The 57,549-nt window shown below is 72.4% G+C and carries 46 protein-coding genes (1 of these 46 running past the window's edge); 16 read left to right on the forward strand and 30 right to left on the reverse strand.

The window, feature by feature from the left end; all coding sequences use genetic code 11:
• Positions 1-135 precede the first annotated feature (135 nt).
• Entirely contained in the window at positions 136-1,287 is a 1,152-nt protein-coding gene (locus ACZ53N_RS05890; RefSeq protein WP_469139714.1) for an NADH-quinone oxidoreductase subunit D, read from the reverse strand.
• A 96-nt stretch (positions 1,288-1,383) separates the two neighbouring features.
• On the reverse strand, positions 1,384-2,385 hold the full coding sequence (locus tag ACZ53N_RS05895) for an SAM-dependent methyltransferase (RefSeq protein WP_469139715.1): 1,002 nt from the start codon (positions 2,383-2,385) through the stop codon (positions 1,384-1,386).
• Positions 2,386-2,506: 121 nt separating this feature from the next.
• Here ACZ53N_RS05895 and ACZ53N_RS05900 point away from each other — a divergent pair, with 121 nt between their 5' ends.
• Together ACZ53N_RS05900 and ACZ53N_RS05905 are read left to right on the forward strand one after the other, a co-directional pair.
• A complete protein-coding gene (locus tag ACZ53N_RS05900; protein WP_469139716.1) occupies positions 2,507-3,703 on the forward strand; it encodes a sensor histidine kinase in 1,197 nt (398 codons plus the stop codon).
• Positions 3,704-3,781: 78 nt separating this feature from the next.
• Positions 3,782-4,456, forward strand: a complete 675-nt coding sequence (locus tag ACZ53N_RS05905; RefSeq protein ID WP_365211257.1) for a response regulator transcription factor — start codon at positions 3,782-3,784, stop codon at positions 4,454-4,456.
• Positions 4,457-4,620: 164 nt separating this feature from the next.
• On the opposite strand, the gene ACZ53N_RS05910 is transcribed toward ACZ53N_RS05905, so the two are convergent.
• From ACZ53N_RS05910 to ACZ53N_RS05940, 7 genes are all read right to left on the reverse strand, one after another.
• Complete coding sequence (locus ACZ53N_RS05910) at positions 4,621-5,769, reverse strand: acyl-CoA dehydrogenase family protein (protein WP_469139717.1); 1,149 nt, start codon at positions 5,767-5,769, stop codon at positions 4,621-4,623.
• Between the two features lie 51 nt (positions 5,770-5,820).
• Positions 5,821-6,804 carry a carbohydrate kinase family protein gene (locus tag ACZ53N_RS05915; protein ID WP_469139718.1) on the reverse strand — a complete coding sequence of 328 codons (984 nt, stop codon included), beginning with the start codon at positions 6,802-6,804 and terminating at the stop codon, positions 5,821-5,823.
• A gap of 95 nt (positions 6,805-6,899) precedes the next feature.
• Complete coding sequence (locus ACZ53N_RS05920) at positions 6,900-7,589, reverse strand: O-methyltransferase (RefSeq protein ID WP_469139719.1); 690 nt, start codon at positions 7,587-7,589, stop codon at positions 6,900-6,902.
• Positions 7,590-7,655: 66 nt separating this feature from the next.
• Entirely contained in the window at positions 7,656-8,402 is a 747-nt protein-coding gene (locus tag ACZ53N_RS05925; protein ID WP_469139720.1) for an NADPH-dependent FMN reductase, read from the reverse strand.
• Between the two features lie 213 nt (positions 8,403-8,615).
• Positions 8,616-9,713, reverse strand: coding sequence for a type III polyketide synthase (locus tag ACZ53N_RS05930; protein WP_469139721.1), 1,098 nt, complete (start codon positions 9,711-9,713; stop codon positions 8,616-8,618).
• 388 nt (positions 9,714-10,101) lie between these two features.
• Entirely contained in the window at positions 10,102-10,875 is a 774-nt protein-coding gene (locus ACZ53N_RS05935; protein ID WP_469139722.1) for an SDR family NAD(P)-dependent oxidoreductase, read from the reverse strand.
• Between the two features lie 73 nt (positions 10,876-10,948).
• The gene (locus ACZ53N_RS05940; RefSeq protein WP_469139723.1) at positions 10,949-12,019 is read right to left on the reverse strand and encodes a DUF4097 family beta strand repeat-containing protein; all 1,071 of its coding nucleotides are present in this window, start codon (positions 12,017-12,019) and stop codon (positions 10,949-10,951) included.
• 267 nt (positions 12,020-12,286) lie between these two features.
• Between ACZ53N_RS05940 and ACZ53N_RS05945 the strand changes: the two genes are divergently transcribed.
• Positions 12,287-12,712, forward strand: coding sequence for a winged helix-turn-helix transcriptional regulator (locus tag ACZ53N_RS05945; RefSeq protein ID WP_469139724.1), 426 nt, complete (start codon positions 12,287-12,289; stop codon positions 12,710-12,712).
• Between the two features lie 194 nt (positions 12,713-12,906).
• Here the strand turns inward: ACZ53N_RS05945 and ACZ53N_RS05950 are convergent, their stop codons facing one another.
• The 4 genes from ACZ53N_RS05950 to ACZ53N_RS05965 form a co-directional block, all read right to left on the reverse strand.
• Entirely contained in the window at positions 12,907-13,596 is a 690-nt protein-coding gene (locus ACZ53N_RS05950) for a TetR/AcrR family transcriptional regulator (RefSeq protein WP_469139725.1), read from the reverse strand.
• 79 nt (positions 13,597-13,675) lie between these two features.
• Positions 13,676-14,440 carry an SDR family NAD(P)-dependent oxidoreductase gene (locus tag ACZ53N_RS05955; protein ID WP_469139726.1) on the reverse strand — a complete coding sequence of 255 codons (765 nt, stop codon included), beginning with the start codon at positions 14,438-14,440 and terminating at the stop codon, positions 13,676-13,678.
• 613 nt (positions 14,441-15,053) lie between these two features.
• Positions 15,054-16,412: a phosphomannomutase/phosphoglucomutase gene (locus ACZ53N_RS05960; RefSeq protein WP_469139727.1), complete on the reverse strand. Its 1,359-nt coding sequence runs from the start codon at positions 16,410-16,412 to the stop codon at positions 15,054-15,056.
• Between the two features lie 196 nt (positions 16,413-16,608).
• Complete coding sequence (locus tag ACZ53N_RS05965) at positions 16,609-17,049, reverse strand: DUF3499 domain-containing protein (RefSeq protein ID WP_469139728.1); 441 nt, start codon at positions 17,047-17,049, stop codon at positions 16,609-16,611.
• Between the two features lie 274 nt (positions 17,050-17,323).
• Between ACZ53N_RS05965 and ACZ53N_RS05970 the strand changes: the two genes are divergently transcribed.
• Positions 17,324-17,794: a metallopeptidase family protein gene (locus tag ACZ53N_RS05970; RefSeq protein WP_469139729.1), complete on the forward strand. Its 471-nt coding sequence runs from the start codon at positions 17,324-17,326 to the stop codon at positions 17,792-17,794.
• A 21-nt stretch (positions 17,795-17,815) separates the two neighbouring features.
• Here ACZ53N_RS05970 and ACZ53N_RS05975 read toward each other — a convergent pair whose 3' ends face one another.
• The 3 genes from ACZ53N_RS05975 to ACZ53N_RS05985 all read right to left on the reverse strand — a co-directional run bounded on the left by ACZ53N_RS05975 (position 17,816) and on the right by ACZ53N_RS05985 (position 23,768).
• On the reverse strand, positions 17,816-19,360 hold the full coding sequence (locus ACZ53N_RS05975; RefSeq protein ID WP_469139730.1) for a DUF5719 family protein: 1,545 nt from the start codon (positions 19,358-19,360) through the stop codon (positions 17,816-17,818).
• The gene (locus ACZ53N_RS05980; RefSeq protein WP_469139731.1) at positions 19,357-23,136 is read right to left on the reverse strand and encodes a glycosyltransferase; all 3,780 of its coding nucleotides are present in this window, start codon (positions 23,134-23,136) and stop codon (positions 19,357-19,359) included. Before ACZ53N_RS05980 ends, ACZ53N_RS05975 begins: the two co-directional genes overlap by 4 nt.
• A 368-nt stretch (positions 23,137-23,504) precedes the next feature.
• Positions 23,505-23,768, reverse strand: a complete 264-nt coding sequence (locus tag ACZ53N_RS05985) for a WhiB family transcriptional regulator (protein WP_004952403.1) — start codon at positions 23,766-23,768, stop codon at positions 23,505-23,507.
• A 663-nt stretch (positions 23,769-24,431) separates the two neighbouring features.
• Between ACZ53N_RS05985 and ACZ53N_RS05990 the strand changes: the two genes are divergently transcribed.
• From ACZ53N_RS05990 to ACZ53N_RS06000, 3 genes are all read left to right on the forward strand, one after another.
• Positions 24,432-24,950 (forward strand): cysteine dioxygenase, encoded by a 519-nt coding sequence (locus ACZ53N_RS05990; RefSeq protein WP_469139732.1) that lies wholly within the window; start codon positions 24,432-24,434, stop codon positions 24,948-24,950.
• 202 nt (positions 24,951-25,152) lie between these two features.
• Positions 25,153-26,121 (forward strand): 2-phospho-L-lactate transferase, encoded by a 969-nt coding sequence (gene cofD / locus ACZ53N_RS05995; RefSeq protein ID WP_469139733.1) that lies wholly within the window; start codon positions 25,153-25,155, stop codon positions 26,119-26,121.
• The gene (locus tag ACZ53N_RS06000) at positions 26,118-27,473 is read left to right on the forward strand and encodes a coenzyme F420-0:L-glutamate ligase (RefSeq protein WP_469139734.1); all 1,356 of its coding nucleotides are present in this window, start codon (positions 26,118-26,120) and stop codon (positions 27,471-27,473) included. The genes cofD and ACZ53N_RS06000 overlap by 4 nt, the downstream gene beginning before the upstream one ends.
• Before the next feature lie 176 nt (positions 27,474-27,649).
• Here the strand turns inward: ACZ53N_RS06000 and ACZ53N_RS06005 are convergent, their stop codons facing one another.
• From ACZ53N_RS06005 to ACZ53N_RS06015, 3 genes are all read right to left on the reverse strand, one after another.
• Entirely contained in the window at positions 27,650-28,630 is a 981-nt protein-coding gene (locus ACZ53N_RS06005) for a DNA-3-methyladenine glycosylase family protein (RefSeq protein WP_469139735.1), read from the reverse strand.
• Between the two features lie 131 nt (positions 28,631-28,761).
• Entirely contained in the window at positions 28,762-29,844 is a 1,083-nt protein-coding gene (gene manB, locus ACZ53N_RS06010; protein ID WP_469139736.1) for a mannose-1-phosphate guanylyltransferase, read from the reverse strand.
• Between the two features lie 81 nt (positions 29,845-29,925).
• Positions 29,926-31,488 (reverse strand): peptidoglycan recognition protein family protein, encoded by a 1,563-nt coding sequence (locus tag ACZ53N_RS06015; RefSeq protein WP_469139737.1) that lies wholly within the window; start codon positions 31,486-31,488, stop codon positions 29,926-29,928.
• A gap of 139 nt (positions 31,489-31,627) precedes the next feature.
• On the opposite strand from ACZ53N_RS06015, the gene ACZ53N_RS06020 reads away from it, so the two are divergent.
• From ACZ53N_RS06020 to ACZ53N_RS06035, 4 genes are all read left to right on the forward strand, one after another.
• Positions 31,628-32,380 carry a TIGR03089 family protein gene (locus ACZ53N_RS06020; RefSeq protein ID WP_469139738.1) on the forward strand — a complete coding sequence of 251 codons (753 nt, stop codon included), beginning with the start codon at positions 31,628-31,630 and terminating at the stop codon, positions 32,378-32,380.
• A 148-nt stretch (positions 32,381-32,528) separates the two neighbouring features.
• Complete coding sequence (locus ACZ53N_RS06025; RefSeq protein WP_469139739.1) at positions 32,529-33,851, forward strand: LCP family protein; 1,323 nt, start codon at positions 32,529-32,531, stop codon at positions 33,849-33,851.
• A gap of 240 nt (positions 33,852-34,091) precedes the next feature.
• The gene (locus ACZ53N_RS06030; protein ID WP_469139740.1) at positions 34,092-35,864 is read left to right on the forward strand and encodes an LCP family protein; all 1,773 of its coding nucleotides are present in this window, start codon (positions 34,092-34,094) and stop codon (positions 35,862-35,864) included.
• A gap of 99 nt (positions 35,865-35,963) precedes the next feature.
• A complete protein-coding gene (locus ACZ53N_RS06035; RefSeq protein WP_469139741.1) occupies positions 35,964-38,066 on the forward strand; it encodes an LCP family protein in 2,103 nt (700 codons plus the stop codon).
• A gap of 194 nt (positions 38,067-38,260) precedes the next feature.
• On the opposite strand, the gene ACZ53N_RS06040 is transcribed toward ACZ53N_RS06035, so the two are convergent.
• On the reverse strand, positions 38,261-39,292 hold the full coding sequence (locus ACZ53N_RS06040; RefSeq protein ID WP_466898920.1) for a glycosyltransferase family 2 protein: 1,032 nt from the start codon (positions 39,290-39,292) through the stop codon (positions 38,261-38,263).
• Between the two features lie 187 nt (positions 39,293-39,479).
• Here ACZ53N_RS06040 and ACZ53N_RS06045 point away from each other — a divergent pair, with 187 nt between their 5' ends.
• Positions 39,480-40,982, forward strand: a complete 1,503-nt coding sequence (locus ACZ53N_RS06045) for an LCP family protein (RefSeq protein ID WP_469139742.1) — start codon at positions 39,480-39,482, stop codon at positions 40,980-40,982.
• A gap of 191 nt (positions 40,983-41,173) precedes the next feature.
• Here the strand turns inward: ACZ53N_RS06045 and ACZ53N_RS06050 are convergent, their stop codons facing one another.
• Positions 41,174-41,722: an acyl-CoA thioesterase gene (locus tag ACZ53N_RS06050; RefSeq protein ID WP_356456093.1), complete on the reverse strand. Its 549-nt coding sequence runs from the start codon at positions 41,720-41,722 to the stop codon at positions 41,174-41,176.
• A gap of 119 nt (positions 41,723-41,841) precedes the next feature.
• On the opposite strand from ACZ53N_RS06050, the gene ACZ53N_RS06055 reads away from it, so the two are divergent.
• On the forward strand, positions 41,842-43,197 hold the full coding sequence (locus ACZ53N_RS06055; protein ID WP_469139743.1) for an LCP family protein: 1,356 nt from the start codon (positions 41,842-41,844) through the stop codon (positions 43,195-43,197).
• A gap of 65 nt (positions 43,198-43,262) precedes the next feature.
• Here ACZ53N_RS06055 and ACZ53N_RS06060 read toward each other — a convergent pair whose 3' ends face one another.
• Positions 43,263-44,054, reverse strand: a complete 792-nt coding sequence (locus tag ACZ53N_RS06060; protein WP_469139744.1) for a VOC family protein — start codon at positions 44,052-44,054, stop codon at positions 43,263-43,265.
• Between the two features lie 143 nt (positions 44,055-44,197).
• Positions 44,198-45,358 carry an acyl-CoA dehydrogenase gene (locus tag ACZ53N_RS06065; RefSeq protein ID WP_130878176.1) on the reverse strand — a complete coding sequence of 387 codons (1,161 nt, stop codon included), beginning with the start codon at positions 45,356-45,358 and terminating at the stop codon, positions 44,198-44,200.
• A 184-nt stretch (positions 45,359-45,542) separates the two neighbouring features.
• Between ACZ53N_RS06065 and ACZ53N_RS06070 the strand changes: the two genes are divergently transcribed.
• Entirely contained in the window at positions 45,543-46,883 is a 1,341-nt protein-coding gene (locus tag ACZ53N_RS06070) for a UDP-glucose dehydrogenase family protein (RefSeq protein ID WP_469139745.1), read from the forward strand.
• A 217-nt stretch (positions 46,884-47,100) separates the two neighbouring features.
• On the opposite strand, the gene ACZ53N_RS06075 is transcribed toward ACZ53N_RS06070, so the two are convergent.
• Genes ACZ53N_RS06075 through ACZ53N_RS06085 form a run of 3 tightly spaced genes read right to left on the reverse strand, consistent with a single transcriptional unit; the run spans position 47,101 to position 49,975 of the window.
• Positions 47,101-48,300 carry a dipeptidase gene (locus tag ACZ53N_RS06075; protein ID WP_469139746.1) on the reverse strand — a complete coding sequence of 400 codons (1,200 nt, stop codon included), beginning with the start codon at positions 48,298-48,300 and terminating at the stop codon, positions 47,101-47,103.
• A 2-nt stretch (positions 48,301-48,302) separates the two neighbouring features.
• Positions 48,303-48,827, reverse strand: a complete 525-nt coding sequence (gene purE, locus ACZ53N_RS06080) for a 5-(carboxyamino)imidazole ribonucleotide mutase (protein WP_130878183.1) — start codon at positions 48,825-48,827, stop codon at positions 48,303-48,305.
• Complete coding sequence (locus ACZ53N_RS06085) at positions 48,824-49,975, reverse strand: 5-(carboxyamino)imidazole ribonucleotide synthase (RefSeq protein WP_469139747.1); 1,152 nt, start codon at positions 49,973-49,975, stop codon at positions 48,824-48,826. Before ACZ53N_RS06085 ends, purE begins: the two co-directional genes overlap by 4 nt.
• A 202-nt stretch (positions 49,976-50,177) precedes the next feature.
• Between ACZ53N_RS06085 and ACZ53N_RS06090 the strand changes: the two genes are divergently transcribed.
• Positions 50,178-50,693, forward strand: a complete 516-nt coding sequence (locus ACZ53N_RS06090) for a GtrA family protein (RefSeq protein WP_469139748.1) — start codon at positions 50,178-50,180, stop codon at positions 50,691-50,693.
• A gap of 27 nt (positions 50,694-50,720) precedes the next feature.
• Here the strand turns inward: ACZ53N_RS06090 and ACZ53N_RS06095 are convergent, their stop codons facing one another.
• Positions 50,721-51,980 carry an ATP-binding protein gene (locus tag ACZ53N_RS06095; RefSeq protein WP_469139749.1) on the reverse strand — a complete coding sequence of 420 codons (1,260 nt, stop codon included), beginning with the start codon at positions 51,978-51,980 and terminating at the stop codon, positions 50,721-50,723.
• Between the two features lie 45 nt (positions 51,981-52,025).
• On the reverse strand, positions 52,026-52,706 hold the full coding sequence (locus ACZ53N_RS06100) for a response regulator transcription factor (RefSeq protein ID WP_469139750.1): 681 nt from the start codon (positions 52,704-52,706) through the stop codon (positions 52,026-52,028).
• A 466-nt stretch (positions 52,707-53,172) separates the two neighbouring features.
• On the opposite strand from ACZ53N_RS06100, the gene ACZ53N_RS06105 reads away from it, so the two are divergent.
• Positions 53,173-54,705, forward strand: a complete 1,533-nt coding sequence (locus ACZ53N_RS06105; RefSeq protein ID WP_469139751.1) for a peptide MFS transporter — start codon at positions 53,173-53,175, stop codon at positions 54,703-54,705.
• An 81-nt stretch (positions 54,706-54,786) separates the two neighbouring features.
• Here the strand turns inward: ACZ53N_RS06105 and ACZ53N_RS06110 are convergent, their stop codons facing one another.
• On the reverse strand, positions 54,787-56,181 hold the full coding sequence (locus tag ACZ53N_RS06110) for a hypothetical protein (RefSeq protein WP_469139825.1): 1,395 nt from the start codon (positions 56,179-56,181) through the stop codon (positions 54,787-54,789).
• A 38-nt stretch (positions 56,182-56,219) separates the two neighbouring features.
• A protein-coding gene (locus ACZ53N_RS06115) for a neocarzinostatin apoprotein domain-containing protein (protein WP_469139752.1) crosses the window boundary here: on the reverse strand, positions 56,220-57,549 show its 3' portion. 152 nt of this gene lie beyond the right edge of the window; the window shows 1,330 of its 1,482 coding nt (coding positions 153-1,482); the start codon falls outside the window, past its right edge; its stop codon occupies positions 56,220-56,222.

Raw genomic sequence — 57,549 nt, forward strand, 5'->3', positions numbered from 1 at the left:
TAGCAGCAAACGACACAAAACAAAAAAAAAAAAAAAAAACACCCCCCCCCCCCCCCCCCCCCCCCCCCCCCCCCCCCCCCCCCCCCCCCCCCGCCCTTCCTGCTGCTACTTGTCGCTGCTCGGCGCTACTTGGCGCTACTTGTCAATGTCGCCCACCACGAAGAACAGCGAGCCCAGGATCGCGACCATGTCGGCGACCAGCGTGCCCGGCAGCAGCTCCACCAGCGCCTGGATGTTGTTGAACGAGGCCGAGCGCAGCTTGAGCCGGTACGGCGTCTTCTCGCCCTTGGAGACCAGGTAGTAGCCGTTGAGCCCGAGCGGGTTCTCCGTCCACGCGTACGTCGAGCCCTCGGGCGCCTTGAGCACCTTGGGCAGCCGCTGGTTGATCGGGCCCGGCGGCAGCGCCTCCATCCGGTCCAGGCACGCGTCCGCCAGCTCCAGCGAGTTGTGGGTCTGCTCCAGCAGGCACTCGAAGCGGGCCAGGCAGTCGCCGTCCTGGCGCGTGACGACCTTCAGCGTGTCCTGGAGCTCCCCGTACGCGAGGTACGGCTCGTCGCGCCGCAGATCGAAGTCGACGCCGGAGGCGCGGGCGATGGGCCCGCTGACCCCGTACGCGTGCACGGCCTCGCGCGACAGGGCGCCGACACCGCGGGTACGGGCCCGGAAGATCTCGTTGCCCAGCACCAGCCGGTCGTAGACGTCCATCCGCGAGCGGACCTCGGCGACCGCGTGCCGGGCCCGGCCGAGCCAGCCCGCGGGCAGGTCCTCCTTCAGGCCGCCGACACGGTTGAACATGTAGTGCATCCGGCCGCCCGAGACCTCCTCCATCACCGCCTGGAGCTCCTCGCGCTCGCGGAAGGCGTGGAAGACGGGCGTGATGCCACCCAGCTCCAAGGGGTAGGAGCCGAGGAACATCAGATGGTTGAGGACCCGGTTCAGCTCGGCGAGCAGCGTGCGCGTCCACACGGCCCGCTCGGGCACCTCCATGCCGAGCATCCGCTCGACGGCGAGGACGACCCCGAGCTCGTTGGAGAACGCGGACAGCCAGTCGTGGCGGTTGGCCAGCATGATGATCTGCCGGTAGTCGCGCGCCTCGAACAGCTTCTCCGCGCCCCGGTGCATGTAGCCGATGACCGGTTCGGCGTGCTGGATCCGCTCCCCGTCGAGGACGAGCCGCAGCCGCAGCACGCCGTGCGTGGACGGGTGCTGCGGGCCGATGTTGAGCACCATGTCGGTGCTTTCCGCCGCGCCGCCGATGCCGACTGTGGTCTCAGAGGTTGGGGCCATGGGGAGTAGTTTGTCAGTCACGCGCGCGTGAGGCGGTCCGGGGCGCCCGAGGTGGTCCGCACACCCTGCCGCGCACCTTGCCGCCTGCGTCACCGCTCACCCCGCTGCCAGCTCCGCAGGCAGCCCCGCACAGGCCCCGCCCACCGGGTGCAGCAGCCAGCCGAAGGCGCCCAGCCCCGCCGGGGCCACCAGCTCCGCCGCCTCGCCCGCCGCACCCAGCGCCCGGACGTACGCCGCCGGGTCCGTGGAGGCGAGCGCCAGCGGCGGCCTGCGGCCGTCGACCCCGAGCGCCGTCAGGGCCTGGCGCTGGGTCAGCAGCGAGCCGCCCTCGCCCGCGCAGGCGTCCAGCGCGACGTGCGCGGTGATGTCGCAGGAGCCGTCCGGCACCGGCCGCACCTCGCGGCCCTCGCGGAACCCCGCCAGGGTGCCGAAGGGCGGCCGGTGGTCCCGGCCGTGCGCGTAGTCCACCGCCACCGCCAGCCCGGCCCGCAGGCTGCCCACCGCCCGCGCCCACGCGGTGTCGCGCGGGTGGCCGATCTCCGCCCGGGAGCCGGGGGGCGCGCCCTCCAGGGGCCACCAGCGGGCGAGCCAGGCGGCGTCCTCGCCCTCGACGGGGTCGCCGAGCAGCTCCTCGCCGTCCGGCTGCACGAGCACCTGGCGCGGCGTGCCCTCGGCGTCCGCCTCGGCGACGTCGAGCGGCACGTTGTCCAGCCACTCGTTGGCGAACAGCAGGCCCTCCACCCCCTCCGGGAGGTCGCTCAGCCAGGTGATCCGCTCGTCGAGCCCCGGCGGCCGCGCCGCCAGTTCGACCGCGTACGGGCGCAGCCGTGCCGCGAGTTCCGGCGGCACCTGTGCCAGCACCCCGGTGAGCAGCTCGCCGCGCCCGGCCCCGACGTCGGTCAGCGCCAGCTCCGCCGGATGCCCGAGCGCCGCGTCGACCCGGCCCAGCAGCCGGGCGACGGCTCCCGCGTAGAGCGGCGAGGCGTGGACGGAGGTACGGAAGTGCCCGGCGGGGCCCTCGGGGCGCCGATAGAAGCCGTCGGGCCCGTACAGGGCGGTCTCCGCCGCCGTCCGCCAGGTTCTCGTTCCCTGTGCCATACGCACACGCTATGCGCCCTCGGCGGTCACCTCGCCTCCACCTTGCGGAGTAGGCGGGACGTACAGGGATCGATCGTCCGGTTGACCCCGGCACGTACTCCGCGTGCCTACGCTGGGTGACGTGCAGCGCCTCTACGATTTCCTCCGCAGGCACCCGACGGGTGTGGACGGCTTCTGGGCCGTCCTGCTGCTCGGCCTGATCGTGATCTCCTCCTCGTCGGACGGGCCGGGCCGGGGCTCGGTGTTCGCGGAGATCGTCATCTATGGCGCGCTGTGCCTCGTGATCGCGCTGCGCCGCCGCGCGCCGGAGAAGATGCTCCTGCTGGCGACGGCCGCCGGGGTGGCCCAGCTCGCCCTGGACGTCCCCCAGCATCCGGCGGACTTCGCCATGCTCGTGATCATCTACACGGTGGCGTCCGGCAACACCCGCTGGGCGTCCCGGTACGCCCTCGTCGGCGCCCTCGTCGCCCCCGCGCTCGCCACGATGCGCTGGGGCACCTACCAGGGAAGTCTGACGAGCAAGGTCATCCAGACGGTGTTCCTCACCGTCCCCTTCGTCCTCGCCTGGGTGCTGGGCGACTCGATCCGCACCCGCCGCGCCTACTGGGCCCAGTTGGAGGAGCGCGCCGCGCGCCTGGAGAAGGAGCGCGAGCAGCAGTCGCGGATGGCGGTGGTCGCCGAGCGGGCACGGATCGCGCGCGAGCTGCACGACGTCGTGGCGCACAACGTCTCGGTGATGGTCGTCCAGGCGGACGGCGCCGCCTACGTCCTGGACGCCTCGCCGGAGCAGGCCAAGCAGGCACTGGAGACGATCTCCGGCACCGGACGCCAGGCCCTGGCGGAGATGCGCAGGCTGCTGGGCGTGCTGCGCACCGACGACGGCGGCGAGGGCGGCGAGTACGTCCCGCAGCCGGACGTGGAGCAGATCGGCGACCTCGTCGAGCAGGTGCGCAGTGCGGGCCTGCCGGTGGACTTCCGGATCGAGGGGTCCCCCCGGCCGCTGCCCAGCGGCGTGGAGCTCACCGCGTACCGCATCGTGCAGGAAGCGCTCACCAACACCCGCAAGCACGGCGGCCCCGACGCGGCCGCGAGCGTGCGGCTCACCTACTTCGACGACGGGCTGGGCCTGCTCGTCGAGGACGACGGCCGTGGCGCGCAGCACGAGCTGTACGAGGAGGGCGGCGCGGACGGCATGGGGCACGGGATGATCGGCATGCGCGAGCGCGTCGGCATGGTCGGGGGCACGCTGGACGCGGGCCCGCGGGCGGGCGGCGGCTTCCGGATCAGCGTGCTGCTGCCGATCAGGGCCGGCCGCTGATCGGCGGCCGCATTCGTTCACGGAGTATGGAGGGACGCGCGTGCGGCTCGTACGCGCGCCGAGGAAAGGGACTTCCGCATGTCGATCCGCGTGATGCTCGTCGACGACCAGGTGCTTCTGCGCACCGGATTCCGCATGGTGCTGGCAGCCCAGCCGGACATGGACGTCGTCGCCGAGGCCGGGGACGGCGCCGAGGCCCTGGAGGTGCTGCGCGGGACCGATGTCGACGTGGTGCTGATGGACGTGCGCATGCCGCGGATGGACGGGGTGGAGGCGACCCGCCGGATCTGCGGGCAGGAAGGAGCACCGAAGGTGCTCATCCTGACCACCTTCGACCTCGACGAGTACGCCTTCTCCGCGCTCAAGGTCGGCGCCAGCGGCTTCATGCTCAAGGACGTGCCGCCGGCCGAGCTGCTGGGCGCGATCCGCGCGGTGCACAGCGGGGACGCGGTCGTCGCGCCCAGCACCACGCGACGGCTGCTGGACCGCTTCACGCCGATGCTGCCGAGCGCGGCGGGCGAGCCGTCGAGCGCGGAGCTGGACCGCCTGACGGGCCGTGAGCGCGAGGTGATGCTGCTGGTGGCCCAGGGGCTGTCCAACGGCGAGATCGCGGCGCGGCTGGTGCTCTCCGAGGCGACGGTGAAGACGCACGTGGGCCGCATCCTCACCAAGCTGGGGCTGCGGGACCGGGTCCAGGTGGTGGTGCTGGCCTACGAGAGCGGTCTCGTACGGGCCGGTGGGGGCGGTGCGTAGTCGTGCGCCTTCGCCTGCCCGGCGGATCCTCGGCTGCGGGCCCGTTTTCCCGCCTGCGGCGGCAAGCGCCCTGCGGGCGCGTCCTCAATCGCCGGACGGGCTGAAGTCAGCCCGTCCGGCGATTGAGGACACCGCCGCGCAGCGGAGGTGCGCTCCTCGCAGCCTCAGAGCCGATAGGCAACCCGCATGGCGGAGAGCCAGGCGGCCGCCGCCGGTTCGGGCCGCAGGCGCACGTGGCTGGCGGCGGTGTGGACGTCCCGCCAGGCGCGCTGGAACGGGTGGCTCTGCGAGAAGCCGCGGGTACCGGCGGCGGCCATGACGCGGTCCACGGCCTCCTTCGCGAGTTCCGCCGCCCGGGCGCAGTCCCACGGGGACCAGGACGTCCAGTCGGGGCGCGGCACGACCGCCGTGCCGTCGGCGTCCCGGGCGACCCGCTCGACCAGCAGCCGGGCCAGCTCCACGTCACCGGCGGCGCGCACCAGGCCGAGCCGGTCGGGCGTCACCGTGTCGTCCCCGCCGAGGAGTTGCCGCCCGGCGATCTCCATCGCGCCCTGCGCGGCTCCGAGGACGGGCGGCGCGAACGTCATTCCCGCGATGGAGCGCAGCGGTACGACGGGGTGGCCGTCCACGGACCTGGTGCTGACGTCGCTCATGGGGAAGGTGCGGTGGTCGGGCACGAAGACGTCGTCGACGACGAGGGTGTGGCTGCCGGTGCCCCGCATGCCGAGCGTGTCCCATGTGGTCTCGACGGTGAACGCCTCGCGCGGCAGCGTGAAGAAGAGGTTCCGGGTGGTGCCGTCCGGCTCCGGGGGCGCGGCCGGGCCCGCCACCAGGGCCCACTCGGCGTGGCCGGCCGCGCTGGTGTAGGGCCAGCTCCCGGACAGCCGCCAGCCGCCGGTGACGGCCTCGGCGCGGCCCACGGGCAGCATGGACGACGCGATGACGGTGTCCGGGCCGTCCGACCACAGATCGCGCTGCCCCTCTTCGGGCAGGAAGGCGGCGATCCGGCTTCCGTAGGCGAGGATCGAGGCGCACCAGCCGGCGGAGGCGCAGCCCTCTCCCACCGTCATGATCGCGTCGGTGATCTCCAGGAAGCCGCCCCCGCCGCCGCCCCACCGGCGCGGCACGAAGTGCCGGGGGAAGCCGGCCGTCACCAGGGCGCGCAGTACCTCCGGCCGCAGTTCGCGCTCGGTGTCGGCGGCCTCGGCCTGGGCCGCGGCGAGGTCCCGTGCCTTGTGGGCCGCCACGGACAGGTCTGTTTCGTGGACGTTGTGGTTGTCGTGCGTGGCGTTGCCGTCGTGCGGGGTGTTCATCGGGGGTGTCTCTCCTGGTCTGTCGGGGGGTGCGGCCCGCGTGCCCGCCGGTCAGCGGCCGGTCAGGGCGGCGAGCACGGGCGCGGCGATCCGTGGCCCGTAGGCGGCGGTGAGGGCGTCCGCGCAGCGGGCCGCGTCGAAGGCGTAGGTCTGCGTCCCCACCTCGGTCAGGGCGAGGGACGCCAGCGCGGATCCGGCCCGCGCGGCCCGTACGGGATCGGCGTCGGTGGCCAGGGCCGCGAGGAATCCGGCGCGGTAGGCGTCGCCCGCACCGGTCGGATCGGCGACGCGCCCGGCCGGCACGGCCCCGATCGCGACCGCCGCCTCGCCGCGGCGCTCGACGCGGCTGCCCTGCTCGCCGAGGGTGGTGATCCAGGTGCCGACGCGGCCGAGGACCTGGTCGTGGGTCCAGCCGGACTTCTCCAGCAGCAGGGCGTGTTCGTAGGCGTTGGTGAACAAGTAGGCCGCGCCCTCGACCAGTTCCCGGACCTCGTGGCCGTCGAGGCGGGCGAGCTGCTGGGAGGGGCCGGCGGCGTGGCGGATGCCCAGCGCGCGGCAGGCGCGGGTGTGGCGCAGCATGGCCCGTGGGTCGTCGGCCCCGACGAGGACGAGGTCCAGGCCGCCCAGTCTGCGGGCGGTGGCGGCCAGTTCGATGTCGGCGGCCTCGGTCATCGCGCCCGCGTAGAAGGCGGCGATCTGGTTGCCGTCCAGGTCGGTGGTGCACAGGAAGCGGGAGGTGTGCCGGGTGGCGGACAGCCGCACGGAAGCGGTGTCGACGCCCACCGTGCGCAGCCGGGCGCCGTACTCCTCGAAGTCGGCGGCGCCCGCGGCGCCGACGAGCGCGGGAGCGCGGCCGAGCAGGGCCAGCCCGTACGCGATGTTGGCGGCGACCCCGCCGTAGCGGACGTCGAGCGTGTCGACGAGGAACGACAGCGAGACGCTGGCGAGCGCCTCCGGCAGCAGCTGCTCGGTGATCCGGCCCGGGAAGGTCATCAGGTGGTCGGTGGCGATCGAGCCGGTGACGGCGGTACGCATCGGGGCCCCGTGGCGGTGGTGTGGGTGGGTTCGGCGCGGGGCCGGAGAGCTCCGCGGATGGGGGCCCGCGGTGCTCTCCGGCCGACTGCCGTCCGTCAGTGCGTACGGACGGAGACCTCGAGCCCGTCGCCGAGGGGCAGCGGCAGGGAGGTGTAGCCGTTCCCGGCGGTGCGCACGTGGCCGAAGAACTCCTTGAGCTTCTCCGGGAAGAGGTTCGTGTCGTCGGCGACGACGACCGAGCCGGTGGTCAGCTTCGGCTCCAGCAGGCGCAGCACGTCGAGGAACAGCGGCGTCCAGCCGTCGAGGAGGAGCAGGCCCACCGGGCCCGGGACGGAGGGCAGGGTCTCGCGGGCGTCGCCGACGCGGACCTCCGCGTACTCCGACAGACCGGCCTCGGCGATGTTCGCGGTGGCGATGGCGGCCTTGGCCTCGCTGAGCTCGGAGCCGTAGACCTTGCCGCCGCCGTTGTCGCGGACGGCCGCCGCCAGGTGGATGGTGGAGATGCCGTAGGACGTGCCGTACTCGACGACGGTGGTGGCACCGGTGGCGCGGACCAGCTGGTAGAGGAACGTCCCGACCTCCGGCGGCACCGGCAGCAGGGCGTCGCCGGCCAGGTCGGTGAGCTGCCGCAGCTCGTCGTCCGAGGGCGTGCCCTGCCAGCCGGTGAGGGTGCCGGCCACGCGGGGGGTCTTGGCGTCGTCCCCCGACGCCTCGGTGAACAGCCGGTCCAGGACCGTGCGGACAGCGGGGTCGGACAGACCGGTCAGGTGTGCCGTGTTCGGCATGGGAAAAGAGCCCTTCGAAGGTGGTGGGGGTGTGACGGGTGAGGGGTACGTGCGCCGGCGCGGCGATTACGCGGCGCGTGCCTCGGTGATCCAGGCGGTCGCGGTCCGGGCGTCGATGTTGGCTCCGGCGAGGCGCTCGATGATGGCCTCGTCGGTGGCTCCGTCGCCGAGCGCCCGCACGACGAAGGGAAAGAACTGCACCCGGTTCAGCATGGGTTGGTTGCGCAGCACCGCGTCGCGCAGTTGGCCGGCCGCGTCCGTCTTGACGGCGTCGGCCAGGGCTTCGAGCTGGATAGTGATGAGCGCGGCGGCCATCGGGTCGGTGAGCCGCACGGAACCGTCGGGCTCGACGACCAGCGTGCTGGGCGCGGAGGAGACCACGGCCTCCGGCTCGGAGATGACCAGGTTGCCCATGCCGCTCAGGATCCGGTTGGTGTCGCTGAGGCAGCGGAAGCCGTTGAGGCGGCCGAGGGTGGCGACGAGGACACAGACGGCCTTGCCGCGCAGCGGGCCCCGGGCGTGCGGGCGGGATGCCCAGTCGATGGCGTTCTTGAGCACGCCGGGGAGGGTGTTGTTGTACTCGGGGGTGGCGATGACGATGCCGTCGGCCTGCCGGATCGCCTCGCGCAGCCGGGCCACGGCCGGCGGCGCCGGGTCGACGTCCAGGTCCTCGTTGTAGACCGGGACCTCGGCCAGCCCGTCGAAGATCTCCAGCTCCATGCCCTCGGGGGCCAGCGGCTGAAGGGCCTTGAGCAGACGGGTGTTGTACGAGCCCCGGCGCAGGGACCCGGAGATGGCGAGGATGCGGGACATGCGGCGGCCTTTCCGTGCGGAGTTGTCCTTGCGGGCCGGCCGTACGCCGGTGGATATCGCGGACCGGGCCGCGCCCGGTGGGCAGTCGTCCGTCAGGTGGTGGCGGTACGGCTGCGGAGGGATATCGGCGATACGACGGCGGTCGGATATCGACGGTACGACGACGGTCGGATATCGGCGGTACGGCGGCGAAATTGCGGGAACGCCCGGCGTTCAGGCCGGTACCACCTCGGAAAGGGCTTCCTCGAACTCGAATTCCCGGCTGCCCGCGGCCCATTGGCCCATCGATACCTCGGCCGTGATGCCCGGACCGAAACCGGCGATCATGCCGCGCGCACCGTCGGTCACTTCGTTCTCGTCGAACATGCGGGCCAGCGAGTCGAGGACCACCGCGCTGGCGATGTTCCCGTATTCGGTGAGGGTGCTCCGGCTGAACCTGAATTCCTCGGGGGCGACGCCGAGGAATTTGCAGAGGTCGTCGAGGATACGCGGGCCGCCCGCGTGGATGATGTAGAAGTCGAGGCCCTGTACGTCCCAGCCGTGCTGCCCGGAGATATCGCGGAGGACGGGGGCGAGCGGCTCCATCGTGCCGGGCACGCGCTTGTCGAGCCGGAAGTGGAAGCCCGTGTCCTTCACGTCGTAGGAGATCCAGTCCTCGGTGTCCGGGATGAGGTAGGCGGCGTTGCGCTGCAGCCGCACACCGGTGCCGCCCTCGCCGCGGACCACGGCCGCCGCCACGGCGTCGCCGAACAGGCCGTCGGAGAGCAGCGAGCCGACGTCGCCGTCCGACGGCTGGTAGCACAGGGAGCAGAACTCGCAGGCCACGATGAGGACGTTCGCGTGCGGATGGGCGACGCAGAAGTCGTGCGCGCGGTTGATGGCGGCTGCGCCGGCCGCGCAGCCGAGCTGGGCGATCGGGATCTGGCGGGTGTCGGAGCGGAACCCCATGGAGTTGATCAGCCAGGCCGTCATCGAGGGCATCATGAAGCCCGTGCACGACACGTAGATGATCGCGTCGACATCGCGGGCGGTCAGCTCGGCATTGGCGAGGGCCTGCTGGACGACGGGCGGGACCCGGCGTTTGGCCTCGCGTTCGTAGATTTTGTTGCGTATCTCGAACCCGGGGTGCTGAAGGGTGCGTTCGAGCGGCTGGACGATGTGGCGTTTACGTACGCCGGTGTTGGTGATGAGACGTAGTGCGAGCGGCAGGTGCGGGCTTCCGGAATACACGCGCCGCGCCATGTCGAGAGTCTCGTCCATGGTGATGACGTTTTCCGGAACCGCAATCGCCGGACGGCAGATGGTAGCCAAGGCAGTCTCCTTAACCCGTTGTCACGAGCGCACGGATGACACCTCACCGAGGTGAACCGAGGTGAGGTGCGGTGAGCACGTGCAGCATGCAAGCAAATGCCGAACGGGCGCCGCAAGAGGGGAGACAATGCCCCTACGTGGCACGGACTGCCCCCTTCCGGTGGGGCTGCTTCCGGCCGAATAAAGACAGCGTCAGTGTTTTCGCGTCATTGTTTGGATTTCCTTCCTGGAAACTGGCATGGCGATATCGCGCTCGGTGCTCGGCCCCTCGGTGGCGGTGGTCGTCGGCTTTCGTGAGTCGGGTGAGGGGTGCGGGAGGAGCCCCTGCCGCGGCGCACGGGGGCAGCACACGCGGCAGGGGCGGTTCGTGGTCCGGCCCGTGATCGGCTCAGTGCATGATCTGGCCCCCGTCCACGGGCAGATGGGCGCCGGTGATGTGCCGGCACAGATCGCTGGACAGGGCGACGATGGCGTCGGCCACGTCCTCGGCCTGGGCGATCCGGCGCAGCGGGGTGACGGCCTCGATGGCGGCGACGACGGGCAGGCGCCGGGTGGGCGCGCTGCCGTCGGTGGGCACGAGCCCGGGTGCGACGGTGTTCACCCGCACGCCGTCGGGGCCCAGTTCGGCGGCGAGCACCCGCATCAGGGCGTCCTGCGCGGCCTTGGCCACGGCGATGTCCGCCACCTCGGGAGCGCCGCTGCGGGATTCGCTGGAGCCGACGAAGACGATGCTGCCGCCGCGGCGCTGCCGCATGGCCGCGCCGACGAGACGGCACACGTTCAAGGTCGCGCGCAACTGGCCGTCCACCCGGGACTGGATCTCGAAGCCGGAGTCCAGGGCCGTGCCGCGGAAGACCGGTCCGCCGCCGATGGCGTTGCACACGAGGACGTCGATGTCGCCGAGCAGCTCGGTGGCCTGCCAGACGAGTTCCGCGGCGGTGTCCGGGTCGCGGACGTCGCCCTGCACGGCGACGGCCTTGGAGTTCTCCTGCTCGATGTCCCGGACCACGTCCTTGGCGGCCCGTTCGTTGCGGAGGTAGTTGACGGCCACCGAGGCACCGGCGCGGCCGAGGGCACGGGCCGTGGCGGCACCGATCCCGCGGCTGCCGCCGGTCACCAGCGCGATGCGACCCTCCAGGAGGCGGCCGGCATCTGTGTTCACGTGAGGACTCCTGATCTCTCGGCCCTGGCGAAGGGCCCGAGGGGGACGGGCGGGAAGGGGCACCTGCGGGGCGTCAGACGGCGCGGGTGATCCAGACCCGGCCGGACCCGGTGCGGGCCCGCAGCCGTACGCGCGGCACGCCCGCCCGCGGCGCGGAGCTGTCCGACAGGTCGTCGCGCACCCCGCCGGCCCCGGAGTGGGCGTCCACCTCGGGGATCACGCCGTCGCGAACGCCGACGCGGATCTCGCCGGAGGTGGCGACCGCTTCGAGGGCTCCCCCGGCCAGGGAGCCGACCGAGATCCGCCCGGTGCCGGTGTGCGCGGAGACCTCGCCCTCGACCGTGCCCACGTCGATGGAACCGCTGCCGGTGCGCAGGCGCGCGGGGCCCGCCAGCCGGCCGGCGGAGACGCAGCCGGTGCCGGTGTCCAGCTCGGCTTCGCCCTCGGCCCGCTCCAGGTCGAGGGCACCGGCGCCGCTGCGCAGGTGGGCGGTGGCGGCGGTCCCCGTGACACAGACGGCGCCGCTGCCGGTGCGCAGGTGCGGGCGGGAGAACGCGGGGGCGGTGATGTCGACGGTGAGTGCGGCGGACCACAGCGGGTGGCCGTGGGGGAGCGCGATCCGCAGCCCGGCCTCGGGGGAGAAGGAGATCTCCATGTCGTCGAGACCGGGGTCGGTGAATGCCGGCGTCCCGACGGCGGCCACCGCTGCCGTCCCGGGGGCGCTGGGGACGAGGCCGTGTCCGGGGACGTAGCCGTAGCCGGGCGGCACGGTGCCGAAGCCGGGCACATAGCCGTGCCCGGCCGGTATCGGACCGTGCGGGCCCTGACCCGCGCCCCACCCGTGACCGTACGGCGACGGCACGGGCGGTACTCCGGGGACGGGTGGGACCTGTGGCATCCGGCCCGGCTGCCAGTCGTATTCGGGCTGCCAGCCCCAGGCGTCACCGCGCGGCGAGCCGTCGGGCACGGCGGGCCACGCCCCGTGCCCGTACCCACCGGTTTCCGGCCGCACCTCGACGACGAGCTCCGGTCCTTCGGTCAGCCGGGCGCGGATCCCGCCCGAGCCCAGCTCGACATCCAACCGAACCGGCTGCGCGCAGGAGAAGACCTCTCGCCGCACGACACCGGTGCCTAACGCCACCATGACCTTTTCCTCATTCACGAGTCCCGAACTGATCGGAGGGTATCCCTCCGAACCATGCCCTCACAGTATCGGAGGAAACCCCTCCGAACAAGGGGAGTCTGCGCCTAACTGGCTTGAAAAATGGCCCTGACCAGTACTGATGCATCAAGAGTTGGCAAAACCGACGCCAGCGGTAACCAGCCGTTCGTGACGTGTTGAATGATCAGAATGCGACACGAACAGGCAATGTCGATCACGCAGAAACCTGTCGAGACGGGAGGGGCGACCATGACCGGCACGGGGGACACGGGGGACATGGCGGAGGCGCCGTGGCGCGACGAGGGGCCGCGGCCCGGCGGGACGGAGGCGCCCTCCGGAGGCGTCGGCGGATTACCGGACGTGTCGTCCGCCCGGGCCGTCATCGGCATCATCTCGGGAAAGTGGGACCTGACGGTCCTGGTCGAACTCTGGTCGCAGGGCCGCGGCCACGCGGAGCTGGGCCGTGCCACGGGCGTGGAGCGCAAGCAGCTCACGCGCGTACTGCGCCGCCTGGAGGGCGCGCGGCTGGTCGACCGCATGGTCGACACCGAACGCTCACCGGTGCGGGTGCGCTATGGCCTCACCCGGCGCGGCCGCGAGCTGCTGCGCAGCGTCGACGAGCTGGCGCGCTGGTGGGTGACGGCGCCGGTGGAGGGCGCCCCCAGGGAGGCGTGACGGCTCGCGCGGGGGCGGCGGTGGGCCGTATGCACCGGGGGTCGGTGGTCGCGCTCGGACGCTTTCGGGAGCCGCCCGCCAGGGGCGCTTCCGCTGCCGACTTCCGGCCGGACCGCCGCACCGGCCGCGCGCGGTGCAGGCGGCGGGCGCGGGCCGGGTTCTCTGCTGCCGGTCCGAGGCGTACGGGGGGCTTTTCAGCCGCGCCCGCCGTCTTCCGTCGAGCCGCCGATGTCGCCGCCGTTCCACAGGGCGTCCAGTGCCTGCTGGTCGAGCCTGGGGCCTGCCGCCCGGCCCGACTCCGGGGCCGCGAGCCCCTGGATGAGCAGCCGCAGGTACCGGTGCGCGAGTTGCTGCCCCAGCTCGGCCTCGATGCCCGGCAGTGGCCGGGAGATCAGCGAGAGGACGAGCAGGATGTCGACGTGGTTGACCTCCGCCCGCAGCGAGCCCTCCGCGCGGGCCCGGTCGAGCAGGCCGTTCAGCGCGTCCACGTACTCGGTCCTGGTGCGCAGGACCTCGTCGGTCTTCACGAACCGGCCCGCGGCGACGGGCAGCATTCCGGCCGCGTGCGTGGTGACGCAGTGGTGCAGGACCCGGGTCAGCGCACCCCAGGCGTCCGGTTCCTGCTCCGTGGCCTCGGCCACCTCGTGCGTCACCTCGCGCATGACGTCGAGGCAGACCTCGCGCAGCAGGTCCTCGCGGGTGGCGAAGCGCCGGTAGAGCGTGGCGATGCCGACGCCGCCGCGCCGGGCGACCATCTCCAGCGGCGCCTCGGGGCCCTTCTCCTGGAACACCTGCTTTGCGGCGTCGATGATCCGCCGCCGCGCCTCCGCGCGGAACCGCGGGCCGCTCTGCTGTGCCGTCTCCGAGCCGTGCGCCGTGGCCATCGCGCGTGCACCCCCTGGTCGAACTTCGGAGGGATTTCCTCCGATCATCGACTCTACCGTGGGCGCCCGACGTACCGGGTCAGTGCGAGGCCTGGCCGCCGTCCACCGGCACATAGGCACCGGTGATGTGCCGGGTCAGGTCGCTGGCGAACGCCACGACCGCGTCACCCACGTCCCCGGGCTGCGCGAGCCGGCGCAGGGCGGTGTTGCTCTCGATGGCCGCGACGAGCTCCGGCCGCATCGCCTCGGCGCTGCCGTCGGTGGGGACGAGTCCGGGGGCGATGGTGTTCACGCGGATGCCGTAGGGCCCGACCTCGGCGGCGAGCGAACGCATCAGCGCGTCCTGCGCGGCCTTGGCGATGGCGATCTCGGGAATCGCGGGCGCGCTGCTGCGGGACTCGGTGGAGCCGATGAACACGATGCTTCCCGCGCCGCGTTCGCGCATGCCGGGCACGACCAGGCGGCACATCTGGAGGGTGGCGCGTAACTGCGTCCGTACGCGCTCCTCGATCTGGGCGGCGGACTCGATCGTCGACCCGGGGGTCACGGCGCCGGGTCCGGCGGCGTTGCACACGAGGATGTCGATGTCGCCGAGCGTCGCGGCGGCCTGGTCGGCCACGCGGATCGCACCCTCGGGGTCACAGACATCGCCCTGCACGGCAACGGCCTTCGAGCCCTCGGCCTCGATCAGCTGGACCACGTCCGACGCCGCCTGCTCATTGCGGAGGTAGTTGACGACGACGGACGCTCCGCTGTGACCGAGCGCGAGGGCGCACGCGGCGCCGATCCCGCGGCTGGCGCCGGTGACGAGCGCTGTGCGGCCTTCGAGGAGGCGGTTGCTCATGGTTGTTGCTCCTGGAGTGGGTTTGCGCGTTCGCGTGCGCGGCAAGGAATGCATCGGAGGGTAGCCCTCCGATCGCCTGCCGCGAGAGTATCGGAGGGCTGCCCTTCGATACAAGGTGCACGCTTGCCGCTGCGCTCGTGCTTTGACCTCTGCCGGGTTCCCCGCCGTTGCCGCTGCGCTCGTGCTTTGACCTTTGCCTTGTGCGGCGGCGTTTCCCGCTGCGCGGGCTGTTGCCGCTGCGCGGGGCGTTGTCAGGTCGGTGCCGGGCCTGCGGGGGCCTGTGGTGGGGCTGCTTCGCTTTACGCCCCACCACAGGCCCCCTCCGACCCGTCCCCTCCTGCCGGTGGGGGGAGGAAAGACCCAGTGGTGACCGGCACGTGAGAGCTGACCGCAACGCCAGAGGTTTTTTCCCCACCCACCACGGGAGGGGGCGGGTCGGAGCGGGCCTGTTGTTCGGGCGTAAAGCGAAGCAGCCCGAACAACAGGCCCGCGCAGACCCGACACCGCACCGAAACAGCCCCGCGCAGCGGCAACGCCCCGCGCAGCGGCAACGGCGCCGCACCAGCGGGAAACGGCGGGCCACCCGCAAAGAGACAAAGCCCCACGCAGTGGACTACGCGCGGACGATCGCCAACACCTCGTCGCGCACACGCGCAACCGTGTCCGCGTCCCGTGCTTCCACGTTCAGCCGCAGCAGCGGCTCCGTGTTGGAGGCGCGGAGGTTGAACCACCAGTCGGGGGTCGTCACGGTCAGGCCGTCCAGCTCGTCCAGCTCGGCGCCGTCGAGGCCCTCGTACGCGACCTTGACCGCCGCCGCGCGGGCGACCTGGTCGGCGACCGTGCTGTTGATCTCGCCGGAGGCGGCGTAGCGGTCGTACTGCCGCACCAGCTCCGAGAGCGGGCCGTCCTGGCCGCCGAGCGCCGCGAGGACGTGGAGCGCGGCGAGCATGCCGGTGTCCGCGTTCCAGAAGTCGCGGAAGTAGTAGTGCGCGGAGTGCTCGCCGCCGAAGATCGCGCCGGTGCGGGCCATCTCCTCCTTGATGAAGGAGTGCCCCACCCGGGTGCGGACGGGCTTGCCGCCGTGCTCCTTGACGACCTCTGGGACGGACCAGGAGGTGATGAGGTTGTGGATGACCGTGCCGCCGGGGTGCTTGGCCAGCTCGCGGGCGGCGACCAGGGCGGTGATCGCGGACGGGGAGACGGGGTCGCCGTTCTCGTCCACGACGAAGCAGCGGTCGGCGTCGCCGTCGAAGGCGAGGCCGATGTCGGCGCCCGTCTCGCGGACCTTGGCCTGGAGGTCGACCAGGTTCTTCGGGTCGAGCGGGTTGGCCTCGTGGTTGGGGAACGTGCCGTCCAGCTCGAAGTACATGGGGACGAGGTCGATCGGCAGGCCGTCGAAGACGGTCGGGACGGTGTGGCCGCCCATGCCGTTGCCCGCGTCCACGACGACCTTGAGGGGGCGGCTCTTGCGCAGGTCCACCAGGGAGCGCAGGTACGCGGCGTAGTCCGCGAGGCAGTCGCGCCGGGTGACGGCCCCGGCGCTGCCCGCGGCCTCGGGCGCGCCGCCGTCGGCCCAGCCCTCCACGAGGGTGCGGATCTCGGCGAGGCCGGTGTCCTGGCCGACCGGGGCCGCGCCCGCGCGGCACAGCTTGATGCCGTTGTACTGGGCGGGGTTGTGGCTGGCCGTGAACATCGCGCCGGGCAGGCCCAGTTGGCCGCTGGCGAAGTAGAGCTGGTCGGTCGAGCAGAGCCCGATCTCGGTGACGTCGACGCCACGCGCGGCGGCGCCGCGCGCGAAGGCGCCCGACAGGCCGGGCGACGAGGGCCGCATGTCGTGGCCGACCACGATCGCGCTCGCGCCCGTCACCTGGGCGAAGGCCGCACCGAACAGCTCGGCCAGGGATTCGTCCCACTGGTCGGGGACCACACCGCGCACGTCGTACGCCTTCACGATCTGCGACAGATCAGCCACAGCCAACCCCTCCTGGAGTCCGGTACGGGAAGACAAACCTACCCGGAGGCTCCGAACAATCCGGACGTCGGACGGGAAGAGGATTCCGCCATGACCGAAGAAGACCCATAGAACGCGGCAGAAACAGACAGAACACCCAAAGCTGGTGCCTTGGTCGGCATTTCGGGCGGCGTACGAGGCGTCAGGAGCCGGGGCGTCAGGAGTCCGGCGAGCGCAGCACCCTGAGGTGGCCCCGGCGGGCGACCTCCATGGGATTGGCCTCGCGGACGCTCGGGCCGACGGGGCCGGGCGTGGCGACGGGGCCGGGGGCGCGCTCCGGCGGGCGGCCCGCCTCGCGCACGGCGTTGGCCAGTGCTTCGAGGTCATCGCCGCTGGGGCGGGCGGGACCGTTGTCGATGGCGAGACGGACGACCTCCCAGCCGCGGGGCGCGGTCAGGCGCTCCGAGTGCTCGGCGCAGAGGTCGTAGCAATGGGGTTCGGCAAAGGTGGCGAGCGGTCCGAGAACGGCGGTCGAATCGGCGTAGACGTACGTCAGCGTCGCGACGGCCGGGCGGCCGCACGCGGTGCGCGAACAGCGACGTACAGGGCTCACGAGGTTGGACGGTACCGCACTCTTGAGCGGGCCGCGACGACTCACCCCCGCCTCACTCCTCCGTGTCGCCCCGGATCGGCCCGTGGGCGGCGCCGTCGAACCTCCTGGTCGACCTGTGTCGGCAGGCGGTGGCCGCGGGCCCGCGGCCAAAGAAATCTGTCATCACCCGGCATACATAGTGTCATTCGGCATGCGAACGCCGGTCCTGTAGATGGCTGTAATTGATCGCATAGATGACCAGAACGCTCATCAGGCGACATGCGATGAGATGCGCGGGTACCGCGTGCGCGCGGCCGGGTGGCGGATACTCTCGGAGGTGATGGACAGCCCCGTACCGCCCCGCCAGGCCGAACCTCGCCCCCGCCGCCGCGACCGACACGGGCGCGGCATGCGCGGACCGATCGCACCGCCGCAGGTGCCGCTGTCCGTCAGCCGGGGCGAGGCCTTCATCGACCTGGTGCACGACTCCGCCGAGCGGCTCGAGCGGCGCTGGCCGCAGCTGGCCGCGGTCGATTTCATCGTCCGCGAGGTGCCGGTCGCCGGCGGTGACGGCGACCCGGACGGCCCGGCCCCCTTCGGCCTCGACGCCGACGTCGTGCCGCTCGGCCGGTACGTCGAGGCGCACGGCGACAGCCCGGACCGGATCGTGGTCTACCGCCGCCCCGTGGAGATCCGCACCAAGAGCCGCGACGAGCGCGCCCTGCTCGTCCACGAGGTGGTGGTCGAGCAGGTCGCCGAACTCCTCGGGCTCGCGCCGGAGTCGGTGGACCCGCGCTACGGCCAGGACTGACCCCCCCCCCGTCCCTCACCGTCAGCGGTTCAGCATCGACAGGTCCTGCTCCGCCTCCGGGACCGCCACCGTGGAGCGGTCGTCGGGCAGCGGCTGGATCGTGAACATGGGCAGTCCGTCCTTGGGCAGCGCGAGCGTCCGCGAGGCGTGCACCGGGCCGCCGGAGACCTTCTCGACGGTCACGGCGTACGGGCCCTTCGCTCCGCCCGGCTGCGGCGGCTCCACGGCCAGCGTGGTTCCCGCCTTGACGGTGTAGGTCCTGCTCACCGGGGTGCCGCCGTCCGCGCCCGCGGAGGAGGTGACCTTCACCTGGGCCGCCTCCTTGCCGGGGGCCACCAGGGCGAGGGTGCTGCCCTTGGGGCGGTTGTCGGCGGCGGTCCCGCGTCCGCCGAGGGCGCCGGTCGCGGGGATGAACGCCGTCTCCTGCTTGTCGCCCTTGCCGCGCGTGACCCGCAGCGCGGCGACGACCGGGGCGCTGTCGCCCTCCGCCGTGAGCAGCAGCGACCCGGCCTGGCCCTTGGTGACGTCCCCCAGGTCGACGGCGGTGGTCATCCCGCTCTTGATGTGCAGCGTCTCGTGGCCCGCCGGGCTGATCGAACCGGCCGGCCCGGCGAGGCGCACCTTGAGGTCGGCGTCGTCGTCACCGGGCACGTGGGCGACGAGCCGCACGGAGGTCGCGTCGGCCGGGATGCCGGGGAGGACGACGTCGGCCGAGGCCTCGCCGGACGGGGCGAGCCAGTCGCCGCCGAGCTTCTCGTCGGACGCCTGCACGGCCGCGCCCACCCGGCCGTCGCGGGCCGCCACATGGAGGGTCAGGTCCTCGGTGGGCGCGTCCGTCAGGGTCGACAGCAGCACCGGCACGGTCGAGCGGGGCGGGACGTTCACGGCCTCGCCGGTGGGGGCCTTGATCCGGCCGTCCTTGCCGTAGAGCTCCAGGTCGACGACGGCCACCGTGGTGTCGGGGTTGGTCACGTGGACGTAGTCCTGGCGGCCCTTGGCGGTGCTGACGCCGGGGAACCAGAAGGACGTGTCGGGGGCCGCGCAGGTCACACCGTGCAGCCCGCGCCCGGCGCCCGCCGCGATCACGGTGGTCTGCTGGGTGGTCCAGCCCGGGGCGAGCGCCCCGTCGGCGGTGCCGGTGAGGGCGGGGGCGTCGGAACTGCTCGTGGTGGCGGTGGCCGGCTTGCCGGGCTCCTTGAGCGACAGGACGGGCTTGCCCGCCGTCTGAGGAGCCTTGGTGCCCTTGCCTGCCTTCTTGGGGTCGGCCTTGGGGTCGGCCTTGGCGTCGCTCTTCGCCGCGGGTCCCGCCGCCGACAGCAGTTGGGCCGCGGACTTCCGCCCGGCGGCCCCGGCCTTCACCGGCGGGGTGAAGGAGGTGTACGTCGTCTCGCCGACGTCGGACGAGGTGGGCGCCGGGCACAGCGCGGTCGAGCGCTGCACGGGCAGCCGGGCGGGAGCCTTGGCGCCCGGCTCGGCCGCGGGCGGCGCGCCCCCCAGCGCGGCGACGCCCGTGACGGCGGCGAGCGCCGCGGCGGCGCCGAACAGGGACAGGGTGGTGCGCTTCACTGCTGCTCGCTCCCGTCACGGTGGGGGCCGGTACCGCCGCCGTACGTCGTGTCGTAGGGCCGCTGCTGTCCATAGCCGTACGGGTCGTACGGGTCGTAGCCGGCGCCCGCGTAGGGGTCGGCCGGGTACTGCTGGGCGTACGAGCCGTCCGGGTGCTGCCCCTGCGGGTCGTGGGCCTGCTGGTACGGGCCCGCGTACGGGTCCTGCGGGTACGGCTGCTGCCCGTAGCCCGGGGCGGGGGCCGCGCCGCTCCCCCACCCCTCGCCGCCGGACCCGCCCTGGCCGTACTGCTCGTAGGGCACCGCCGCGTACGGGTCGGCCGTCGGCTGCGCGTAGGGGTCGGCGGCCTCGGGCACGTGGTCCACGACGACCGGGGCCGGGGTGTCCGCGGGCCGCTCGGCGATGGTTTGACCGGCTGCGGCCCGCAGCCTGCGGGCGCGCCGGCCCTCCCCCGCCCCGGCCTGCGCGGGGACGGACGCGGCCGGGGACTTGGACAGCTCGGCCGGGGCCGGCGCCGCGCCGTCGTCCTCCGGCAGGTCGTCGTCGATCTCGCGCCGCCGACCGGGCAGGGCGAGCACGACGAGGACGATCGCGAGGGCGCCCTGAGCCCACAGCCAGGCCGCCCGCGCCGTCGGTGTCTCGTAGGTGAGGGCCAGTCGGCCGCCGGTGGTGGGCAGGCCGAAGCCCTGGGCCCAGCCGTCGACCGTGGTGCTCTTGAGGGCCTTGCCGTCGAGGGTGGCCCGCCAGCCGGGGGCGGCCTTGTCGGCGAGCCGCAGCACGCGGCCCTCGGGGCCGTCCGGGATGGTGGTGTGCGCGCTGACCGGCCCGGCGGCGACGGGCACCGGCGCGGTGCCGACGCTCTGGGACGCGCCGCTGACGATCGTCACGCGGGCGGTGCGCCGGTCGACCCGCCACAGGGCGGTGCGGCCCTCCTGGCTGAGCCGGGTGAGGCCGGGGGTGGCGTCGAGGACCCGGCTCATCGCCTTCGGGGCGTCGCCGCCGACGAGCACATAGCCGACCGCGTACTCGCCGAGGCGACCCGTCTGGTCGGCGCCGGAGCCCGCGACGAGGTGGGCGATCACGTCGTCGAGCCTCTTGTCCCGGCCGGCGGTCGCGGCCGCCTCGGCGTCGCCGAGCCGCGCCCCGGAGCCGCGCACGAGGGTGTAGCCGACGCGGCCGGTGCTGCCGCCGAGCACGAGGGTGCGGGCCTGGTCGCGGGTGCCTGCCTCCTCCGCGACGAACGCGGGGACCTGCACCGCATCACGCCGCTGGAGCGGCCCGGCCGCGCCGCCCGACATCCAGGCGACGGCCGCGACCAGCGGGGCGGCGCCCGCGGCGAGGGCGATCAGGGCGGCGACGGGCTGCCGCCAGCCGAAGCTGAGCGCCGCGACGCGCTCGCGCGCGCCCTCGGCACCGACGGCGGCCGCGGCGATCAGGGCCAGCCCCTGGACGAGGGTGGCGGGGCCCGCCCACGCGGACCCGGCCGTGAGCCCCGCGCAGAGCAGCGCGGTGAGCGCCGTGACCCAGGCGGTGCCGACCGCGAGCCGCCGGTCCTCGCGCAGCAGGGCGGCCAGCGCGGCCAGGACGACGCCGGTCAGCAGCAGAAGGCCGGGGGTCCTGGGGCCGCCGGGGTCGGCGGTGAGCAGGTTCAGCGGGCCGGGTGCCGTGCCGCCGAGGTCGAGTCCGGCCTCGGCGAGGAACCGGCCGGGGTGGGTGAGCAGCCCGAACGACCAGGGGGCGAGCACGACGAGCGGGGTACCGAGCGCGGCCAGGAAGCGCGGCCCGTGCGCGGCGAGCGCCGCCCCGCCGCCGCGTACACAGCGCAGCGCCGACGTGCCGAGCCCCAGGACGAGGGCGAGCGGCCAGACGACGGGGGTGAAGGCGGTGGTGACGGTGAGCAACAGCGCGTACGTCCAGGTCGCGCGCCACGGCGGCCGGGCGGCCGGGGTGCGCAGACCGCCGGCCGTGACGGCCGCGCGGGCCATCAGGGGCAGCAGGATCGCGAGGACGGCGGTGCCCAGTCTGCCGGTGGCGAGCGCGCCGGTGGCGGCGGGCAGGAAGGCATACGCGACGCTCGCCCAGGCCCGCAGCAGCCGGGAGTCGACGAGCGGGCGGGAGGCGAAGTAGGCGGTCAGTCCGGCGAGCGGCACCGAGCAGACGAGCAGCAGGGTGAGCGTGAAGGACGTCGAGCCGAGGAAGAGCGTGGCCAGCCCGGCGAGGACCGCCAGGTAGGGCGGTGCGCTGCCGGTGGTGCCGACCCCGACGGGGTGCCAGTCGTCGGTGAAGCGCGCCCACAGGGCGGAGACGGTGTCGGGGGCGGGCAGCAGCGCGCCGCCGGACAGGGCGCCGCCGCCGAACAAGCCCCGGCAGGCGATGACGGAGACGAGCAGCAGCAGGGCGAAGAGGACGGGCCCGGGCTTGCGCGCGACGCGCTTGAGCCGGGCGAACTGCTCGACCTCCAGGAAGTCGGCGTCGTCACCGCCGGGCCCGGACTCGACGGCGCCGTGGCGGCCGGCGGAGGAGAGTTCGGCCTCCGAGGTGCCGCCGAAGTTGCTCGCGACCTGCTCGACGGTGGCGCGGACGGTCGCGCCGGGTGGCGGGAAGAGGTGCCGCAGCTCGCTCCCGGCGACGGCCGGGGTGCCGCGCCGTTTGCGGGCCGCGCGGATCCGGCCGGGGCGCAGCAGGGTGCCGACCAGGCCGGTGAATTCGTCCAGCGCCTGGCCGGGGACCTTGCCGACGAGGTAGGCGAGGGTGCGCAGGAGGGTGCCGAGGACGAGCCGGAGCATGACGTAGGGCAGCAGCGCGCCGCGGGTGTTGGCGAGCAGGGTGTAGACCGCGCCCGCCTTGTCGACGCGGTGCGGGCCCACGGTCTTACGGCCGGCGCAGTCGACGGGGCGGCGCTCGCGGGCGGCGGCCTCGGCGTGCCGGAGCACGGCGTCGGGCGCGACGAGGACCCGGTGGCCGGCGGCGTGGGCGCGCCAGCACAGGTCGACGTCGTCGCGCATGAGGGGCAGCCGTGGGTCGAAGCCGCCGAGCTGTTCGAAGACGTCGCGGCGGACGAGCATGCCGGCGGTGGACACCGACAGCACGGGCCGCACCTGGTCGTGCTGTCCCTGGTCCTGTTCGCGGCGCTCCAGGCCGGTCCAGCGGCGGCCGCTGCGGGCGATGGAGACGCCGACCTCCAGCAGCTGTCTGCGGTCGTACCAGCTGCGCAGCTTGGGGCCGATGACGGCGGCGTGGGGTTCGGACTCGGCGACGCGCAGCAGTTCGTGCAGGGCGCCGGGTTCGGGTGCGCAGTCGTCGTGCAGCAGCCACAGCCAGTGGACGGGGTCGAGGTCGCGGTCGCGGTGCGGCGTGTCGTCGCGGCCGTAGGCGTCGTGGGCGTCGTCACGCCAGGTGCGGCTGACGGGGTCCCAGCCGCTGGAGCTCTTGAGGTACGGCAGTTCGTCGGCGGTGGGTGCGGGGGCCGCGCGGACGGCCTCGTCGACGGCGGTGCCGAAGCCCGCGCGGCGGGCGAGGTGCAGGACGCGGTCCGCGCCGAGGGCGTCGGTGAGCAGCCGGGCGGAGTCGTCGCCGCTGCCGGTGTCGGCGGCGACCGCGTTCTGCACGGGCCGTTCCTGGCCGAGCAGTCCGGCGAGGGCGTCGGGCAGCCAGCGGGCGCCGTCGTGGGCGACGAGTACGGCGGTGACGACGTGGCGGGGGAACGCCGGGGGGCCGGCGGGCTGGTCGAACGAGGCAGCCGGGTAGGGGGCCGCCGTATTGCTGTGCACGGACATCGGGGTACGGGCCCTCCGGCCGGGGTCCGGGGGTCGCCCCCGGGAGACGCGGTGCTGGAACTGCGCTGGACGTGAGCGCCCCGGTGGGGCGTCGGTACGTCGCGGACGGGCCCCCACACTAATGGCTGCGCACGCATGCGGTCCGCCTCCTGCGGGCGGGCGCAGAGGGCGGACCGTGGGGGGATGGCCTGGGTGTGGACAGTGTCACGGAGTGTGCGGGCCGGACTGTCCGTCAGCCCGCTGGGCGGGCACTGGATAAGACATATCGTCAGGTCGCTCGCCGGGTCGCGGCGGCGGAACACGCGTCGGGGGCAGGGCCCGGGACGGGTGGTCGAGCCTCGGGCCGGGGCCCTGTCGGCTCGGGTGCCTCAGACCGCGGCCTTCTTCAGGCGGCGGCGCTCACGCTCGGACAAACCGCCCCAAATACCGAAGCGTTCGTCGTTCGCAAGGGCGTATTCAAGGCACTCGGAACGGACTTCACAGGCGAGGCAGACTTTCTTCGCCTCCCGCGTGGATCCGCCCTTTTCGGGGAAGAAGGACTCAGGATCGGTCTGGGCGCACAACGCGCGCTCCTGCCAGCCGAGCTCCTCGTCCGCCTCCTCGACCAGCAGTTGCTGGAACAGCTCGGTCATGTGCGCCCCTCGTCTGTCATTTGCGTCCCCGTGGTGCTGCCGCCATCGGGTGCGGCAGAACGACACGAGTGAAATTACAAGTGTGCCGATCCGGGCCAGTCAAGCCGAGATCTGCTATTGGGCCCCATATTCACTCTGCGGAACCAAGGCTAAGCGGAAAGTGGCCAAAATGTCACAAGTTTGGACACTTCCACCCACCTGCCGCAGTCATCCCGCCTTCCCCCTCGAAGGGAGGACGACACTCGCGCCCGTCCCGTTGCACCGCTCCGGCTGAACGATGTTTACGAAACCGGTCGGAGCGCCACCTGTCCGGGACCCCACCGCCACAAACCTTTCATCGCGCACAGTAACCGGATGCGGTGAAAGATTTACCTCAAACCAGACACAAGGTTGACAGAGCGCTTCCGAACCGGTCTCCTTGGTGCCATGCCAGCAACCGCCGCGCTCCGCCTGACCCGTGCCTACGGGTCCCGCTGCGCTGTGCAGGCTCGCTGTCGCTGTTGCAGCTGTTGACGCCCCCGAGCTCCAGCTGATCTTTCCCCCGCATGGCCCTGTGCCTCCGGGCGCGTACGCTCCGTGCTCGCCTGTCTCCGCACTTCCCGCACGCCGCCCGCGCCTGCCGCCCCGCATGCCGCCCGCATCACTGCCGAGGAACTCCCGCACATGAACAGCGACGTCCAGATCGCCGGCGACCCGCTCGCCGTCCCGCACCTCATGCCGCCCGTGCCCGCCCACCCCTCCACCGTCGCCGAGTTCGCCGGCCTGGCCCGCGGTATCGCGGCCGACCGCGACAGCTGGGCCCACCTCGTCCGCTACGACGCCGCCAGCCGCTGGTACCACCGGCTGCGCACCGGCCCCGGCTACGAGGTGTGGCTGCTGAGCTGGGTGCCCGGCCAGGGCAGCGGACAGCACGACCACGGCCCCTCCTCCGGGGTGCTGACCGTCCTGAGCGGTGAGCTGACGGAGCTGACCGGGGCCACCGGCGGGGCCCGCCGCCGCCTCCGCGCCGGTGACCAGCGCGTCTTCGCCCCCGGCTACGCCCACGAGGTCGTCAACGACTCCCTCGAACCGGCTGTCAGCCTGCACATCTACTCCCCCGGTCTGACCGAGATGCCGATGCATCACGCGGCGCCCGCCGCGAGCGTCGTGCCGTCCGTCGTCCAGGGTGCCGTCGCTCGCTGACGGCCGGCTGACGGGTCGGCTGACCGTCCGCTTCCGGCCCGCTTCCGGCCCGCTTCCGGCCCGCTTCCCGCTCGTAGGCGATCACTCGTACGAGTGAGTTCGGTGGGTGGGTGACGGGCGGGCCCGGGTACCGGTGACGGGCGGGCCCGTCACCCACCGACCACTCTTCAGCGCACCCGCCCCCGGCTGACAGACTGCGCTCATGCAGCAGCGCATTGTGGTTCTGGCCGGCGGGATCGGGGGCGCCCGCTTCCTCCGCGGCCTCAAGTCAGCAGTCCCCGACGCGGAGATCACCGTCATCGGGAACACCGGAGACGACATCCACCTCTTCGGCCTCAAGGTCTGCCCCGACCTCGACACCGTGATGTACACCCTCGGCGGCGGCATCCACGAGGAGCAGGGCTGGGGCCGGTCCGACGAGTCCTTCGCGGTGAAGGAGGAGTTGGCGGCCTACGGGGTGGGACCCGAGTGGTTCGGGCTCGGCGACCGCGACTTCGCCACGCACATCGTCCGTACCCAGATGATCGGCGCGGGCTATCCGCTCAGCGCGGTCACCGAGGCGCTGTGCGACCGGTGGCAGCCGGGCGTCCGGCTGCTGCCGATGACCGACGACCGCGTCGAGACCCACGTCCTCGTCGACGACGCCGACGGTGGCGGGCGCAAGGCCGTGCACTTCCAGGAGTACTGGGTGCGGCTGCGGGCCTCCGTGCCCGCCCACGCGATCATTCCCGTCGGCGCGGAGGAGGCGAAGCCGGCCCCGGGTGTCCTGGAGGCCATCGCCGCCGCCGACGTCGTGCTCTTCCCGCCGTCCAATCCCGTCGTCAGCGTCGGCACGATCCTGGCGGTGCCCGGCGTGCGGGAGGCCGTCGCGGCCTCGAAGGCGCCCGTCGTCGGCCTGTCCCCCATCGTCGGCGACGCTCCCGTGCGGGGCATGGCCGACAAGGTCCTCGCGGCCGTCGGCGTGGAGTCCACGGCCGCCGCGGTCGCCCGGCACTACGGCTCCGACCTCATCGACGGCTGGCTGGTCGACACGGTCGACGCGGGCTCGGTGCCCGAGGTGGAGGCCGCGGGCATCCGCTGCCGCGCCGTGCCGCTGATGATGACCGACGTCGACGCCACGGCCCGGATGACCGCCGAGGCCCTCGCCCTGGCCGAGGAGGTCCGCGCGTGAGCGACCTGCCCGCGTATCGCGTCTGGGCGCTGCCCGGCATCCCCGAAGTACGGACCGGGGACGACGTCGCCAAGCTCATCGCCACGGCGGCCACCGCCGAGGGACTGCCGGGCCTGGCCGACGGCGACGTCCTGATGGTCACGTCGAAGATCCTCAGCAAGGCCGAGGGCCGTGTCGTCCAGGCCGAGGACCGCGAGGCCGCGATCGACGCCGAGGCCGTGCGGGTGGTGGCCCGGCGCGGCCCGCTGCGCATCGTCGAGAACCGGCTCGGGCTGGTCATGGCCGCGGCCGGCGTCGACGCCTCCAACACCCCCGCGGGCACGGTCCTGCTCCTGCCCGAGGACCCCGACGCCTCGGCCCGGCGGATCCGGGCGGCCCTGCGGGACACCCTCGGCGTGAACGTCGGAGTCGTCGTCACAGACACCTTCGGGCGACCGTGGCGCAGCGGGTTGACGGACGTCGCGATCGGGGCGGCCGGCGTGCGGGTCCTCGACGACCTGCGCGGCGGCACGGACGAGCACGGCAACCCGCTCAACGTGACCGTCGTGGCCACCGCGGACGAGCTGGCGGCCGCCGGTGACCTGGTCAAGGGCAAGGCGGAGGGGCTGCCGGTCGCCGTGGTGCGGGGGCTGTCGCACGTCGTCGTGTCCGACGCGCCTGATGGTGAGGAAGTTGACGCGTCCGGTGGGGTCGACGAGGGGGCGCGGGCGCTGGTGCGCGACGCCGCCGACGACATGTTCCGGCTGGGGACGTCCGAGGCCGTCCGCGAGGCGGTGACGCTGCGGCGTACGGTCCGGGAGTTCACGGACGATCCGGTGGACGGCGGCGCCGTGCGCCGGGCCGTCGCCGCGGCCGTCACGGCTCCCGCGCCGCATCACACGACGCCGTGGCGGTTCGTGCTGCTGGAGTCCGCGGAGTCGCGGGTGCGGCTGCTCGACGCGATGCGCGACGCGTGGATCGCCGACCTGCGCGGCGACGGCTTCACCGAGGAGAACATCGCCCGCCGGGTGCGGCGTGGCGACGTGCTGCGCAAGGCGCCGTACCTGGTGGTGCCGTGCCTGGTCATGGACGGTTCGCACACGTACCCCGACGCTCGGCGCAACGCCTCCGAGCGGGAGATGTTCGTCGTCGCGGCGGGTGCGGGCGTGCAGAACTTCTTGGTGGCGCTGGCGGGTGAGCGGCTGGGGTCGGCGTGGGTGTCGTCGACGATGTTCTGCCGCGATGTGGTGCGGGACGTTCTCGGGCTGCCGGCCGATTGGGATCCGATGGGGGCGGTGGCGATCGGGCGGCCTGCGGTTTCGCCTCCGGCGCGGGTTACGCGGGATGCTGCCGCGTTTGTCGAGGTGAGGTAGCTCGGCTTCGGGGCGGGTGCGGCGCCGTCGTGGTGCGGGCGCCGGGCCCTCCGGTGCGGGGCCCCGTCGCCCTCCCCGCCGTTCCCCGGCCGGGCGGGCGGGTGGGGTTCGGGGGGCCTGCGGTCCCGTCGCCCCCGTCGTTCTCCGCTGCCTGCCGGTGGGCTGCGCTTCTACAACTACAAGCCCCTGATGTCGTTCACCGACAGTCTCGGTGCTCTTCTCGGTGGCGTGTGGCCGCTCAGGAGGATCAGACGGGTGGCTCGGTGGCGGTGGCCCTCGTAGGGGGTCAGGAGGTCGAGCATCGTCGCGTCGTCCGTGCCGCGGAGGCCCGTGAGGGCGTAGCCGATGATCTTCGGCAGATGGAGGTCGCCGACCGTGACCGCGTCGGCCGCGCCGTTGCTGCGCTGGAGGGTCTCGGCCGCCGTCCAGGGGCCGATGCCGTCGACGGCGCACAGGCGGCGGGCGGCAAGTTCCGCGTCCATCGTCGCCGCCTCCTCCATGCGGTGGAAGACCTTCGCGGCCCGGACGATCGCGGCCGATCTCTTGCCGTCCACTCCCGCCTTGTGCCAGTCCCAGGACGGGATGCGGGCCCAGGTGCGGGGGTCCGGTGGCGTGTGCATCCGGTCCGCCGGGCCCGGGGCCGGCGGGCCGTACTGCCGTACGAGCAGGCGCCAGGCGCGGTAGGCCTCGTCGGCGGTGACCTTCTGTTCCAGGATCGAGGGGATCAGGGATTCCAGAACGAGGCCGGTACGGGTGAGGCGCAGGCCCGGGTTGCGGCGGTGGGCCTCGTGGACCACGCGGTGGCGGGGGGTGAAGGCCTCGGGATCGTCCTCGGCGCCGAGGAGGGCCGGGAGGCCGTCCAGGAGCCAGTCGGCGCCCGGGCCCCAGGCCTCGGCCTCGATCGTCTCCCCGCTGCGCGCGATCCGCAGGGTGCCGGGGCCGGCGGGGGTGCAGGACGCGCGCCAGACCGAGCCGTCCGGAGTGACCCGGAACGTCGGGTCACCGGGGCCGCGACGCAGCGGGCCGAGGGTGACGCCCAGGTGCAGCGGGCCCGGCGGGGTCCAGCGGCGGGTGCGGGAGCCGACAGTCACCGGGCGGGGCCTGCTCGCGGGTACGGCCGTGCGACCACCGCGCACGGTGATGGGGGCACCTCCCATGCCTTTGGGGCTATGGGGGATGGTGAGGCGGTCGGCTGATTCCACGGAGGTGTCCTGAGGTTCGGGTGCACCTACGAGCGTAGGCGCACCCGCTGACACCCGGCGAGAGCTCCCGCCGACTACTGGGGGAACTACTGGTCGGACGAGAACCGGACCGCGCCGTCCGGCAGGGCCGCGCCGCACCAGACGCGGACCCCGTCGCGCAGTTCGTTGTCGGCGCCGATGCGCGCACCGTCGCCGATGACGGCGCCCGTCAGGACCGTACGCGCCCCTACGTGCGCACCTGCGCCGATGAGCGAGTCGCGCACGTCCGCGCCCGCCTCGATGACCGCGCCGTCGAGGACCGTGCTGCCGTCGACGCGCGCGCCGGGCTCGACGCGGGCCCCCGCGCCGATGACCGAGCCGCCGGTGATCTTGGCGTCCGGGGCGACGTCGGCGCTGTCGAGGATCAGCCGGTCGCCGCAGCGGCCGGGCACGGCCGGGGACGGGGCGCGGCCGAGGACCAGGTCGGCGGAGCCGCGGACGAAGGCCTGCGGGGTGCCGAGGTCGAGCCAGTAGGTGGAGTCGACCATGCCCTGCAGGTGGGCGCCCGAGGCGAGGAGTCCGGGGAAGGTCTCGCGCTCGACGGAGACGGGCCGGCCCGCCGGGATGGTGTCGATGACCGACCGGTTGAAGACGTACGCGCCCGCGTTGATCTGGTCGGTGACGATCTCCTCGGGCGTCTGCGGCTTCTCCAGGAAGGCGGTGACCCGGCCGTCGGCGTCGGTGGGCACGAGGCCGAAGGCCCGGGGGTCCTCGACCCGCGTCAGGTGCAGGGAGACGTCCGCGCCCGTCGTGCGGTGCGTGCCGACCAGCGCCTCGATGTCGAGGCCGGTGAGGATGTCGCCGTTGAAGATCAGGACGGGGTCGTCGGGGGCGGAGTGCAGCTTGGAGGCGACGTTGCGGATGGCTCCGCCCGTGCCGAGCGGCTCCTCCTCGGTGACGTACTCCAGGTGCAGGCCCAGCGCGGAACCGTCGCCGAAGTACGGCTCGAAGACCTCGGCCAGATAGGACGTGGCGAGCACGATGTGCTCGATGCCCGCCGCGCGCGCCCGCGCCAGTTGGTGCGTGAGGAAGGGCACTCCGGCCGCCGGGACCATGGGCTTGGGCGTGTGCACCGTGAGCGGGCGCAGCCTGGTGCCCTTGCCCCCGACCAGGAGGATCGCTTCTGTCACCTTGTCGTCTCTGCTTCCTGCTGGGGCCGGGCCGTGATCGGCGGCCAGTGTATGCAGACCCTGCGGCCCGGCCCGCCCCGGTCAGCGTCCCTGGAGGCGGGCCGCGGTGCTGCGGGCCTTGCCGAGCTTCTTGTAGAGGAGGTCGCCGGGGCATTCGGTGGCGTAGCCGTCGCGGTGCCCCGAGATGACCTTGAGCCTGACCTTGGTCCCCTTCTTGAACAGGTTTCCGCCGGCGGACACCAGGGTCGTGGAGCCGAGGGGGTTGCGGCCGAACAGTCCGAGCTTCCAAGCGGTGAGTCTGGCCACGGCGTCGACCGCGGCGGTGGGCGGGGTGGAACTTCCGAATGTCCCGAGAACGGCGATGCCCATGCTGTTGGAGTTGAAACCGAGAGTATGGGCACCCATGACGGCTTTGGCCACGCCACCCGAGCGGCCTTCGTAGATCGTGCCGCATTTGTCCACGAGGAAGTTGTAGCCCATGTCCCGCCAGCCGCTGCTCTGGACGTGGTAGCGGTAGATCCCCCGGATGACGGAGGCGGACTGGGAGCAGCTGTATTTGTTGCCGGAGGCGGTGTGGTGCACGAAGGCCGCCCGCACGGTCTTGGTGTAGACGAAGCCCCGCTCGCGGATGGATTCGTCCGCGCCCCAGCCCGCCCGGGTGACGATGCGGGGGCGCGGGCCGATGTAGCCGCCGCCCTCGACGTAGCGCGACCCCTGATCGGCGGCGTCGGTGGCATCGTCCGCGGCGGCGTCGGCCGCGTCGTCCGTGGTGTCCACGTCCGCGGCGCCGTCGGTGTCCGGGTCCTGGGGCGGGCTCTTGACCGGGGCGTCGCCGGGGCCGGTGGCGGCGACGTCGGCACCGGAGCCGTCCTTGTCCCGGGCGGGGATCTCGGTGGCGCCCAGCGGGGCGAGGAGGCTGTTGACGGCCGAGGTGACGGCCTCCTCGTCACTGAGGGCCGGGGACGCGGGGACGGTCGGCTCCTCGGCCACCCGCGCCGGGGCGGCGGCCGGGACCGCTGCCGGGGCGGCCGGCACCGACGGCGCCTGGCCCTGGGGCCGGGCGGACTCGGGGGCCGGGTCCTTGCCGGGATCGACGAGTTCGAGGCGCAGGCCCACGGGGAAGGCCGGCCCTTCGGGGGTCCGGTCGGTCACGGTCTCGGCGCGGACGCGGACCTGGACGGCGTCGGAGGCGCCCACCCACAGGGGTGCGGTGGCGCCCCGCCGACGGCCGCTGATGCCCTCGGCGGAGTCGAGGTCGGGGCGGTCGTCGTCATGGATCTGCACGTCCTGCCACGCGGACCACCGGTGACTGCCCACCGCGCGGGTGCGCACCTGGGCCTGGCCGCGCAGCTCGGCGGCAGCGTTGTCCCAGACGATGCCCACGAGGGAGAACGGTTCGACCTCCCGGGGCGGCAGCCCACGCTCGGCGGTGCCGCTGCCGACCGGGGGCTCCGCCGAGCGGGAGCCGCCGGTGAGCGGCACCAGCGGCAAGGACCGGGTCGAACCCGGCACCCCGCTCGGACCGGCGGCGGGGGTGGTCCGGACGGCGGACGCGGTGGCGGCGCCGGTGGGGGTGGTGAGCAGCGGCAGGGTGAGGGCGGCGGCACAGGCGGTGACGGTAGAAGTAACGAAGATTCCACGCATAGTGACAACCCTGGTCATATCACCAGATATCTGTCCATTCGAAAGCTGACGGCCAGTCGGTCGTATCCGCTCTCCGGCCGAACGGGCCACTCGTCCGTCCGACTGACCGTCAGCACCCTCGCCGCGTACGCTGACGACGATGAACGCCACCGATCGCACCCCCGCCGACCTGCTGCGTTCCGCGCTCGCCGCGGATCCGGCCCGCCCGCTCGTGACCTTCTACGACGACGCCACCGGCGAGCGCGTGGAACTCTCCGTGGCCACTTTCGCCAATTGGGTGGCGAAGACCGCCAACCTGCTCCAGGGCGATCTCGCCGCCGGGCCAGGGGACCGCCTCGCCCTTCTGCTGCCCGCCCACTGGCAGACCGCGGTCTGGCTGCTCGCCTGCTCCTCGGTCGGCGTCGTGGCCGAGGTCGGCGGCGACCCGGCCGACGCGGACGTGGTCGTCAGCGGCCCGGACACCCTGGAGGAGGCGCGCGCCTGTTCCGGTGAGCGCGTCGCGCTCGCGCTGCGCCCCCTGGGCGGGCGCTTCCCCCAGGCCCCGCAGGGCTTCGCCGACTACGCCGTCGAGGTGCCCAGCCAGGGCGACCGCTTCGCCCCCTTCGCCCCGGTGGACCCGGACGCGCCCGCGCTCGTCGTGGACGGCTCGGAGCTGACCGGTGCGCAGGTCGTGGAGCGGGCGCGGACGGACGCCTCCCAGCACGGGCTCGGTGCGGGCTCCCGGCTGCTGTCGGGCCTGCCGTACAGCGGCTGGCACGGGCTGTCCGCCGGGCTGTACGCACCGCTCGCCGCCGGCGGGTCGGTGGTGCTCTGCCGCCATCTCGACCGGCTCTCCGCCGGGGCCCTGGACAAGCGCCGGGAGAGCGAGCGCGTCACCGTGACGGCCCCCTGACACTGCCGGACCGCCCGGATCGCGCGATGATCGTACGTACGCCGCACGACGTACGTACGCCACACCAGGCGCGGAGGGCCGTATTCCGGCCCTCCGCGACGGCTCAGCTGGTGCGAGGCCGCCGACTCCGTGAGGGAGGGCCGCAGCCGTGACAGACCGTCCTGGAAGCCCCAGCAGCCCCGGCACGCCCACCGGCCCCACCGGCGGGGCGTGGTGGGGCGCTCCCCCGCCCGCCCCCGAGCCGAAGCCCCGGCGGCGGCGCCGGTGGCTGCGCTGGGCGGCGCTGGGGATGACGGTGCTGACGCTCACGGCGGCCGGGATCGGCTGGGCGCTCTACCAACGGCTCGACAGCAACATCACCACCGACACCGACACCGCGGACGAGCTGGCGCGCTGGGAGAAGGAGCGCCCGGTCGCGCTGGTGCACGGCGCTCAGAACATCCTGATCATCGGCTCCGACACCCGCGGCGCCGGAAACGGTGCGTACGGCGCCGACAGCGGCACCCAGCGCTCGGACACCACGATCCTGCTGCACCTGGCCGCCGACCGGCGCAGCGCGACCGCCGTCAGCCTCCCCAGGGACCTGATGGCGAAGATCCCGAGCTGCCGGCAGTCCGACGGCTCCCGGACGAACGAGCGGTTCGCGCAGTTCAACTGGGCGTACGAGCTGGCGGGCGCGGCCTGCACGATCCGTACGGTCGAGAACATCGCCCGGATCCGCGTCGACCACCACGTGATCGTGGACTTCACCGGCTTCAAGCGGCTGGTCGACGCCATCGACGGCGTCGAGGTCTGCCTCAGACAGCCCGTGGACGACCACGACGCGAAGCTGCGGCTGCCCGCGGGCCGGCAGGTACTGCGCGGAGAGGCGGCGCTGGGCTACGTACGGGCCCGCTACAGCCTCGGCAACGGCAGCGACACCGAACGGATGGGGCGGCAGCAGGAGTTCCTGGGCTCGCTGTTCCGGGAGATGCAGAGCAGCGGTGTGCTGCTCAACCCCGCCCGGCTCTACCCGGTGCTCGACGCGGCGACGTCCTCGCTGACCACGGACGCCGGGCTGGACACCCTCCGCAAGCTGTACGACCTGGTGCGCACCGTACGGGACATCCCCTCCGAGCGGGTCCAGTTCCTCACCGTCCCGCGTCGGCCGTACGTCTACAACAGCGCCCGTGACGAGCTGGTGCAGCCGGACGCCGACCAGCTCTTCGAGCAGTTGCGGAACGACCGGCCGGTGGCGGTCGGCAGGCATGTACGGGCGGCCGACAACAAGCCCGGGCGAGATGCGGAACCAGTTGTTCCGGTTGGCCCCGAGGGCACGGGGGAAGCCGGGGCGACCGAGGGACAGCCGGCCTCGCAGGCACCCGCGGCACCGGCGGAGTCCGGTACTTCGGCGCCGCCCACGGGTTCGCCGAAGCCCACCACTCCGCCCACCTACGAGGGAACCACCGCAGCACGTGGCATGTGTGGATGATTTTGCCTAAAGGTACGATCACCTTTTCCTCCGGATGATCGTTCGGGCGAAAGGATTGGGCAGAATGCCCAGTTGTAGGGGAGTGCAATTTGTCACCGGCGTCGCTTGACGCTGAACTGGGCGGATAGTGTGAGCGATCCGGTGCGCACGGCCGGGCTGACCGCGCACTGCACAGACGACGTGACCGAGCGCCTCGGGGGGGTAGGCGCCGCGTGGCACCGACGGAGGATTCAAGCGACCGTGGACGCGCAGGGCCGTGGGCGGGCGGGCGACATCGACCCCGCCGACCAGTGGGTCTTCGACCCGAAAACAGGCAGCTACGAGCTGCGCCTTGACCATGCCGAGGAGTCGGAGGCGACTCCCGGGAGCGGCACGTCCGCGACTGCTTCACCCTCTGCTTCCGCAGATTCCGACTCCCCTGCCGTACCGGCTCCCGCGAGGTCGCGGGTCGGTACGCAGGGCAAGCCCGGCCGCCGTACGGTGCCCGGGCAGCGCGGCAATCCCCGCCGCGCCGGGACCAAGCCGGTGCAGGGGCGGCGCAAGCCGAAGCCGAAGCAGAGCAAGAAGAAGAAAGCGCTGATGTGGACGGGCGGCACGCTCGCCTTCGTCCTGGTCGGCGGCTCGGTGGCGGCCTACCTGGTCTACCAGCACTTCAACAACAACATCGACAAGGTCGATGTCGGGATAAACAACGACGCGGTCATCGACGGCCCGGTGAACATCCTGGTCATCGGCACCGACAAGCGTGACGGCAAGGGCAACCAGGGCTACGGCGACGAGGGCAGTGTCGGCCACGCCGACACCACGCTGCTGTTCCACGTCTCGGAGGACCGGACGAACGCCACGGCGCTCTCCATCCCCCGCGACATGATCACCGATGTCCCGGACTGCCCGACCAAGAAGGACGGCGAGACCAAGGTCATCCCGGGCACGAAGGGCGTCCGTTTCAACGAGAGCCTGGGTCAGGAGGGCCGTGACCCGGGCTGCACCTGGCGGACCGTCGAGGCGCTCACCGGCCTGAAGGTCACGCACTTCATGATGGCCGACTTCAACGCCGTCAAGGAGCTGTCGTCGGCGGTCGGCGGTGTCGAGGTGTGCCTGGCCAAGGACATCAACGACCCCAAGTCGCACCTCAAGCTGAGCAAGGGCCGGCACGAGATCGAGGGCGAGGACGCCCTCGCGTTCGTCCGCACCCGGCACAGCGTCGGCTTCGAGAGCGACCTGGACCGCATCAAGCTCCAGCAGCAGTTCCTGAGTTCGATGATCCGGAAGATGAAGTCCGGTGACACGCTCTCGAACCCCAAGAAGCTCTACGACCTGGGCAACGCGGCGACCAAGTCGCTGACCGTCGACACCGGTATAGGTTCCGTCAGCAAGCTGACCAGTCTGGGCAAGGAGCTCAGCAAGGTCGACCTGGAGAACATCACCTTCGCCACCGTCCCGGTCAAGGACAACCCCGCCGAGGGCAAGAACCACAAGACGGTCGTCCTGGACCCCCCCAAGGCCGATCCGCTGTTCGCCATGGTCCGTCAGGACGTCTCCCTCACCGAGGTGAAGGCGAAGGAGAAGAAGGCCAGCGAGGCGGCGGACGCCAAGCAGGCCGCTCTGCTCAAGGGGCCGAAGGCCGAGCCCGCGGCCGTGCGGGTGAAGGTGCAGAACGGCAGCGGCCGGGTGGGCGCCGCCCAGGAGGCCGTCACCTGGATGCAGAACTCCAAGGGCATGCGCCTCACGAGCAACGGTGGCAACGCCACCGGCGGCAAGAAGGACAAGACGATCCTGGAGTTCGCCCCCAACCAGGCGGACCAGGCGCGTCGGCTCGCCGAGGTCATGGGACTGCCGGTCGAGGCCCTCAAGCAGGCCAAGTCCGACGCCGCCCCGACGGCCGGGATGACGCTCGTCCTGGGCGCGGACTTCAAGGCCGCCGGTACCCCGATCTCCGTACCCGCCCCCGCGAAAGCACCCAAAGACATCCAAAAGATCGAAGCCGACGACAAGAACATCTGTGCCAAATGAACCTGGCCCCCCGCTGCCGCATCTAGGCCAGTAACTAGAGTCACACCAGCTACAACACGCCTGCCCTTCGGGCCGGACGGACCATTCAGGGGAGGCCCGATGCGGCAGAGCAGCGGCGTGCGGGGACCGGCTGGCGCCTCAGCCGAATCGGCTGGCGCCTCAGCCGACGACACGGCCGGCGCCGCGCAAGCCGACGGCGAGGTTCCGGCCGCCAGAAAGTCCGGGCGTCGGCGGGCGAAGAAGTCCGGCGTCACCCGTGCCCGGCACGCCGGGGCCGACGGCCCCCGTGCCGCGGGCACCGATGCCCAAGGGTCTTCCGGCCCCGAGGCCGCAGGTGCCGAGGGCTCCGGGGGCGCCGGGACCGAGAGACGCACCGACTCCGAGGGCACAGGCGCGGGCGACACCGGAGCGGTCTCCGGGGCGCCCAGGGGCAAGGACCGTGGGGACGCGCCCATGGGCGTCGAAGCGACCGGCTCCAAGGGCGACGACGCCCAGGCCGCCAGCGACGGCGATGCCGAATCCGCTCCGACGGCCGGAGGCAACGGGACCGCCACCGCCAAAGCCGGCCGCAAGGCGCCCCGCAAGGCCACCCACGCCAAGAAGCGCGAACCCAAGGCCCGCTCGGCCAGGCGCAAGCGAACCGCGCGAATAGCCCGCTGGACCGCGCTCTCCCTCGCGGTCCTCGTCCTCGGCACGGCGGCCGCCGGGTACTTCTACTACCAGCACCTCAACGGCAACCTCAAAAAGGGCGACCTCAACCTCGGCGACAAGCAGCTCGACCGCAGCGTGGCCAACGCGGACGGTCAACGCCCTCTGAACATCCTGATCCTGGGTTCCGACAGCCGGAACAGCAAGAAGAACGTCGAGCTCGGCGGCGCCCGTGAGGACGCCGGGCGCAAGCCGCTCGCCGACGTCCAGATGCTGGTGCACGTCTCGGCCGACCGCAGCAACATGTCGGTGATCAGCGTGCCGCGCGACACCCGGGTGACGATCCCCAAGTGCACCGACCCGGAGGACGGCACGGTCTACAAGGAGACCGACCGTCAGATCATCAACACCAGCCTGATGAACGGCGGCCCGGGCTGCACGGTCGCCGCCTGGGAAGAGCTGACCGGCATCCCCGTCGACCACTTCATGATGATCGACTTCGCCGGAGTGGTGAGCATGGCCGACGCGGTCGGCGGCGTTCCGGTGTGCGTGGACGCCAATGTGTACGACAAGGACTCCGGGCTGCGGCTGACGAAGGGCTCGCACAAGGTCAAGGGCCAGCAGGCCCTGCAGTGGCTGCGCACCCGGCACGGCTTCGAGGACGGCAGTGACATAGGCCGTACCCACGCCCAGCACATCTATATGAACGCCATGGTCCGCCAGCTCAAGTCCGGTTCCAAGCTCTCCGACCCCGGCCAGCTCACCGACCTCGCGGAGGCCGCCACCAAGGCGCTCACCGTGGACAAGGACCTCGGTTCGGTCAAGAAGCTCTACGACCTCGGCAACGACATGAAGCGGGTGCCGTCCGGGCGGATCACGATGACCACCATGCCGTGGGTGCAGGATCCGCTGGACCCGGACGCGCACGTGATACCCAAGCCGGGCGACGCCGACAAGCTCTTCTCGCTCGTCCGCAACGACATCGCGCTGGACGGCAAGGACAAGAAGTCCGACAAGGGCCCGAAGCCCACCGCACCGGCCGCGCCGAAGGGCGCCATCGAGCTGACCGTGTTCAACGGCACCGGCACCGCCGTCCAGCCGCCGGCCACGCGTCGGGCCTCGGACATCGCCGAGGTCCTCGTGAAGGCGGGCTTCAGCAAGGCGATGTCGGACTCCACTCCGCGCGCGCAGGCGGACACGACGATCACCTATCCGAAGACCGCCGAGCGGCCGGACGCCGAGGCGGTGGCCAAGGCCCTCGGGCTGCCGGAGAGCGCGCTGCGGATGTCTCCCACGGTCGACCGGGTGACGCTGGTCATCGGCGGTGACTGGCGGACGGGCACGAAGTATCCGAAGACCGGGGAGCCCGAGGAGAGCGACTCCTCGGACGAGCCGACGGCCGGGGCGACGGGCGACGGCAAGGCCGACGGGAACGGCAAGAAGGACGACAAGGGCGAGAAGGACGGCGACAACAAGGCGCCCAAGAGCTCGGACCCGCTCAACGGCAGCGACACGTCGGCGTGCATGAACGTCAATCCGCTGAATCGTTTCTGAAAACCTTCGCCTGGCCGGCGGTTGCTCGCCTGACGGCCGGTGGTGCCGCCTACGGCGGCGAGCGCCTCTTGCCTGGCCGGCAGGACTTCGACTGCGGGCCCGTCTTGCCGCCTGCTGCGGCGAGCGCCCTGCGGGCGCGTCCTCAATCGCCGGACGGGCTCGATTTCGAGCCCGTCCGGCGATTGAGGACAGGCCTAGCCCGCCCGGACGGCCGGGCGGCGGCTGGCGATGACCCGCTTCGCCAGCGAGCGCGGGCTGGTCAGGAAGCCGAAGCCCCACGACATGTGCATCGTCGCGAGCGCCACCGGGATCCGGACGCGCGCGGCCGGCGACAGGCCCTTGCCCGCGGGCAGCGAACCGGCGGTGATGGCCGCCAGGTACCCGGCCGGGACCAGCAGGCCCCAGGGGGTGACGGCCGCGCCGACCACGACACCGGCCGCGATGGCGACCACGGCGGTCGGCGGCGCCAGATAGCGCATGTTGATCGAACCCTGGTGGAAGCGGGCGACGACGTGCCGCCAGCGCCCGTAGTCCTTGTACTGCTTGGCGAGCGCCTTCACGCTGGGCCGCGGCCGGTAGGAGACCTTGAGCTCGGGGGAGAACCAGATCAGCCCGCCCGCCTCACGGATCCGGAAGTTCAGCTCCCAGTCCTGGGCACGGATGAACTCCTCGTTGTACCCGCCCTGCTGCTCCAGGGCCTCGCGCCGGAAGACACCCAGATACACGGTTTCGGCCTCGCCGGCCGCGCCTCCCGTGTGGAAGGCCGCGTTGCCCACGCCGATCTTCGAGGTCATGGCGGCGGCGACGGCCCGCTCCCAGTCGTTCTCGCCCTCGGCGTGCATGATGCCGCCGACGTTCTGGGCGCCGGTCTCGTCCAGCAGCCGCACGGCGGTCGCGATGTAGTTCGGCGACAGCATTCCGTGACCGTCGACACGTACCACGATCGGGTGGCGTGACGCCTTGATCGCGGCGTTGAGCGCGGCGGGGGTGCGGCCGGTGGGGTTCGGCACGGTGTGGACCCGGGCGCGGGGGTGGTTCGCGGTCTCCCGCACCAGGTCGGCGGCGATTTCGTCGGTGCGGTCCGTGGAGGGACCGAGGGCGATCACGACCTCGAGTTCACCGGCATAGTCCTGTTCCAGGATGTGCCGCACGGAGGTGCGCAGATACCGCTCCTCATTGAGCACCGGCATGATGACGGAAACGGCGGGCGGCTGCTGATCGGGCATGGTTCCTCGGCGGTACGGGGGGTGCCCCCGGCGGACGGCGGATCGTCGGTCACGTTACGCCAATGGGGCACCCGAAAGCGCCCCGCCCGGGTGGCAGGCCCCGCCCGGACGGCGTGGGGCCGCGAACCGACGATCGTATGGGCCTACCGTTTCCCCGGTTCTGCCCAGTCCGTCGCGGAGGTTCGAAGTGACCGCACCGGCCCGCTCCCCCCGCCAGGCCAGACCCCGCCCGAACCGGCCCCGCCACAGTGCGCCCCGCCGCCCGCGCTGGGGGCTGCGCCTCGCCACCGGCGCCGCCGTGGCCGTGCTGGGCACCGGCGGCATCGGGCACGCGGTGGTCACGGGGATCGAGGGCGGCATCGGGCGGGTGGATCCGTTCGGGGGGCTGTCGGACCGGCCGCAGACCAGTCAGGGCAAGAACATCCTCGTCGTCGGCACGGACGGCCGCGACAAGATCACGGAGGAGGAGCGGACCCGCTACCGGCTGGGCGGCGCGCCCTGTCACTGCACCGACACGGTGATGCTGGTGCACCTCTCCGCCCGGCACGACCGGGCCAGCGTGATCAGCCTGCCGCGTGACACCTATGTCGAGATCCCCGAGCGCGCCGACGCCCAGGGCCGGATCCGCCCCGCCCACCCGCAGAAGCTCAACGCGGCGTACGCGGAGGGCGGGCCGAGCCTGACCGTGCGGGCAGTGGAGCAGCTGACCCGGGTGCACGTCGATCACTACCTGGAGGTCGACTTCGCCAGCTTCATGAAGACGGTCGATGTGCTGGGCGGGGTCCGGGTGTGCACGGCGCGGCCGCTCAAGGACGTCTACACGGGTCTCGACCTGCCGGTGGGCTCCAGCGACCTCAATGGCGGGCAGGCGCTCCAGTACGTCCGCTCCCGCCATCTCGACGGGGGCTCCGACCTCGGCCGGATGCAGCGGCAGCAGCGGTTCCTCGCCTCGCTGATCCACAAGGCGGCGGGCGGCGAGGGTCTGCTGAACCCGGTGAAGTTCCAGGAGGTCGGGACGACGCTGCTCGGCTCGGTGCGGGCCGACCGGGGGTTCGGCAGCGACGAGCTGGTCGCGCTGGCCCAGGGGATGAAGAACCTGACGCCCGCGTCGGCCGAGTTCGCCTCGGTGCCGATCGGCATCGCGAACTTCCCCGTGCCCCGCGTCGGCTCGACGGTGAAGTGGGACGAGGCGGCGGCCGGGAAGATGTTCCAGGCCCTGCGCGAGGACCGGCCGCTGACCGTGCACGCCCCCCGGCGGTCGCAGGACGCGAAGCCACCGGCCGGCCCTGCGGACCAGACCGCGACGCCGGTGGACGTGGCGCCCGGGCAGATCCGGGTGCAGGTCCTCAACGGCAGCGGCCGCACCGGTCTGGGCCGCGAGACCGACAACGCGCTGCACGCGACGGGCTTCGCCACCACCGGCCTGCCCACGGACGCGCCCGGACCGCCGGCCCAGCGGACAGTGATCTCCTACGACCCGCGCTGGGACCGCTCGGTCCGCTCGGTCGCGGCGGCACTCCCGGGCGCGGAACTGCGCCCGACGCCGGGGCAGGGCCCGCTGATGAAGGTAATCCTGGGCACGGACTTCAAGGCCGTCCACCCGGTACGCGCCCAGGACCCCCCACAGCAGGCCGGCGCGGCCCCGGCGGCGGTCCGCGGCGACCAGGTGGTCTGCCCGGACGGCGCGTAGGCCTGTCCGGCGGATCACGGGGCGCACCACCGCTGCGCGGCGGTGTCCGGGGTCGCCGGACGGGCTGTTATTGGCTGAGCTCAGCCGAAACCAGCCCGTCCGGCGTTTGAGGACGCGCCCGCAGGGCGCCCGCCGCCGCAGGCGGCAAGACGGCCCGCGGCCGAAGACCCGTCGGACCCCGCCGCAGGGGATCAGTCCCCGAAGCCCTCGGCAATCCGCTTTTCGCGCAGCTCCATGATCGCGCGGCGGCGGGCCAGCCGGTGGGTGCGGCGGATCTGGGCCTCCTGGTAGCGGCGCTTGTCCCGTTCGGTCTCGGGGACCACCGGCGGGACGCGGCGGGGCTTGCCGTCCTCGTCGACGGCGGCGAAGACGAGATACGCGCTGCCGACCTGGGTGGCGGGCGTCGACTCGTTCCAGCGCTCGGCGAGCACCCGCACGCCGACCTCCATGGACGACCGGCCGGTCCAGTTCACCTGGGCCTTCACATGCACGAGGTCGCCGACCCGGACCGGTTCGAGGAAGGCCATCTCGTCCATCGAGGCCGTGACGGCGGGCCCGCCGGAGTGCCGCCCGGCGACCGCGCCCGCGGCGTCGTCCACCAGCTTCATGATCACGCCGCCGTGGACGGTGCCCAGCAGATTGGTGTCGCTGCCGGTCATGATGTGGGAGAGCGTCGTACGGGAAGCGGACGTCGGCTTGCCCGGTATTTCCGCTTCCGGACTGCGGTCCTGATTGGTCATGTCCACCACTGTATGCGGGCCCGGGGACACGGGCGGATTTGCATCAGCTCTGCTACAGCCCGGCCCCGAACCCGTCTCCCCCCTGTAAGGCAGGTCGCCACAGCGGGCACACTCGTGTCATGAGCAATTGGGCCGATGGGCGGACCGACGACCGCCAGGACCGGTACGGAAACGGCGCCGCGAGCGCCGAGCCGGAGGGCGCGCGCGCCATGCCGCAGATCCGGCGCACCGCCCCGCCCCCGCCGCGCCGCCCCGCCGAGCCGGCACCCGGGTACGGCCGCGCACAGGGCCCGGGCGGCGGTCACGACCGCCTGCCGGACCAGGGCGGCGGTTACGGCGGCGGCGCGGCCCACGCGGACGGCGGCCACGACGACGGCTTCAACACGGGACAGGTCTACGGCCGCGGCGGCCCGGCCGGCCCCGGCGGCCACCGGCAGGGCCCCACCGGCGGCGGCCCCGGCGGGCGCCGCCCGCGCACCGGCGCCCCCGACTGGCGCAAGCGCCTCAAGATCGGCGGCATAGCCTTCCTCGTGGCGCTGCTGACCGTCTCCGTCGGCACGTACTTCTGGGCCGACTCCAAGGTGCGCCGCGAGGTCGACCTCGGCCAGGTGAAGGACCGCCCGGCGGCGGGCGAGGGCACCAATTACCTGATCGTCGGTTCCGACAGCCGCGAGGGCCTCTCGGACAGCGACAAGAAGGAACTGCACACGGGGTCGGCCGACGGCAAGCGCACCGACTCGATGATGATCGTGCACACGGGCGACAACGGCACCACGATGCTGAGCCTGCCGCGCGACTCCTACGTCACCATCCCCGCCTTCACGGGGAAGAAGTCCGGTAAGAGCTTCCCCGCCGCCACGCACAAGCTGAACCAGGCGTACGCGGACGGCGGCCCGGAGTTGCTGGCGCAGACCATCGAGTTCAACACCGGGCTGCGCATCGACCACTACGCGGAGATCGGCTTCGGCGGCTTCCGCAACCTCGTGGACGCGCTGGGCGGCGTGGAGATGTGCCTGGACAAGCCGCTGAAGGACCGGGACTCGGGCGCGGACTTCAAGGCGGGCTGCCAGGAGCTGAGCGGCGCCCAGTCGCTGGCCTTCGTGCGCCAGCGCCACCAGGAGGCGGACCAGGACCTGGGCCGGATGCGCAACCAGCAGAAGTTCCTGAACACCCTCGCCAACCAGGCGGCCTCGCCCTCTACGATCCTCAACCCGTTCCGTCTCTACCCCGTCATCGGCTCCGGTCTCGACACGCTGATCGTCGACAAGGACATGGAGCTGTGGGATCTCGCCTCGATGTTCTGGGCGATGAAGGGCGCGACGGGCGGCGACGGCAAGCAGATGACCGTGCCGATCGCGAGCGCGAACTTCCCGACCCGCTCCGACGGCGTCGCGGTGAAGTGGGACACGGCCAAGGCCAAGCAGCTCTTCGACCAGCTCAAGAAGGACGAGAAGGTCACCGTCTCGGACAAGTGAGTGGCGAACGCGGGCAGGGCCCGTGACCTCCGGTGAGCACGGAGGTCACGGGCCCTGCCGTGTTCTCAGGAGGACGCGGGCCCCTTCGCGTTGATCACCGCGAAGGTGCCGCCCTGCGGGTCCTGCACGATGGCCATCCGGCCGGCCATCATGCCGAACGGCGGTACGAGCACCTGGCCGCCGCTCCGGGTCAGGGCGTCGACCGTGGCGTCGGTGTCGTCGACGGCGAAGTAGCACAGCCAGTGCGAGGGCGTGCCGGGCGGCAGTTTGTCCAGCCCCTGGGTGCCGCCGACGGCCCGGCCCTCGACCTGGAGCGCGGAGTAGTCGGGCGCCCCTTCCATGGGGACCGCCTCGATGCCGAGCGCGGCGGAGTAGAAGGACGCGGCGGCCTGGGGGTCGCTGGTGTTCAGCTCGTTCCAGATCAGCGCCCCCGGCTCGTTGACGACCTGCGCGCCGGCGAAGTCGCGGGCCTGCCAGAGCCCGTAGACGGCGCCCGTGGGGTCGGCGACGACCGACATGCGGCCGAGGGTGAGCACGTCCATGCCGGGCATGATCACGGTGCCGCCGTTGTCGGCGATCTTCTTCTCGGTGGCGTCCACGTCGGAGACGGCGAGGTAGGTGGTCCATACGGTCGGCGGTGTCGGCTGGTCGGGGTCGGGCGACATCGAGGTCATGATGCCGGCCACGGGCTTCCCGTTCAGGGTGCAGACCGCGTACCCGCCGGTCTCCGGCGGGCCGACCTCGCCCTGCCATCCGAACAGGTCGCGGTAGAAGTCGAGCGCCGCCTGCTGGTCGGGGACCATGAGGTCGACCCAGCAGGGGGTGCCGGGGGTGTACGGAGCGGTTACCTCGGGCATGTCATGAGCCTCCAGGGCAGTACGACCCCCCACCGCCCCCACCTTCGGCGCCCCGGCCCGATACCGCCACCGGCGTTCCCCCGTACGCGCGCGACGGCCCCCCGGCGGGCTGCCGGGGGGCCGTCGCGTGAAAGGCCGGAGGGTTACTTCGGAAGGTTGCGCGCCATGACGATGCGCTGCACCTGGTTCGTGCCTTCGTAGATCTGGGTGATCTTGGCGTCGCGCATCATGCGCTCGACCGGGTAGTCACGGGTGTAGCCGTAGCCGCCGAGGAGCTGGACGGCGTCCACCGTGACCTCCATGGCCACGTCGGAGGCGAAGCACTTGGCGGCCGCACCCTGGAAGGTGAGGTCGCTGTCGCCGCGCTCGGACTTGGCGGCGGCCGCGTAGGTCAGCTGGCGGGCGGCCTCGATCTTCATGGCCATGTCGGCGAGCATGAACTGGACGCCCTGGAAGTCGCCGATCGGCTTGCCGAACTGCTTGCGCTCCTGGACGTAGCCCTTGGCGTAGTCGAGGGCGCCCTGGGCGATGCCGAGGGCCTGGGCGGCGATGGTGATACGGGTGTGGTCGAGGGTCTTCATCGCCGTGGCGAAGCCGGTGCCCTCCTCGCCGATCATGCGGTCCGCGGGGATGCGGACGTTGTCGAGGTAGACCTCGCGCGTCGGGGAGCCCTTGATGCCGAGCTTGCGCTCCGGGGCACCGAAGGAGACGCCCTCGTCGGACTTCTCGACGACGAACGCCGAGATTCCCTTGGAGCGCTTCTCCGGGTCGGTGACGGCCATGACCGTGTAGTACTCGCTGACGCCCGCGTTGGTGATCCAGCGCTTGACACCGTTGAGGACCCAGAAGTCACCGTCGCGCACGGCCTTGGTCTTCATGCCGGCCGCGTCCGAGCCCGCGTCGGGCTCGGAGAGGGCGTACGAGAACATCGCGTCGCCCTTGGCGAGCGGGCCCAGGTAGCGCTTCTTCAGCTCCTCGGAGCCGGACAGCACGACCGGCAGCGAGCCGAGCTTGTTGACCGCCGGGATCAGGGAGGACGACGCGCACACCCGCGCGACCTCCTCGATGACGATGACGGTGGCGAGCGCGTCGGCGCCGGCGCCGCCGAACTCCTCGGGCACGTGGATGGCGTGCAGGTCGGAGGCGACCAGCGCGTCGAGCGCCTCCTGCGGGAAGCGGCCCTCCTCATCCACCTCGGCGGCGAACGGGGCGATCTTCGCCTCGGCGAGCGAGCGCACGACCTTGCGGAGCTCGTCGTGCTCCTCGGACGGCCGGTACAGGTCGAAGTCCTTTGATCCCGCCAAGGTGGATTCACTCCCCAAAGAGTTAACTACCGTTTAGTAACCCGATTCTAGGGGCGGCCCCCCGCACGGGGATACGTGAGCTTGCCGACAGCGCCCGGGCACCACCGGGATCTCCCCCGGACCTTCCCGCTCCGGTCCCCGACTATGCTCGGCGCAGTCCAGCCCGTCAGCACATGGAGCACGCATGGCCCCCAAGATCACCGTGATCGGCACCGGCTACCTCGGTGCCACCCACGCCGCGGCCATGGCCGAGCTCGGGTTCGAGGTGCTCGGTCTCGATGTGGTGCCCGAGAAGATCGAGATGCTCGGGCGCGGCAAGGTGCCGATGTACGAGCCGGGGCTGGAAGAACTGCTCCGCCGCCACGTCGCCGGGATCGAGGGATCGACCGGCCGGCTGCGCTTCACGATGTCGTGGGAAGAGGTCGGCGCGTTCGGCGACGTCCACTTCGTCTGTGTGAACACCCCGCAGAAGCACGGCGAGTACGCGTGCGACATGAGCTACGTCGAGAGCGCCATCGACGCCCTGGCCCCGCATCTGCACGGCCCGGCGCTGGTCGTCGGCAAGTCCACCGTCCCGGTCGGCAGCGCGGCCCGGCTCGCGGCCCGGCTCACCGAGCTGGCCCCGGCGGGCCCGGACGTCGAGCTGGCCTGGAACCCGGAGTTCCTGCGCGAGGGCTTCGCCGTCCAGGACACCCTGCACCCGGACCGCATCGTGGTGGGCGTCGCCGGTGAGCGGGGCGAGAAGCTGCTGCGCGAGGTGTACGCGACGCCGATCGGCGAGGGCTCGCCGTTCGTCGTCGCCGACTATCCGACGGCCGAGCTGGTCAAGACGGCCGCCAACTCCTTCCTCGCCACGAAGATCTCCTTCATCAACGCCATGGCCGAGGTCTGCGAGGCCGCCGACGGCGACGTGGTGAAGCTGGCGGAGGCGATCGGCCACGACGAGCGGATCGGGAAGAAGTTCCTGCGGGCCGGCATCGGCTTCGGTGGCGGCTGTCTGCCCAAGGACATCCGCGCCTTCATGGCCCGCGCCGGGGAGCTGGGCGCGGACCAGGCGCTGACCTTCCTCCGCGAGGTCGACTCCATCAACATGCGCCGCCGGGGCCACATGGTCGAGCTGGCCCGCGAGACGGTGGGCGGCAGCTTCCTGGGGCAGCGCGTGGCGGTGCTGGGCGCGACCTTCAAGCCGGACTCCGACGACGTACGGGACTCGCCCGCGCTGAACGTCGCCGGGCAGATACACCTCCAGGGCGGCCAGGTCACCGTCTACGACCCCAAGGGCATGGACAACGCCCGCCGCCTCTTCCCGACCCTCGGCTACGCGCCGACCGCGCTCGAGGCGTGCCAGGGGGCGCACGTGGTGCTGCACCTCACGGAGTGGGGCGAGTTCCGCGAGCTGGACCCGGCGGCACTGGCCGCCGTCGTCGCGGAGCGGCGGATCCTGGACGGGCGCAATGCGCTTGACGCTGGCGCTTGGCGTTCCGCGGGTTGGACCTACCGGGCCATGGGTCGGCCCCGGGCCTAGGTCAAAGACTTGTCCGCAAACGCCGGACGGGCTGGATTTTCCAGCCCGTCCGGCGTTTGCGGTTCTGGGCGCGGGAGGGGCTCGTTTTACCGGCCTGCCCGGAGCCTGGGGTTTCGGACACCGACGGGGTGGATTACCAGCCCGCCCGGCGATTGCGTTTGTCGACCGACGGGCTCAGCAAAAACCAGCCCGTCCGGCGATTGAGGACACCGTGACCTCAGCCGTCCAGCTGGTCGATCGTCGCGATCGACGGACCCCGCGTGGCGGAACGCGCCACATCCTCCGCCGCCCGAAGCACCCGCACCGCGTTCTGCCACGTCAACTTCGCGAGGTCGGCGTCCGACCAGCCGCGGCGCAGGAGTTCCGCGATCAGGTTCGGGTAGCCGGCCACGTCCGCGAGGTCTTCCGGGGTGAACGCTGTGCCGTCGAAGTCGCCGCCGATGCCGATGTGGTCGATGCCCGCCACCTCGCGCATGTGGTCGAGGTGGTCGGCGACCGTGGCCGCCGTGGCGAGCGGACGGGGGTGCGCGGCCTCGAAGGCGCGGTGCACGGCCATCCCGGCGGGGGTGGTGTCGAGGTGGTGCAGGCCGTTGGCGCGCATGTTCTCGTCCGCCTGCCGGGTCCATTCGACGGCGGCGGGCAGGACGAACTTCGGCACGAACGTCGCCATGGCCACGCCCCCGTTCGCGGCCAGCGAGCCGAGCACGTCGTCGGGGATGTTGCGCGGGTGGTCGCAGACGGCGCGCGCGGAGGAGTGCGAGAAGATCACCGGCGCCTCGGTGACCCGCAGCGCGTCCCGCATCGTGTCGGCCGAGACGTGCGAGAGGTCGACCAGCATGCCGAGGCGGTTCATCTCGCGGACGACCTCCTCGCCGAAGCGGGTCAGGCCGTTCGCCGCGGGCTCGTCGGTCGCCGAATCCGCCCACGGGACGTTGTCGTTGTGGGTCAGCGTCATATAGCGGACGCCGAGGTGGTGCAGGGCGCGCAGGGTGGCGAGGGAGCAGTTGATGCTATGGCCGCCCTCGGCGCCCATCAGCGAGGCGATGCGGCCCTCGGCGCGGGCGGCCTCCATGTCGTCGGCGGTGAGCGCGAGCCGCAGCTGGGAGGGGTAACGATTCACCAGCTGCCGCACGACATCGATCTGTTCGAGCGTCGCGCTGACCGCCTCGTCGCCGGCCATGTCGGTGCGGACGTACACGGACCAGAACTGGGCCCCGACCCCGCCCGCCCGCAGCCGGGGCAGGTCGGTGTGGAGGCCGGTGGCGCTCTGGTCGGTGGCGATGTCGCGCCGGTCCAGGTCGTAGCGGACCTGCTGGCGCAGGGCCCACGGCAGGTCGTTGTGACCGTCGACGACGGGGTGGGCGGCGAGCAGCTCATGGGCGCGGGCGAGGTGACCGGCCGCGGTGGTGGCGGTCACGGTCACTTCCCGAAGCCGAAGTGGGCGGTACCCATGGCCTTGGCACGCAGGCGCTTGCCCTTGTCCGTGGCCTGCTCGTTCAGCTCGTCCTGGAAGTGCCGCATCCGGGCCAGCAACTCGGTGTCGTGGGCGGCGAGCATCCGGACGGCGAGCAGCCCGGCGTTGCGGGCGCCGGCGACGGAGACGGTGGCGACGGGCACACCGGCGGGCATCTGCACGATGGACAGCAGGGAGTCCATGCCGTCGAGGTACTTCAGCGGCACGGGCACGCCGATGACCGGCAGCGGCGTGACGGACGCCAGCATTCCGGGCAGGTGGGCCGCGCCCCCCGCGCCCGCGATGATCGCCTTGAGGCCGCGGTCGGCGGCCTGCTCGCCGTACGCGATCATCTCGCGCGGCATGCGGTGCGCGGAGACCACGTCGACCTCGTAGGGGACCTCGAACTCGTCCAGGGCCTGGGCGGCGGCCTCCATGACGGACCAGTCGGAGTCCGAGCCCATGACGATGCCGATGAGAGGAGAAGTCATTCGGTGATCGTTCCTCGCAGGTATCCGGCGGCGTGGGCGGCGCGCTCGCGCACGTCCGCCAGGTCGTCGCCGTAAGTGTTGACGTGTCCGACCTTGCGACCGGGCTTGACGTCCTTGCCGTACATGTGGATCTTCAACCCCGGATCGCGTGCCATGCAATGGAGGTACGCGGAATACATGTCCGGATAGTCGCCGCCGAGCACATTGGCCATGACGGTCCACTTGGCGCGCGGGCGCGGGTCGCCGAGCGGCAGGTCCAGCACGGCCCGTACGTGGTTGGCGAACTGCGAGGTGATCGCGCCGTCCTGGGTCCAGTGGCCGGAGTTGTGCGGGCGCATCGCCAGCTCGTTGACGAGCACCTCGAAGGAGCCGTCGGCCTTGCGGATCTCGAAGAGCTCCACGGCGAGGTGGCCGACCACGCCCAGCTCCGCGGCCACCTTGAGGGCGAGCTGCTGCGCGTGGGCGGAGAGCTCGGCGGAGAGGTCGGGCGCGGGGGCGATGACGGTGTCGCAGACGCCGTCGACCTGGATGGACTCGACGACCGGGTACGAGACGGCCTGGCCGTGCGGGGAGCGGACGACGTTGGCGGCCAGCTCACGGGTGAAGGCGACCTTCTCCTCCGCGAGCACGGGCACGCCGGCGCGGAAGGGTGCCTCCGCCTCTTCCGCGCTGCGGACGATCCACACCCCCTTGCCGTCGTAGCCGCCGCGCACCGTCTTGAGCACGACGGGGAAACCGTCGCCCTCCTCCGCGAACCGCGCCACGTCGGCGGGGTCCGCCACGATGCGGTGCCGGGGACACGGCACTCCGATTTCCATGAGCTTGGCCCGCATCACGCCCTTGTCCTGGGCGTGCACCAACGCGTCGGGCCCGGGGCGGACGGGAATGCCGTCTGCCTCCAGGGCCCGTAGGTGCTCGGTGGGGACATGCTCGTGATCGAAGGTGATCACGTCACAGCCTTGTGCGAAAGCACGAAGGGTGTCCAGGTCGCGGTAGTCGCCGATGACGACTTCCCCGACCGCCTGCGCCGCCGAGTCCTGCGGGGTATCGCTGAGCAGCTTGAACTTGATGCCGAGGGGGATGCCCGCCTCGTGGGTCATACGGGCGAGCTGGCCGCCCCCGACCATGCCGACTACCGGAAACGTCACGCTCCCAGAGTATCCGTACGCACGAACAGCTCCGACCGCGCCTGGATGATCGTCCAAACGCCGGGGCGTGCGAATCGGCGGCCGACAGGGAGCGCGTTCGCCGGCCGTTCACCGGAGTCCGCGGTTGCGGCCGGTGCCCGCTGGTTAGCATGAAGGCTGCCCTATGCCCAGTTTCGCCCAGCAACGGAGCCTGACGATCACTATGAGTCAACGGTCCGCGATGCGTGCCCGGCTGGAGCGGCTGGCCCGCGAAATCGCGAAGTTCGGGGCGGTGGGCGCCGTCGGCTTCGTGGTGAACTTCATCGTCTTCAACATCTGTGTGCACGGCTTCGGCCTCGCGGTGGTGCGCTCGGGCGTCATAGCGACCGGCGTCGCGATCGGCACCAACTATGTGGGCAACCGCTACTGGACCTACCGGGCCGGTGACAAGAACCGGCGCAGCCGCGAGCTGACCCTGTTCCTGCTGTTCAGCGGCGTCGGCCTGGTGATCGAGAACGGCATCCTGGCGCTCTCGCACTACGGTTTCGGCCTCACCTCGCCGCTGGCGGACAACATCGCGAAGAACGTCGTCGGCCTCGGCATCGGCACGGTCTTCCGCTTCTGGTCCTACCGCACCTGGGTGTTCCGGGCGCTGCCCGCCCGCGAGGCCGTGGAGACTGCTGAATCGTTCCTGGACGACCGCCCGCAGCCGGCCGGGACGGGCGACGCGGCCCGCTGAGGCCTGCCCGGCGGGCGTGCCGGGTCGTCAGTCCTCCTGGGACTCCTCGTATTCGCCCGCCTCGCGGCTCAGGAACAGCGCGAAGACCGGCGGATAGGGCTGGAGGAGTTCGAGCCGCCCGCCGTCCGCCTCCGCCAGGTCCCGGGCGACCGCCAGGCCCAGGCCCGTGGAGTTCCGGCCGCTGACGGTCCGCTCGAAGACCCGCGACCCGAGGTCCGGCGAGACCCCCGGCCCCTCGTCGGTGACCTCCACGACCGCCTGGTTGCCGGTGACGCGGGTGCGCAGGGCGACCGTGCCGTCGCCGTGCATCAGCGAGTTCTCGATGAGGGTGGCGAGCACCTGCGCGACCGCCCCGGGCGTGCCGACGGCCCGGAGCCCCTGCTTGCCGGAGCGGACCAGGGCCCGGCCCTCGCTGCGGGTGGCGGGCCGCCATTCCTCGAGCTGCTGCTTGATGACCTCGTCGAGGTCGAAGGTGACCGCCGAGCCCGACTGCGGGTCGCGGGAGTTCGTCAGCAGCCGCTGGACGACGTCGGTGAGCCGCTCGACCTGGGTGAGGGCGATCGTCGCCTCGTCCTTCACCGTCTCGGGGTCGTCGGTCAGCGTGATCTCCTCCAGCCGCATCGACAGCGCGGTCAGCGGCGTACGGAGCTGGTGCGAGGCGTCGGCGGCGAGGCGGCGCTCGGCCGTGAGCATCCGGGCGATGCGCTCGGCGCTCGCGTCCAGGACGTCCGCGACCCGGTCCAGCTCGGGCACCCCGTAGCGGCGGTGGCGGGGGCGGGGGTCGCCGGAGCCGAGCCGCTCGGCCGTCTCGGCGAGGTCGGTCAGCGGCGCGGTGAGCCGGTTCGCCTGGCGCACGGCGAGGAAGACGGCGGCGATCACGGCCAGCAGCGCCACCGCGAGGATCACCATCAGGGTGCGGCCGAGCTCCTTGCTGACCGCGGAGCGGGACTCCTCGACCCGTACGGTCTCGCCCTGCTCACCCCGCTCCGTCGAGGCGATCATGTCGCCGTCGGGGCGCTCGCCGATCTCGATGGCGGGCCGGCCGGGGATGTCGACCCGCGCGTACCGGCCGGAGGTGATCTGCTCACGCAGCAGCCCCGACTCCACCCGCTCGCCGCCGATCAGCCGGCTGTCGAGGATGCTCACCAGCCGGACGGCCTCGGACTGCACGCTCTCCCGCGCGCTGCTCTCGATCGTGCGGGTCTCGACGATGACGAGCGAGATCCCGAACACGGCGATCACGACGAGCACGACGGCGAGGGTGGAGTTGATCAGTCGGCGGCGCACGGTGCCCTCCGGGCGGGTGGTACGAACACAGCCCGGCGGGGCCGGTCAGCTCTTTTCGAAGCGGAAGCCGACGCCTCGGACGGTGGCGATGTAGCGCGGGTTCGCGGCGTCGTCCCCGAGCTTCTTGCGAAGCCAGGAGATGTGCATGTCGAGCGTCTTGGTGGACGACCACCAGGTGGTGTCCCAGACCTCGCGCATCAGCTGGTCGCGGGTGACGACCCGGCCCGCGTCCCGGACGAGCACCCGGAGCAGGTCGAATTCCTTCGCGGTGAGCTGGAGTTCGTCGTCGCCCATCCAGGCGCGGTGCGACTCGACGTCGATCCGCACGCCATGGGTGGTGGGCGGCTGCTGCGCGGCCTCGACCGTGCCGCGGCGCAGCAGGGCCCGCACCCGCGCGAGCAGCTCGGCCAGCCGGAAGGGCTTGGTGACGTAGTCGTCGGCGCCGGCGTCGAGGCCGACCACGGTGTCCACCTCGTCGGCCCGGGCGGTGAGCACGAGCACCGGGAAGCCATGACCCTCCGTGCGCAGCCGGCGGCAGACCTCCAGGCCGTCCATGCCGGGCAGGCCGAGGTCGAGGACGAGGAGGTCGACCCCTCCCTGGAGGCCGGCGTCGAGCGCCGTGGGGCCGTCTTCGCGCACCTCCACCTCGTACCCCTCGCGGCGCAGCGCGCGTGCGAGCGGCTCCGAGATCGAAGCGTCATCCTCGGCGAGCAGTACTCGGGTCATGGGGTGATGGTAGTCCGCTCGACCGCATGTCAGGAGGGGGATGGGGCTACCTGCGGCAACATCACCGCCAGCCGGTCTGGACCATTGAATGTGGGCAAACAGTTCCACATCGGCCTGTGATCCATATCTCAACTCCTTCCATTCACGGGCGGGGGGTGACGTATGGTGACGGGAAGTCTGTAGCACTACCGGGGGCCTTCGGCATGTTCAACACGCCGGGGGTCTCTGCTGTGCGCGGTACTGGCGCCACCAGTCCCGTCACAGAGAATGACCTGACGGCCGGGTCCGCCGCGCGAAGGTGCGCGGGGGCGTGGATCCCGGTGCGCGACTGTCCTGCCGACCCCCTCCACCGAGGTGTGTCGAACCCCTGGGGCGTGGGGGCGGGCAGTGCGGCGCCCGGTGCCGGCCAACCCCCACCCGGGCGCGCAGCAGCTCCACGCGCGTCCCGAGCACTCAAGGACTGACCATGGCGTCCAGCCTGACGAAGGACACGGCCGAGCGGGAGAAGACCTCTCCGGGCTCCGGCAAGACGTTCTTCGGCCACCCCCGCGGCCTGGCCCCCCTCTTCATGACGGAGATGTGGGAGCGCTTCAGCTATTACGGAATGCGCGCCCTCCTCGTCGTCTACCTGATCGCCGGCGGCCCGGACGCCAAGCCCGACAGCCAGGGCGGCGGTCTGGCGATGCCCGAGGCCAACGCGGTGGCGATCTACTCCGTCTACGTGGCGATGGTGTACCTGCTCGCCATGCCCGGCGGCTGGTTCGGCGACCGTGTCTGGGGTCCGCGCAAGACCGTCACCATCGCGGCCGCCACCATCATGGTCGGCCACCTGGCGCTGGCGATCCCCGGCAAGCCCTCGTTCTTCGTGGGCCTGGCGCTCGTCGCCCTGGGTTCCGGTCTGCTGAAGGCCAACATCTCCACGATGGTCGGCCACCTCTACGACGGCCCGCAGGACCCGCGCCGGGACGGTGGCTTCACCGTCTTCTACATGGGCATCAACCTCGGCGCCTTCTTCTCCCCGCTGGTCATCGGCACCGTGGGCCAGAAGTACAACTGGCACCTGGGCTTCACCATCGCCGCCGTCGGCATGGCGATCGGCCTGGCGTTCTTCCTCTGGGGCACCCGTCACCTGGACCCGAAGAGCAGCGTCGTCCCGAAGCCGCTGACCGCGGCCGAGAAGAAGTCGACGCTCACCAAGGGCCTGGTCTGGCTCGCCGTCGCGGCCGCGTTCTACGGCATCGTCGGTGGCACCGGTCACTTCACGCTCAACTGGGCGCTGATCCCGATCACCCTCGCCGGCCTGGTCATCCCGGTCACCGTCCTGGCCCGCATCAAGCGCGACAAGGAACTCTCGGCGACCGAGCAGACCAAGGTCAGCGGCTACATCTGGTTCTTCGTCGCCGCCGCCGTGTTCTGGATGATCTTCGACCAGGCGGGCTCGACGATGTCGACCTTCGCCGAGAAGAAGACCGCGGACAACGTTTTCGGCATCGAGTTCCCCTCGACCTGGTTCCAGTCGGTCAACCCGCTGTGGGTCATGGCGCTGGCCCCGGTCTTCGCCTGGCTGTGGCTGTGGCTCGCCCGCACCAACCGCGAGCCGAGCACCACGGTGAAGTTCGCGATGGCCATGGTCGTCATCGGTGCCTCGTTCTTCGTCTTCGCCGTCCCGATGGCGATGGCCGGCGACGGCACGAAGGTCAGCCCGATGTGGCTGCTGTCGATCTACATGATCCAGACCATGGGTGAGCTGTGCCTCTCCCCGGTGGGTCTGTCGCTGACCACCAAGATGGCGCCGCAGAAGTACGCGAGCCAGATGATGGGCGTGTGGTTCCTCGCCGTCACCGCCGGTGACTGCACCACGGGTCTGCTGTCCATCGCGGGCGTGGACCTCAACGGCACCGGCATGATCCTGCTGCAGGCGACGCTCGCGGCCCTCGCCGGTTTCGCGGTGTGGATGTACCGCAAGAAGATCGAAGCCCTGATGGGCGACGTGAAGTAACCCCTGACGGTCGTGACAGGGCCCCGGCGCGGATCTCCGCGCCGGGGCCCTTCGCGTGTGCCCGTCACCCTCCGCCGTGCCTCAGCGGCGCAGCCGGCGCCCGGGGACGAAGGCGAGGACCGCTCCACCGACGAGGACGAGCGTCCCTGCGGCGAAGGCGAGCGCCTTCAGGGGGCCGCTCGCGCCGGTCGCGGCGAGGCCGCCGGATCCGCCACTGCCGCTGCCGGCGCCTGTGGTCCCGGTGGTGCCAGAGGTGCCGGTGGAACCCGTCGTGCCGGTGGAACCGGTGGTGCCTGTGGATCCCGTCGTGCCGGTCGTGCCCGTCGTGCCGCCGGGCTGTTGCTTGGTGTCCACTTCGAGGGACACGCCCGGGTCCTTGGCCGGGGTGCAGACGGTGGTCGTGCCGAGGGCCTTGACCGTCAGGACGCCGGGAGTGAGCGTCGCCTTGCCGCTCGCACCGGGCTTGTACGTGCCCTTGAGGTCGGGGACGACGATGGGCTGCCCGGTCTTGATCGGATCCTTGTTGGGCTCGCCGACGACCTCGACCTTGCCCTTGTCCGCGCCGCCGACGGTGACCGCCATGGACGGGACGACGGACTTCGCGGGGATCTCGGCGGGGCTGTCCATGACGGACTTGCCGAACTTCACGGTGAGGTCGAAGACGCCGCCCTTGCGGAGGGCGTTGATCTGGACCGGTGAGGTGACGTTCTTGTCGCCGATGGGCGTCTTGCACTGGTACTCGACGTTCAGCTCCTTGCCCGTGAGGGGCCCGTCGCCGGGGTCGCCGCCGCCCGTGGTGCCGCCGGTGCTGCCGCCGGAGGTCGTGGTGGTGCCGGTGGTTCCTGTCGTGCCGGTGGTGCCGCCGCTGGTGCCGGTGGTGCCGCCGGTCGTCGTGCTGCCACCGGTCGTCGTCGTACCGCCACTGGTCGTCGTACCGCCGGTCGTCGTCGTACCGCCGCTGGTGCCGGACGAGCCGTCCGTCACCTTGATCGTGGCGGCGGGCTTCACCGCCTCCTTCGGTGAGCACTTGGTGTCCGTGGGCAGCGGCTTGCTGACGTTGATCGCGTAGGCGCCGGGGGCGAGCGTCACCTCCCCCGCCTTCGTCAGCTTCACCTTGGCCTTCATGTCGGGCAGGATCATGGCGCTGTTCTTGGGGATGGGCGGGTTCTGCCGCGGTCCTTCCACGGCCAGCTCACCGGTCTGCGCGCCACCGAGCGTGATCTTCCCGGTCGGTTTGACGGTGTCCTTGTCCAGATCGAGGATGTCGGGGTTCTTGGAGGCGGCCTGGACCGTCTTCCACACCACCTCGACCTCGTCGCCGACCTTCGCGGTCGCGGGGGCGGTGATGTCCGCCCGTGTGGTGCCCTGCACGGGCGGCAGCTGCGAGATCGGGGGCGGTATGCACTCGGTCGCGTACGACACCTCGGCGGCCTGCACGGTACCCGCGCTCAGCAGCGTGCCCGCGCCCCCCAGCATCAGCGCGAGCCCTGCCGCGCGCGCTCTCCGTCGCGTACTCACGTCGTTCCCTTCGTCGGTCCGTCCTCGGATGGTGCGGAAACCTGCGGCTGCGTGCCCTCGGCGAACCACGGGAGGCCCTCGCGGGCGGCGGGGCCCCTGCGAGCGGCTGCTCCTGGGCCGCCCTCGCCCTCCGGGCCCGCCTCCGGGCCCCTGCGGGGGCCGGGGCCGGGGCCCGGGGCCGGGGAGGGGCCCGCGACGCCGGTGCCGCCGCCAGGAGCGGGATCCGTCGCCGCCTCGGGGTCGGGGCCCCCGCCGGAGGCCGGGGCCCTGCCCGGGCCGGGGACGGGGACCACACCCGGCGCAGAGCCAACACTCGGGCCCGGCTCGGGGGCGGCGGCCTCCACACCCGTGGCGGGGCCACCCGTACCGACCGCAGGCGTGCCGCCCACGCCGGGGCCAGGGACCACACCCGGCGCAGAGCCAACACTCGGGCCCGGCTCGGGGGCGGCGGCCTCCGCACCCGTGGCGGGGGCACTACCCGCGCTCGCGGTCCCGGTCGTACCGGGTGCCGCGCCCACCGGTCGCGGTCGCGACGGCGCCCGGGTCCAGCCCCTGGGTGCCCTTACCGCCCGGTGACGGCGTCCCGTACCGCCCGTCGCCGCCGCCCCGTCCCGTCGGCGTCCCATCGCCGTCAGCGCCGCCATCGCCGCCCGGAAGACCATCGCCGGAACGACCACGCACAGCAGGGTCCAGAACAGCACCACGCCCCACGGCCGGGGCACGTCCCACGGCTGCTCGACCAGCAGCTTGCCGCCGTACTCGAGCGAGACGGCATAGTCCCCGTGCGCCCCGGCCGCCAGCTCCACGTCCAGCGCGACCCGTGCCTTCGCCCCGGCGGGGACCGTGCCGCGCCAGCGCTGTTCCTCCCAGGCCGGGGCGAGCACGCCGTGCGCGGTGCCGACGCGGAAGACCGGGTCCCGGGCGGGGGTCGGGCCGAGGTTGCCGACGGTGACGACGAGCTTGCGGCGCGGGGGCGCGCCGAACCAGGTCAGCAGGCCGCTCGAGCCCTCCAGCCGCGCGCTGAGCACGCTCAGCCGCTCCGGGCCGCTCTGCCGGGGCAGCGGTCGGACCGGGTGGCCGGCCACCCGGAAGGCGGCGTCCGCCGCCGCCCGCTCCCCCGTGACGGTCGTGACGGTGGCCACGTGCACGACACACGGACACGGCTTCGGCGGCTCGGCGACAGGGATCCTCCGGCTGAACCGGCCGTCGTCGCCGACGGTGACCGCCCGGCCGTCCCCGTTGGCGCAGTCGTTGGTGCCGCCGACCATGTTCTGCCCGCAGATCAGCAACGTCAGGAGGGCACCCGGCCGCCATCCCGATCCCGTC

Source organism: Streptomyces sp. NPDC033229 (genome assembly GCF_055576875.1).

Excerpts from the sequence above, each read along its gene's own strand:
- ACZ53N_RS05890 (WP_469139714.1), bottom strand. The coding sequence starts at position 1,287 with ATGGCCCCAACCTCTGAGACCACAGTCGGCATCGGCGGCGCGGCGGAA.
- ACZ53N_RS05895 (WP_469139715.1), bottom strand. The coding sequence starts at position 2,385 with ATGGCACAGGGAACGAGAACCTGGCGGACGGCGGCGGAGACCGCCCTG.
- ACZ53N_RS05905 (WP_365211257.1), top strand. The coding sequence starts at position 3,782 with ATGTCGATCCGCGTGATGCTCGTCGACGACCAGGTGCTTCTGCGCACC.
- ACZ53N_RS05910 (WP_469139717.1), bottom strand. The coding sequence starts at position 5,769 with ATGAACACCCCGCACGACGGCAACGCCACGCACGACAACCACAACGTC.
- ACZ53N_RS05915 (WP_469139718.1), bottom strand. The coding sequence starts at position 6,804 with ATGCGTACCGCCGTCACCGGCTCGATCGCCACCGACCACCTGATGACC.
- ACZ53N_RS05920 (WP_469139719.1), bottom strand. The coding sequence starts at position 7,589 with ATGCCGAACACGGCACACCTGACCGGTCTGTCCGACCCCGCTGTCCGC.
- ACZ53N_RS05925 (WP_469139720.1), bottom strand. The coding sequence starts at position 8,402 with ATGTCCCGCATCCTCGCCATCTCCGGGTCCCTGCGCCGGGGCTCGTAC.
- ACZ53N_RS05940 (WP_469139723.1), bottom strand. The coding sequence starts at position 12,019 with ATGGTGGCGTTAGGCACCGGTGTCGTGCGGCGAGAGGTCTTCTCCTGC.
- ACZ53N_RS05945 (WP_469139724.1), top strand. The coding sequence starts at position 12,287 with ATGACCGGCACGGGGGACACGGGGGACATGGCGGAGGCGCCGTGGCGC.
- ACZ53N_RS05950 (WP_469139725.1), bottom strand. The coding sequence starts at position 13,596 with ATGGCCACGGCGCACGGCTCGGAGACGGCACAGCAGAGCGGCCCGCGG.
- ACZ53N_RS05955 (WP_469139726.1), bottom strand. The coding sequence starts at position 14,440 with ATGAGCAACCGCCTCCTCGAAGGCCGCACAGCGCTCGTCACCGGCGCC.
- ACZ53N_RS05970 (WP_469139729.1), top strand. The coding sequence starts at position 17,324 with ATGGACAGCCCCGTACCGCCCCGCCAGGCCGAACCTCGCCCCCGCCGC.
- ACZ53N_RS05980 (WP_469139731.1), bottom strand. The coding sequence starts at position 23,136 with ATGTCCGTGCACAGCAATACGGCGGCCCCCTACCCGGCTGCCTCGTTC.
- ACZ53N_RS05985 (WP_004952403.1), bottom strand. The coding sequence starts at position 23,768 with ATGACCGAGCTGTTCCAGCAACTGCTGGTCGAGGAGGCGGACGAGGAG.
- ACZ53N_RS05990 (WP_469139732.1), top strand. The coding sequence starts at position 24,432 with ATGAACAGCGACGTCCAGATCGCCGGCGACCCGCTCGCCGTCCCGCAC.
- cofD (WP_469139733.1), top strand. The coding sequence starts at position 25,153 with ATGCAGCAGCGCATTGTGGTTCTGGCCGGCGGGATCGGGGGCGCCCGC.
- ACZ53N_RS06005 (WP_469139735.1), bottom strand. The coding sequence starts at position 28,630 with ATGGGAGGTGCCCCCATCACCGTGCGCGGTGGTCGCACGGCCGTACCC.
- ACZ53N_RS06015 (WP_469139737.1), bottom strand. The coding sequence starts at position 31,488 with ATGCGTGGAATCTTCGTTACTTCTACCGTCACCGCCTGTGCCGCCGCC.
- ACZ53N_RS06020 (WP_469139738.1), top strand. The coding sequence starts at position 31,628 with ATGAACGCCACCGATCGCACCCCCGCCGACCTGCTGCGTTCCGCGCTC.
- ACZ53N_RS06035 (WP_469139741.1), top strand. The coding sequence starts at position 35,964 with ATGCGGCAGAGCAGCGGCGTGCGGGGACCGGCTGGCGCCTCAGCCGAA.
- ACZ53N_RS06040 (WP_466898920.1), bottom strand. The coding sequence starts at position 39,292 with ATGCCCGATCAGCAGCCGCCCGCCGTTTCCGTCATCATGCCGGTGCTC.
- ACZ53N_RS06050 (WP_356456093.1), bottom strand. The coding sequence starts at position 41,722 with ATGACCAATCAGGACCGCAGTCCGGAAGCGGAAATACCGGGCAAGCCG.
- ACZ53N_RS06055 (WP_469139743.1), top strand. The coding sequence starts at position 41,842 with ATGAGCAATTGGGCCGATGGGCGGACCGACGACCGCCAGGACCGGTAC.
- ACZ53N_RS06060 (WP_469139744.1), bottom strand. The coding sequence starts at position 44,054 with ATGCCCGAGGTAACCGCTCCGTACACCCCCGGCACCCCCTGCTGGGTC.
- ACZ53N_RS06070 (WP_469139745.1), top strand. The coding sequence starts at position 45,543 with ATGGCCCCCAAGATCACCGTGATCGGCACCGGCTACCTCGGTGCCACC.
- purE (WP_130878183.1), bottom strand. The coding sequence starts at position 48,827 with ATGACTTCTCCTCTCATCGGCATCGTCATGGGCTCGGACTCCGACTGG.
- ACZ53N_RS06090 (WP_469139748.1), top strand. The coding sequence starts at position 50,178 with ATGAGTCAACGGTCCGCGATGCGTGCCCGGCTGGAGCGGCTGGCCCGC.
- ACZ53N_RS06100 (WP_469139750.1), bottom strand. The coding sequence starts at position 52,706 with ATGACCCGAGTACTGCTCGCCGAGGATGACGCTTCGATCTCGGAGCCG.
- ACZ53N_RS06105 (WP_469139751.1), top strand. The coding sequence starts at position 53,173 with ATGGCGTCCAGCCTGACGAAGGACACGGCCGAGCGGGAGAAGACCTCT.
- ACZ53N_RS06110 (WP_469139825.1), bottom strand. The coding sequence starts at position 56,181 with ATGCTGGGGGGCGCGGGCACGCTGCTGAGCGCGGGTACCGTGCAGGCC.